Below are 56542 nucleotides of genomic sequence, written 5' to 3'. Positions count from 1 at the left end.
CAGGCGGCGCCGCGCAGGAAATAGCGCGGCGATCGCGCGGTTCACCCGGCGCACGATCTTCGGCATGCGCATCAGGTCCTCGCTGGGTAACTGGCGATACCTCGCCATCTTGGCCACATCGGCCTCGGCGATGATCCCGTCGACGCCGGTGCGTGGGCGCGATTGCCCGCAGCCGATCAAGCCGCAGGCGCGAAAAAAGATCGAAACGGGAAAGCGGGCTTAGCGCAGGACGCGGCAGCGGCCGTTGTAGACCATCCAGCGGTCGAAGCCCGAGACGCAGAATTCGACGTTATCGCCGATCGAGGCGAAGCCCTGGCCTTCCTCGATCAAGTACCAGATTGTGCGATCACGGCCATCGGAGAGACTGACGGTGGCGCCGCAGTAGCGGCGGCCGATAGGCCAGGTGTCGCTGGCCGGCAGATAGCGGTGCTGGTGGATGCGCTGAAAATCAGTGATCTGAACGACCGGCAGATGCGGCACGTGATGCACCTGGTAGGAGAAGCGGCTGGTGATCTTGTTCAGCACCCAGGCTTCGCCACAGACGCCGCTGTCCTCATCGGAATAGACCGTGAGATCGGCGGCCTGCACGGCCTGGGTGACGCCCAGAGGCGCGGCAAGCGGGGTGCAGAGCGAAATCAGGGCGGCGAGTGCAGATTTGGCGAAGCGAGTCATGACAGCCTCTCAAGGTCGATTGCGCGCACTGTGCGGATTCGCTTGGCAGCGGTCAAGCGGTTGTGCAAACAATGGTTTCCCAGGTTGAAACAGCACTGGCCAGAGCCGGACTTGCGTGGATCGGAATCACCGCGGCCCGTTGATAGCCGGCCCGAGAGAGCGCGAGCCCTGGGTCGTAAAAGAGTTCCGCCCTCCTGGCGCCGAACGGCGATATCCGAAGCCCTTCGCCGTCAACCCTGCTCGCCTGCCAGCCATTCCAGCGACCAGTGCGCCGGCCTCCCTACCGCAAGCAGCCGGTGCAAGGCCGGCAGCAGCATCCGCAGTTCGCCCTCCAGCGTGAAAGGCGGGTTGACCACCAGCAGGCCGCTGCCGTCTAGGCTGGGCTCCGAAGAGGCCGGCCTGATCTCGAATTCTATGTCGAGCAGCTTCGGGATGCCGGATTGCTTCAGCGCCTTCCTGAAGGCAATTATCGCCTTGCGGTCCTTGATCGGATACCACAGCGCATAGATGCCGCCGGGCCACCGCTTGTGCGCCCTTAAGAGCCCGTCGACGAGGCGCTCGAACTCACCCGTTTCCTCGAAGGGCGGATCGATGAGAACCAGGCCGCGCTTTTCCTTCGGCGGCAGATGCGCGCCGAGCGCCAGCCAGCCATCGAGCTCGATTATCCGGGCCTGGAAATCGCCGGCAAAAAGCGTCCTCAGCTTCGCCACATCCTTGGGGTGCAGCTCGATCGCCGTCAGCCGGTCCTGCTTGCGCATGAGATGACGCGCGATCAGCGGCGAGCCCGGATATTTCTGGATGCCACCCTCCGGGTTGAGCGACCGCACCGTCTCCAGATAAGGCGCAAGCAGTGCTGCTACCGGCGCGGCAAGCTGGGCATCGATCAACCTGCCGATGCCGCCTTGCCACTCACCGGTCTTCTGCGCTTCGACCGAGGACAGGTCGTAGCGGCCGATGCCGGCATGGGTGTCGATGACCCGAAACGCCTTGTCCTTCTGCTTCAGATACTCGAGCAACCGCGTCAGCACGACATGCTTGACGACGTCGGCGAAATTTCCGGCGTGATAGGCGTGGCGGTAGTTCATGGTTCGGTGCCGTTATGCATGTCGGCGTCCCAAAACCGCTGCACACTTGTGGGCGACATGCATCAGCCCCTGCCCCAGCGAGGCGGTGGCTGCGAGTTCGGATTTTCCGGCCGGCCGCCATGAGTACGCAAAGTCAGCAAAAACCCGATCAAGCCGACCGCCATCAGCGAGAAGCCGACCGGCCGCGCACGGCTGTCGATCTCGCCGACACCCGAGCGCAGGATCAGATCGACCGCTCGCATCGGTATGTCGTCGGCATCACCCTGTCCGACGGTGAAGACATAAGGACCTGGGTTGACGCTCTCGATCACTCCGGCCTCGTCGCGAAAGATCTTGTCTGGCAGCTGGGGACTGGCCTGGCGCGGACTGTCGGAATGGTTGAACTGGAGGGTCGAGGCGAGCACCGTGCGGCCACTGCTGGCTGCTGTCAGCGTCAGCACGGTGCGCTGCTGCGCGACGATGCGCTCGGCTCTTGCGGTCAGGTCGACCAGCACCCGCACTGGCGCGTCGCGACTGCCGAGCGGCACCGTCAGGGGCTTGAAGCGGCCCTGCTCATAGACCCGCCAGGTGCCGATCTCATGGCCGGAGAAATTGCTCATTGCCCAGGGATAGATGACACCGATGCCGGTGCCGGCGAGCAGGATCAGGACAAACACAAAGCGCATTCACTTCACCCACAGGCTATCGTGACCTTGCCAATAGCGCCCCGACGGCCAAAAGGCGATGGCCAGGTGTTGCAGCTTTCGGGCCGTGGGAGCGGGATCACTCGGGACAGCAACCAGACGGCGGCCGCATAGCAAGGCAGGCAAGGTTCTACCTATGCGCTCAAACACAATGGCGATAATGACCGGTATTCCCTCAACGAAATGAATGCCCGTGTACGCTTTCTGGCAAGATGGGGACCACTGGTCCAGGCGCCCGCCTCAAATTGCTTCACCTGTTCTTTGTTGGAATTCCTCGCCGCCAAGGCTCTCATTCTGCCTTGAACGAGATGCCGCGTCCGACCGCATTTTTTCCACGAACGAGCCAATACACTGATTCACAATGAGGATCGGCGGTGGACGCCTATGGCTCGGCCTCGAGAAGCCGGCGCCGGCCGTATGATTGACCATTCGCAAGATATGATTAAGGAATTGCTAATTTAGTTGACTATGATTTCCACAGGTATATTTTTGATATGTTGGGATGTGCAATTTGGGCGAGCAATCGACGATGATGGCACCAGACGTGTGATCGCGATTTCGGGGCACAGAGAACGCTGAGCGGCAACACATAGATCGTGTAGCGAAACCAGCTTCGCGAACCCCAAAGAACAGTTAACGCACATCAGCGATGGCGACTCCGCAGATGCGGAGGGTTTGCCACGTTCTCATGGACGTGGCCGGGCAATGCTTTGTCCGGCCAGGCAATAGCGTGTGCTGTGGGTAAGAGGAAACCATGAGTAAGCTTATCAAGGTCCTTAAACTGGAATCCGACTGCCAAAGGGGCGCCAACCAAAACCGAAGCCGCGCCCTGGTCGCCGGAGGTGCTGGATTTTTAGGATCGCATCTGTGCGAACGCCTTCTGCGGGACGGATACGACGTTGTCGCCCTGGACAATTTCCATACCGGCAAAAAAAACAATCTCAATGCCCTTCTGCGTAATCCGAGATTCATGTGCATCGAGCACGATATCGTCAATGCACTGCCTTCGGGTCTTCGGTTCGATGAGATCTACAATCTCGCTTGCCCAGCCTCTCCGCCGCACTACCAGGCCGACCCGATCCATACCTTCAAGACAAGCGTGCTCGGTTCGCTGAACCTCCTGGAGCTCGCGCTCCAGAACAATGCCAAGATATTCCAGGCCTCGACCTCCGAAATCTATGGCGACCCTTTTGTGCATCCACAGCCCGAGAGTTACTTCGGCAACGTCAATACGCACGGACCGCGGTCCTGTTACGACGAAGGCAAGCGCTCGGCCGAAACCTTGTTCTTCGACTATTCGAGAACGTATGGCCTCAATATCCGCGTCGCCCGCATTTTCAACACCTATGGCCGCCGCATGCAGCCCGATGACGGGCGCGTGGTTTCGAACTTCATCGTCCAGGCGCTGCAGGGCAAAGACCTGACCGTCTATGGCCATGGCCTGCAGACGCGTTCGTTCTGCTATGCCGACGATCTGATCGAGGGCTTTGTCCGGCTGATGAATGCGCCGAATGCACCCGCGCATCCAGTCAACCTCGGCAACCCCAGCGAATTCACGATCATGGAACTGGCGACACTGGTTATCGATTACACCAACTCCCGATCGAAGATCGTGCATCGGCCACTACCGATCGACGATCCCAGGCAGCGCAAGCCGGACATTTCCTTTGCCAGGGCCAATCTCGGCTGGGAACCGAAAGTCGGGCTGCGCCAGGGGCTCGCGCGTACCGTCGAGTATTTTGACACCCTGCTTTACGGAGGCCAGCTGGCCAAAGGAGCCACGGCTTCATGACCCGGCCGGCAATTCTGGTGACTGGCGGAGCCGGGTTCATTGGCAGCCACACCTGCAAGCTGTTGGCCTCCGCCGGCTATTTGCCGGTGGTTTTCGACAATCTAAGCCGCGGCAACGAGAAATCCGTTGCCTGGGGTCCGCTTGTCGTCGGCGACATCCGCAGCCAGACCGCGCTGCAGGCGGCGATGAATACGTATCGGCCGACGGCGGTCATCCACTTTGCGGCGCTGGCCTATGTCGGAGAATCCGTTCACCAGCCGGCCGAATACTATTCGACCAATGTGACAGGCACCGTCGCGGTACTCGATGCGGCGCGTGCGAACTCAATCGAGAACATCATCTTCTCCAGCAGCTGCGCGACCTACGGCGTGCCGGAAGCGTTGCCCGTTCGCGAGACGTCCGCGCAAAATCCGATCAACCCATACGGGCGCACCAAGCTGATGGGAGAACAGATCATCGGCGACTATGCGTCCGCATACGGAATGAAATTCGCGATCCTGCGCTATTTCAACGCTTGTGGCGCCGATCCCGATGGCGAACTCGGTGAGTGGCATTCGCCGGAAACGCATCTGGTTCCCAGGGTGCTAATGGCTGCATCAGGACTCATCGACGAGATCGAGGTTTTTGGCACTGACTACGACACGTCGGACGGCACCTGCGTACGCGACTATATCCACGTCAGCGATCTGGCCCGTGCCCATCTGAAAGCCCTCATGCATCTCGAGGGTGGCGGACAAAGCCTGGCCGTCAACCTCGGCACAGGGCGGGGCATATCCATCAAGGAGATTGTCCAGGCGGTCGGCCGGATGACGTCAAGATCTGTTCCGGCCGTCTTCAGGAATCGGCGGCCGGGAGATCCGGCGGAGCTTTACGCCGACCCCGGAAGCGCACGCGAACGTCTCGGCTTTGTGCCGGAGCTCTCCGACATCGACACGATCATCAGGACGGCTGCCCCATTTTTTGGGCTGGACACAAAACCGATGAAGGAGGCGGCAGCGTCAGCCGCTGCTCGACAGATCAGAGATAGCGGGGGCGGCAGCTCGCGCGTTGGCCAAATCCGCTAGGGCTGCAGATATAAGGCGAACCGCCCAGGAACGTGCCACCACCGCCCGGAGTGAAGGAGACCTTCACCGGCGCCGGTGTGCGGACTTCGAGCCGCTGCGGCGATGCAAAAGCGTAGGTTCTTTCAGTCGTCCGAATCGTGCTTGTCGTCAGGATCGGAGGCTCAACTCTGAGCGAACGCACAAAGAATCCAGCTTGGACCGGCTGTACAGCCTGGCTGCGGGCCGCGTGGACCACAGGCTGGATAAGGATCGAATCGGTCTCAGTCGCGTCCATACCCTGACAACCTGCAACCAGAAGACTCATTCCCACCGCCGCGGCAATAGATACGAAAGTATTACTTGGGCGAAATGCACCCTTTGCGTCGCTGTCCATCATTTATCCCTTGCTGCCAAGTATAATCCAAGGGCGCGTTGCGACATACTATGCCTTCGCCGCTTTCACGCCGGATGAGTGACCATTCGCACATCACACGTGAACATTAGACATCACTAATTATTAAATTTCATCAAACCCGTGTGGTAGGCCCACCATCTTGTCGTTCTGTCACATAGGATTGAATGCTATCATGCAGCGGTAGGCGCGCTGATTGCACGTGCCGAACGGCTTGATGCTTGACCATAAGCGATTCGCCGCTTCCTGGACAGGCGCCCGGCAAAGTGCAGGCTGCTCTCAGAACAGGGATGGGTTTGGAGATTTCAACCCGGTGTCATGGCTCATGCCGGCCATGCTGAACGGTACCACCAGAAACCAGGATCGGGCGCCCTCTGGGGCGAGTCCGCTTGTGCCTCAACGTGGCTGAACACGGCCTAATTCTTGGAATCGACCAGCTTTCGGGCCTCTTCGAACTGCGCGCCCTTTGTGTCGCCTGTTTCGAACTTCCTGTGTTCGTCGGAAATACCCTCGGGAGATCGCTTGAAACTATACCATTCCCCATCCGGGTCCTTGCGTTTCTCGACGTTCCCGCCCTGGATTCGGTGGCTGTAGCAGGTGCGATGCTGCTTGCCGGCGTAGCTCTTCGACCGCCAGGCGAGTTCCATGCACATCTTGCCGCCGCTGGTCACCAGCCATCTGCCCTCCGCGACTGATGCCGTGTCCTGCCCGGACGTCCAGGCCTTGAGGTGTCGGTCGCCCCGAGCGAAATAGGCCGCTCCGTTCTTCCATACCCATGTGCGGCCGGCATACATAAGCTGCAGTTCGTAAGGAGTTGGAACAGTTGCGCTGTTCGCTTGCGCAGCTGCACTGTCCTTGGCGGCGTAAGCCGCTCCAGAAAGGGCCGCCTGGCCGAAGACGGCCAGGAAAAACAGAAGTTGCGTGCAACTTGCGAACCGACAACGGTCCTTGTATCGCCAACGGTCGACACCTGGCGGCGATCTGGTCGGAGCTATCTGCACCATTGACATTCGCATGACTGCTTGACCAAGGGCAGCGCTATCGGCGCGACAGCCATGCAAACTATTTAACAGCCGCGAGAACCGCGATGTCAACGTTCGCGAGGCCAAAGGACAGCACTTATTCGAGACACGCATAGACCGCCGTCGTCAAATTAAGGATTGCGTCGTATACTTCCGCACATCTTTGACAATCGCACGCAAGAGCAAATCCGCGGACGTCAGAGGGGACGCGGTTTCAAATGACAGACGACCCGGAATTGAATCAGGCTGAAGTTCGGCAATACCTGCCGCAGTCGATCGGCCGGGACACGGCTGCCCGTAGCTATCTGGTCCCCAACACGGCGATCTTGCTGGGGATCCTGTTCATTGCGGTCGTATTCAGGTTCCACAACATAACCTTGCCGCTGGTCGATGCCTTCAGCTGGCGCGAGACGAGCACGGCAATGATGGCAGACAATTTCCAGCAGCGTAGCTGGAATATCTTCTTCCCGGAGGTCAGCTGGACAGGGCCCGGGCCAAGTTACCAAGGCCGCGAATTCCAGATCGTCAGCTATGTCACCGCCCTGCTCTATCAACTCTTCGGCTGGCACGACTGGTTCGGCCGGATGGTTGCGGCCTTCTTCGGCCTGGTGACGGTGTTTTCGCTGCACAGATTAACGGCGCTATGCTGGGGCGAGACGCACGCCCATGCCGCAGCCCTTGCCTATGCGCTGATGCCGGCGGCGATCATGATCGACAGTTCGTTTCTTCCCGATCCCTCGATGCTGGCCCTGGTGACGCTCGGCGTCTGGCTTTTCGCGAAATACTGGGCCGGCGGCAGCGGCCGGCTGTTGCCGCTCGCCACGGTCAGCTTCTCGCTCGGAGTGCTGTCAAAGCCGCCGGGCCTCGCCGCCGGCGCCGTCATCTTCTACCTGATGGTCTGCTGGTTGCTGGAGAAGAAGTGGAAGCCGGCGACCAGCGTCTTGCTGTCGGGGCTTTTGAGCCTGGCCATTATCGGCGCCTATTTCAGCTGGGCCATCTATCTCGGCCACAGCTATCCGCCGTTTCATGTCGCGGGTAGCGGCTACATCTGGGATTCCGGCTTCTGGACTTTCTTCAGGAACAGCTTCTACTTCAAATCCGTGTGGAACACCTCAGTCTGGTGGTTCTACGGCTATCCGTTCATGGTGCTGATCGCGGCCGGCTTCTGGATGCCGCCCAGACCCACCAAAGACCCGAAGCAACGCGCTCTTTCGGCCATTCCCTATGTTTGGCTGGCCGCGGCCATGGTCGTCTATCTGGCGGCGGCGCGCGAGATCACCAGCAATCCCTGGAATTACCACATCTTCCATGTGCCGTTCGCGATGTTCTGCGGCCGCGGCGCGCTTCTCCTGGCAACGCTTGCATCGGGAACCGCCCTGTCGCCGGCGGTCGTGCTGCGCTCGATCTGCATCGCGGTCGTTACACTCGTGTGGTCGACCTTTCCCCTCGTCAGAACGATGAAGGCGCCGATCGCCATGAACGGCAAACTGCTCGGCGAGGAATTGGCGCGGTTGGCGCGCCCGGGCGACCTCGTCGTCGCTATCGCGCCCGAGGCCGGCGATCCCGTCGCAGTCTATTACAGCAGGGCGCGCGGCTGGGTATTCCCGCCTGGCGGAGGCGATGTCGAATGGTCGAAATTCGTCGCGGACGATGCCACTGCGATCGCGCAGCTCGAGGAGTTGCGCGCGCAGGGCGCGGACCTGTTCGGCACGGCCAAGAACGCCGCCGACAAGCAGGATCGGTTGTTCGTCGAGCATCATGACGGGGTCATCGACTATCTGGACAAGACCGGAACCAAGCTTGTGGATTCCGATGATTTGCTGGTCTATAGGATCACCCGTCCATGAGAGCTGCGACGGTCCGGGGCTGTAGGCCATCGACAAGAAATGGTCCGGCGGTTCAGCGGCCCCGCATTCGCCTGCGGAAGGCAACGCGGCGGACCAGGCGAAGCGATCCCTGATGACGCCAGGGATATTCGGGCGCACCGACGCTGCCGCTGGAACTCGGCGGAGAAAACCGGCGGAGAATTGGTTGAAAAGAGCAATCTCGATAGTCGTGACGCTGGCCCTGCTGGCCTGGCTGGCCAGCGACTCGCGCTGGCGCATGGTCGGCGACGCCTTCGAGCGCATTACGCCCGGCATGTTCGCTGTGGCGACGATCGCATTTTTCGTCACCTATGTCTTGCGTGCGCTGCGCGTCTGCGACGAGTTCCGCGACGAGGTTGATGGCCGTTTCGGCGCCTGCCTGCGCATTATCCTGATCCACAATGCGATGATCAACGTCGTCCCCTTCCGTGGCGGCGAGACGGCCTTCCCGCTGCTGCTGCGCCAAGTCTTCGGCGTACCGATCATGCGCGCCAGCGCCTCGCTGCTGTGGTTCAGGCTGCAGGACGCCTTCGTCGTCGGCGTGCTGGCCCTGGCGGTTTGGCCGGGTCTGCATCCGGCGATAAGGATCGCCGGCGTGGCCGCCTTGATCGCCGCCGCCTGGTACCTGCCGCGCTGGGCACGTGCTCCGCATGACTGGGCTGGGCGCAGCAGGATCGTGGCCAAGCTCGGCCTGCTTCGCGACACCTTCACCGAGGCGACCGGTCGCTCCCGCTACGGCTGGTGGTGGACAATCGCCAACTGGTCGCTGAAGCTCACCGTGCAGGGATGGCTGCTGGCGCTGATATTGGGGACATCGTTCACCACCGCATTTCCCGGCGTCGTCGGAGCCGAAGGCGCCGCCATACTGCCAGTGCAAGGCGTCGCCGGCTTCGGTACCTATGAGGCGGGTGCGGCCGCGGCGCTGCTCACCTCCGGAATCGCGATGAAGAGCGGCCTGCAGGCGGCGCTGGCGCTGCACCTGTTCATCTTCTGCTCGGCAATCGTCACGGGCGCGATCGCCTGGCTGTTTCCCTCGAAATCGACGCTGCCGGGGAACCCGGCTGTCGGACCTGCAAGGAAGCCATCACAATGAACATATTGCCCATCCCTGCTTCGGGACTGCCTGACGGCGCAGTGATGCCGGACCATACGCTGTCCATCGTCGTACCCATGTACAACGAGGCCGAGAACGTCGAGCCGCTGCTGGCACGGATTCACCAGGCGATGGAAGGCTACGACCGGCCGTGGGAGGTCGTGCTGGTCGATGACGGCAGCACCGACGCGACGGTGAGCGAGATCAGGCGCCTGGCAGCGCATTACGGCCCGCATGTTCACGCGGTCGAGCTGGTCCGCAACTACAAGCAGACCGCCGCGATGCAGGCCGGCATCGACGCAGCACGCGGCGACGTCATCGCCACGATCGACGGCGACCTGCAAAATGATCCCTTCGACATTCCGCGCATGGTCTACCGCCTGCTGAGCGAGGATCTCGACATGGTGGTCGGCTGGCGCAAGGACCGCCAGGAAGGCTTTTTCATGCGCAGACTCCCCTCGCGTATCGCCAACGCACTGATCGCGCGTGTCACCGGCGTTCGTCTCAAGGACTATGGCTGCAGCCTCAAGGTCTATCGCGGCAATGTCATCCGCAGCGTCAAGCTCTATGGCGAGATGCACCGCTTCATCCCGGCTTGGCTGGCCACGGTGACGACCCCCAGACGCATCGCACAGGAGGTGGTGACGCATCATGCCCGCATCCACGGCGAGTCCAAATATGGCATTTCGCGCACCTTCAGGGTCGTTCTCGATCTGGTGTTCATGTATTTCTTCATGCGCTATCGCACACGTCCCGGACATTTCTTCGGCGGCATCGGCATCGTGCTTGGCGCGCTGGGATCGTTGATCCTTGCGTACCTGCTTTGCCTGAAGTTGTTTTTCGCACAAGACATCGGAACACGCCCGATGCTGTTCACCGGCTTCTTCCTGCTTATTGCGGGAGTGCAGATGGTGACGTCGGGCGTGCTGGCCGAGATGCTGGCACGCGTCTATCACGAGGCGAACGGAGCATCGGCCTATGTCGCGCGGCCGCAGCCGGTTTCCGACAACAATGACGGTTGGCACCGCCCTGGTCGGGCATCGTGACCTGATTGGAACGCCCTATAGGTTCCATGCCGATCGTGGTGACCGGAGCGGCGGGCATGTCTGCCGGCGGCTTGAGGATCGACGAAGTCGTCGGCAACATGAACGCCTGATGCAATCCGGCACTGAAGGTGGCAAGGCGCAGCCGGCTTGCCGCCAGGAAAGTGCGGAACGAGGAAGGACTGACAAGGTTTGCCGAACCGTGTCGCCAGAATGATGGTCGAAGGGCAAGAGGTAAGGCGCAACGCCTGCGCCAACCTCTTGCCCTTGACTCTCGCCCCCCGGGCGAAGACCAGAGCGGCCGCCTCTTCACTCAAACCGCGCCGCCGCTTTCGCGTCTGATGTTCTAAACTAAAATCAGTAACGCGAACGGCAGCTGGCGCGTTGGCCGAAGCCGCTCGGGCTGCAAATCCAGGGCGAATGACCCAGGAACGGGCCGCCATTGCCCGTACTATAGGAAACCTTCACCGGCGCCGGCCTGCCGACCGGCTGCGGCCGCACGAGGGCCGCATAGATCTCCTGCCTCGTACGCGTCACGGTCGTCATCCGTGTCAGCGGTTTGCGATTGATCAGATGCAGCGGCTTGTTCTCGACGGAGTGCTGCTTCTTGCCGAGCGTATAAACCGCGGGCTTGGTGCCGATCGAGCTGGTCTTGTTCGCATCCATACTCTGGCAACCGGACGCCATCGAGATCAATGCAACAGTGGCAAATGCACAGACATATTTCTTGCCGATCCTTGCCCCGTTTACCATAGACTTTTTCATCGCATCCCCTGCCGCAAATACAAATCGTTGGAGCGCGGAGATCTATTCCCTCTTATTGTTATCTCTCCGCGCCACGTGAGCAGCCTATCGCCACTCACATCGTGGCCACATATTAGAGGAAGCTTATTAAGATTCGGGCAAACGACATGATGAGCGCGGTCTTTCGGCGCTCAATAAGATTTTATTAAAATTTGATCTTTTGAGCGCGCCGCCACTGCTGCGGTCGCTGGCCTGCTATCAAGCCAAATGCAGTTCAGGGAACTGTTTGCGCGCGTACGCCTCACGGCGTCAGCGCGGTGATACCCAGCCGGGATCGAAGTAAAAATTGCGGGCACCGATGTTGCCCTGGCCGGCGCCGGAAACCACATAGGCGATGCGTACGATGCGGAGGCCGCCGGCGCCCTGCTGCAGGCCATAGACGCCTTCCAGACCGCGATCGTAGAAGCCCACGGCCGGAACGGCGAGCGCCAGCGTGGCAAGCGACGCCTGCAAGGCGAATTTCGCGGCATTGGCACGCAACGGGATCCTGTTCTCGATGACGTGTCTTGCGACGATGACCACCACCAGAAGCCCATAGAGGAAGGCGTTGAAGGCGGCGAACCAGTAGAAGCCGGTGGCGTCGAAGGGGTGATCCACGAGCAGCACGGGCAGCGCCGCGCCGATCGCCAGCGCCACATAGGGAGCGAGGGCGCGGGCCGGCAGAAGGCTTTTTGGGCCGCTGCCCTTTGGCGTGACCCGAAAATCGACGAACGATTTGGTCAGATAGTCGCGGATCGACGACAGCGTGCCGGCGAGCACCCAGGGCCAGCGCGCGAAGAAGAGGAACAGCGTGCCTTCCCAACTGATCGTCTTGGCCGTCATCGGGCGCGAGAGGCCGAACGCCTTCAGCATCATAACCAAGCCAACCAGAGCGACGGCGTTCGGCAGATAATAGAAGAGGAAGTCGACATACATGACATTGGCAAAGTTGCGTCCGGTCGACAGCGCATAGATCGGCATGACGTACATCAGCAACGCAAAGACGGCGAACAGCGGATACCAGAGTTGGCAAAAGAGGAACTGGAACCGCATCCGCGGTGACAGCTTAGGGAGATAGCTCGGCGAATATTCGAGCAGGATCGTCATCAGGCTGCGCGACCACTGGAACTCCTGGGTAACGAGGTCGGCGAAGGTCTGTGGGCCGTCGCCATGGGCGATGGCGTCGAGCGCGTGCACCCCGCGCCATCCGGCCGCATTGATCAGCATCGAAGTGGAGTGATCCTCCGCCAGTTCCGGACCGAGACCGCCAGCCTGCTTCAGCGCCTTGGTCCGCACGGCATAGTGCGAGCCAATGCAGAGCGGAGCTCCCCCGCCCGTATGCCCGGACTGCAGAGGTCCGTGAAACATCCCTTCCGGAAACAGCCTGCCGCGCGCCGCCCAACTTTCGGCGGCATTGTTGTCGCAGATGCTCGGCGCCGACACATAACCGACCGCGGGATCGGCGAAGGGATAGAGGACTTCCCTGAGATAGGTCGGCGTCGGCACATGGTCGGCGTCCATCTGAGCGACGAAATCGTAATACTCATAGCCATAATGGTCGTAGAAGAACGCCAGGTTGCCTTCCTTGCAGCGGGTGCGGCGCGGCCATGTCGTACGGTGATAGTCTTCCCTGCCGCGCCGCGTCGAAATCAGCACGCCGCGAGCCTTGCACCAGCGCTCCGTCTCCTCGGAAGGATCCTCATCCGCCAGCCAAGTGTCATGTGGATAGTCCTGCGCAAGCATTGCCTCCAACGTGCGGGCAACCACGGCAAAGGGTTCGGATGGCGCCTTGGTCACGACCATGGCGACCCGCGAGCGCTTCGGGATCGTGTGAAGCTTGGACGGCTTTTTCGACGCATGCACGTTCAGGAGAAAGTACAAAGGCATGAGCGTGAGCCACACCAGAACGAGTGTCGCGAATGCGTATGGCCCAGCATGCTCGACATGCTCGGGCTTTAGCCACCAGATCCAGAAAAATCCGAGCGTGACGAACCAGAAAGCCAGCGCCAGTCTCAGGGTCCATTGCTGAGTGACCGACAGCACGGGCACCAAAAAAGGCCCTTTGCGCGGAGTGGCGGCCAGAGCCGTCTTAGAGCGATGCGCTGCCCGTCTGCTCGCACGGCCGATGATGCCAGCTTGTACGGAAGCACCCATACAGTTACCCGCCGCCACTTTGGGCTTCCGCCGACAAGTGGCTGAAGCTCGCAAAACCCGGGCAACAGAATCGGCCCACACTTTCTTAGTGTCAACTAAATTAGATATTCGTTAAGTATCTTTCCTGAGATCTGGTGAGCTACGCTTGGAAGGCCTTGGGAGAGGAATAGCCGCCATCGAGCGGCTTGTAGCGGGTGAGCCGGCAAACTCTTCGGCGTTGGAAATCCACCGACAGGATCGAGGCCATTCGGAGGGGATCCGGCCAGAGGGCGGCGTCACCCGCAGTGCCAATGACATGGTTAAGCAACCATTAATTGTGCTTGACTCTTGGCCCCGACCGGCTCTTAAATTAGCTAGGGATGATATATCGGGATATTGACGCGAATTTGTGAGTATCGCGGCGAACTTCTCTCTGTAGCTCCTCGGTGTTGGTGCAGCGAGAGATAGTTTTTGGGTGGCTCGGTGCGAAGGCTCGCACGCCCGCCAATGGTCGCTCCGAAATCCCGCAGATTCAGCCAATTGGACCGATTGGTTTTGGACAGTCGTGTCGATCAATCATCGATACGCATGGGCGAAGCTTTAACTTCCGCGGGAAGTTAAAGCTATGGAGGTCAGTCATGAAACGTTCTGCAGCAAATGCACTTGCAATCGCGCTTGCATTGGGCGGGAGCGCCGCATTCACCACAGCAGGAAGCGCCGGCTCCGTCGCCGGGACAGACCCCGTTCAGACGAGCAGCGCCGCTTCGGCATTCGGATCCTACGATCCCTATGGCGACTTCAGCGCCGACAAGAGCGCCAGCATCGAAGAGTTGTTCCTACCCTGGGAGGACGTCGATCTGGCGACGCTGCCACTGGCCGATACGTATGCACTGCAACGCGGCCGTTCGCTGCTTATCACGATTGAGCCGTGGACCTGGTCGAAGGACTGGCGCATCACCCCACCCGAATTGCGCGACGGCATTTTGGGCGGCAAATATGACGCCAACATGCAGGCTATCTGCGACCTGGTGGGACAAATGAAGAGCCCGGTGACCATTCGCTGGGCGCAGGAAATGGAGGACACGAACGGCCGCTTCACCTGGGCCAACTGGGCTCCCAAGGATTGGATCTCCGCTTACAAGCGCGAAGTCGATCTTTGCCGCAAGGCTGCCCCCGCCGCCAAGTATATGTGGTCGCCCAAAGGCGAAGAGGGCTTGGAAAAATATTACCCTGGCGATGACTATGTCGATGTCATCGGCCTGTCGGTATTCGGTCTGCAGAAGAAGGACATTAACGAGGCCGGTCATGACCGTACGTTCGCCGAGATGCTGAAGCCCGGCTATGACCGCGTGGCAAGGTTCAACAAACCGGTCGTGGTTGCGGAACTCGGCTATGTCGGAAAGCAGGACTATGTCTCGAAGTGGCAGGAAGATACCCGTAAATCCCATGCGGAGTTCCCGGCGCTGACTTCGGTCGTCTACTTCAACCAGAAGGAAGTGTGGCCGTGGTTGGATGGCTACGGGCTGCCGGACTGGAGAGTGACGCAGCACGTCCTGCCGTAAGCGCATCATGCCGATCCATCTCCTTCCAGAACCAGCGGTTCGGGAAGATGGTTGAGGCATGGCATAAATCAGTCCGTGGGGGAGTTTGATGAAACGAATACTGGGAAATTGTCGCGGAGCGGCATTCGCCTGCTCCGTTGTGGTTCTTGCCTTCCATATCCCTTCGACAGCCGACGCGGCGACGACAATCGCCGAGCAGGCGCAAAAGGCCACCGTTATTCCTGACGATGGCGTCTACCGGATCTACCAGAACCATTCGTGGCTGTGGGCCAAGAAGGGCGCCGGGTTCTTTGCCGTCAAGCAACGGCAATTCGACGCCTGGACCTACGACAAAGGCAATCCGGGCTATGGCGACGGCATGTGGTTCATCCCCGGCGGCGGCAAGTTGTGCTACCGTGCGCAATGGCATGGCTCCTGGGGTGTGAAGGGCTCGATGACCTGCTTCGAGCATCGCCAGGCAGGCAAGGTAATCTACAAGCGTAAATCACCTGATGGCGAGTGGTATGTTTTCAGGAGTTCGCATCGCAACCGGTCGGACGAATCCATGAAATTGAAATACGGCGACTACGTCACCAAGAAAATGAACCTGATCAAGGCAAAGCAGTAGATACTGTCTTCTGCGTCGAGCCACAGGTCTAAAGCAGATCGGCTGAACGGTTCAGGCGACCTGCTTAGGTTAGGTCGCTGTTTTTATGCCTGCCGCTCTCCCAAAACCTTTGGGCGACATGCATCAAGCCTTGCGCTCCCAGCGACGGTCTGGCGTCTGTTGCCAGTAAGTGACGGCATGGCCGGCGTCCTTCATCACCTTCCAATGTGCCCGCGCCGCTTCGACCTGGGCGGCATCGTGGCCGTCGAACAAGAACACCGCGCGCTCGTAGCCACCAAGGTCAGGCGGCACCGCGCCGTCAACGAGGAACCTTATCTTGGCCTGGTTGGGATTGCCGTCTCCGGTGGTCAGCAGGATCGGCTGTTCGCCGGGATATGCCTCACGATCGGTCGCGTGGGCGAGGAACGAATCGTCGCGGAAGGTCCAAAGATGCTGGTCGAGCGCATCACGGCGTTCCTCGGTGCCGGTCTGCACCACGGCGCGCCAGCCACGATCGACGCTGCGCTCCAGGAGGCCCGGCAGCGCATCCTCCAGCGTCGATTCGGTCAGGTGGTAGAACAGGACGTCGGCCATCGCTTCGTTCTATAGTGATTGAATCGGATCACTGCTCATAATTGTCGCGCACCAACCGATCCAGCAACCGGACGCCGAAACCCGACCCCCAGGACTGGTTGATCTCGTTCGACGGCGAGCCCATTGCCGTGCCGGCAATGTCGAGATGCGCCCAGGGGGTGTCCTTGACGAAGCGCTGCAGGAACTGCGCAGCGATGATCGCGCCGCCATAGCGGCCGCCGATGTTCTTCATGTCGGCGTTCTTGGAATCGATCAGCTTGTCGTATTCGGCGCCGAGCGGCATGCGCCACAGCCGCTCCTGTGTAGCGTGCCCCGCGGCCGTCAGCCTTTCGGACAGTTGGTCATTGTTGGAAAACAGCCCGGCATAGTGCTGGCCGAGCGCGACCATGACGGCGCCCGTCAGCGTCGCCAGGTTGACCATGAATTTCGGCTGAAAGCGGTCATTGCAGTACCACATCGCATCGGCCAACACGAGGCGGCCCTCGGCGTCGGTGTTGAGCACCTCGATGGTCTGGCCCGACATCGAGGTGACGATGTCGCCGGGACGCTGAGCATGGCCGTCGACGGAGTTTTCGACCAGGCCTATGACGCAGACCACGTTGGCCTTCGCCTTGCGCGCGGCCAGCGCATGCATCAGGCCGGTAACAGCGGCGGCACCGCCCATATCGCCCTTCATGTCCTCCATGCCGGACGCCGGCTTTATCGAATTGCCGCCGGTGTCGAAGGTGACGCCTTTGCCGATGAAGGCAATCGGATTGTCCTTTGGCTTGCCGCCGTTCCACTGCATGACCGCCATGCGAGCGCCGCGCGGCGAGCCCTGCGCGACGCCGAGCAGCGCGCCCATGCCGAGCTTCTTCATCTCTTTCTCGGCCAGGATCTCAACCTTGACGCCGAGCGCCTCGAGTTCCGTGGCGCGAGCGGCGAACTCGACCGGCCCGAGCACGTTTGCGGGTTCGTTGACGAGGTCGCGCGCCAGCAGGACGCCGTCGATCACCGCCTCGGCATCGGTGAAGGCTTTTTTTGCCGCAGCCGGATCGGCGGTGTGGATGATCACCTTGACCGGCTTTTTCGGCTCGGCCTTGCCGTCGTCCTTGTCCTTCCTGGTCTTGTATTTGTCGAAGGAATAGCTGCGCAGGAGAATGCCCGCCGCAAGGCTTGCCGCATCCTTGCCACTTGGCGACGCGCCGGCGAGATCGAGCACCACTGCCACCTCGGCCGCCTTGCGCAGCGACGCGGCAATGGTGCCGCCAAGCTTCAGCCACGCATAATCGTCCAGTCCCGACACCTTGCCGGCGCCTATCGCCACCAGCCTGTCGAGCGAGGCCCCCTGCGGCGCCAGAACTTCCACCACGCCGGCGAACTTGCCTGTGAACTCGGCCACCGGAAAAGCCCGCTCCAGCGTCTTGCCGGGATCGCAAGCCTTCGCTGCATCGCTCAGGCCGCCCTCATCCGCCGAGAGCACGAAGGCTGTGCCTTTTTTGCTCGACGCGGTCTGAGGTGAGGAGAATTTGGCGAAGGCGATCGACGGTCTTTGGCTCATAATGTCCTGCTTTCAGGGAATGCGCAGCTTTTGGGGAAGGGTTCGAGACGATGCGCGACATTTGGTCGTTTTCTGGCATTTGGCAAGACTTTGCCGAATTCGCATCCCATATGACCTACGGAATCGATGGTGATTCTTCGCGGCACGGCACCGCTTTTCGCCGCAACCTGTTGTTAACCATCGATGTTCTCCCTTTCTTATCCATTCCCGCCGACACTCCGGCCCGCCGGGGCGGGTGACTTGGGACGGGAGCCGGATCGACCCTCTGATGGAGCCAGTTGTGCAGGCGCTGCCGGACGGCTACCCTTGTGTGGTGGCATGATGCCGTTCGAAAAAATCGAGAAAAGCCTTCATGAAGGTCGTTGAACGCTACATCATGCGCCGCACTTTCGTGGTCTTCATGGCCGCGCTTGTCTGGACGCTGGCCATCGTGTGGACGACGCAAGTGCTGGCAAAGATCGACCTGGTCACCGACAGCGGCCAGTCGGCACTGACCTTCTTCGAGGTCGCCGCCCTCATTCTTCCGTCCATCATCCCGGTCGTGGTGCCTTTCGCACTGGTGGTGGCGGTCGCGCAGACGCTCAGCGTCATGAATTCGGATTCCGAGCTCGCCGTCGTCAACGCCGCGGGCGCCTCGCGCTGGACGATCGTGCGGCCAATCATGCTTTTGGCGCTCGCGGCAGCCGTCTTTTCCTTTGCAGTCGACAACGGCATCGACCCCTATGCACGGCAGAAAAACCGCGCCCTGGTGGCATCGTCGCGCGCGGATCTGTTGTCGCTGATCATCCAGGAAGGCACCTTCCGCAAGATCGAAGACGGGCTGTTCCTGCAGGTCGGCGAGCGACTTCCCGACAATCGGCTGGGCGGCATCTTCGTCGCCGACTCACGCGAAGAAGGCGTGAACCTCGTCTACTACGCCAAGACCGGCAGCATCGTCGAACGCGGCGGCGAAAAGGTGCTGATGATGAATGACGGTGTCATCCATCGCAAAACGCTGACCGGCGATCTCTCAGTCATCCGGTTCACCTCCTATGCCTTCGACATGTCGGCCTTCATGGCGTCAGCTTCGACGGTGACGCTCTTGCCAAAGGACCAGACGACCCAGTACCTGCTCAACCCAAGCGCCAACGACAAAAGTTATCAGCAGAACCCCTATGAATACTTGGCTGAGGTCAACCAGCGATTTTCGGAATGGATGTATTCCATGGTCTTCGCGCTCATCGCGCTCGCGGTCGCCGGAGATGCGCGTTCGCACCGCGAGGCGCGCGTCAATCCGCTGATTACAGCCATCGGGATATCGCTGTTCGTGCGCTGGCTGGGCTTTTTTGCCGCCAGCAAGGCCGACGATATCCCGCAATATGCCTATATGGTTTATGGCATACCGGTCGTGGCTTCCGCGGTGGCGATCTGGTTCATCGTCTCCAACCGGACCATGGAGCTGCCGGTGGCCTGGGCGGACTGGATGACAAACTTCGCCACCCGCATCGGTGACAGCTGGAACGCCCTCAAACTGCGGCTGTCCGGGCGCGGCACTTCAGGGCAAGGGGTCGGCTGATGGGCTGGACGCTGGGCCGCTATTTCTTCTTCCGCTATGTGACGATCACTATCTGGTTCTTCATCGGGCTTCTGGCGCTGGTGTTCCTGATCGATTTCACCGAGCTCTCCGGCCGCACCACCGGCCTGCCCGGCTTCACCTACGGGACGGCAGTGGCCATCTCAGGCCTCCGGATGCCGATGATCATGCTGCAGACCGTGCCGTTCGTCGGTCTCTTCTCGGCGATGGCGACGCTGGTGTCGCTCAACCGGCGCTACGAATTGGTCATCGCGCGTTCCGCAGGCGTTTCCGCCTGGCAATTCCTCTTGCCATGCTGCATCGGAGCCTTGCTGTTCGGCGTCCTGTCAGTTGGCGTCATCAATCCGCTCGCCGCGCATGCATTCTCCTGGTCCGAGCAGATCGAAACCCAGCTGCGTTCCGGAAAATCGAACAAGGTTTCGGCCGATGCCGCACCCTGGATTCGGCAGAAAACCGGTTCGGGGGACACCATCATCGGCGCGCGGGCCATCTTGAACCAGGGCCTGGAGATGGCCGATGTCGTCTTTTTCGTTCTCGACCCGCAAGGCAACATCGTCGAGCGCAAGGACGCCGCCCGTGCCTTCCTGCGCGACGGCTATTGGGAATTGCAGGACGTCAAGACATTGCAGAACGGCACGATCCAGGCATCGGCAAACGATCGCGTGCCAACCAATCTGAAGCCCGAATTCGTGCAGGAACGGCTGGCGCGGCCCGAAACCATCCCGTTCTACGATCTGCCGGGAAAGATCGAAATTGCCCGTTCCTTCGGCCTCAAGGCAAATGCCTTTGCCATGCAGTTTGATTCGCTGGTGGCGTTGCCGTTCCTTCTCGTCGCCATGACGCTGATTGCGGCAACGGTTTCAATGCGATTTGCTAGGATGGGGCAGTCGGCGACGATGATTCTGGGTGGCATCATCGCTGGCTTTCTGCTTTATGTCGTTTCGGTGCTGGTAAAGGCATTCGGCGTGGCGGGATTCGTGCCGACTGTCGTAGCCGCCTGGGTGCCCGTCGTGGTGGCTATGTTCTTCGGGGTGACTTTCCTGTTATACAAGGAAGACGGCTAGTGAGAGAGGCGTTTTTGCCCAGCAACAGGCAGGCCCGGTTGGCGCGCCTCTATGCGGCGACCGCCTTGGCGTGCCTGCTTACCTGCGCCGTCCCGATGCCGGCCTTCGCGCAGGATGTTGGCGACATGGCGACAACGGTTCCGTCCGGCTCGCAGATGTTGCTGGCGGCCGATACGCTGGTCTACAACAACGACAATCAGACGGTGACCGCCGTCGGTGGCGTGCAGATCGACTACGGTGGCAATCGCCTTGTCGCCCAGCGGGTCGAATACAACCGCAACACCAAGCGGATGGTCGCGAGCGGCAATGTCGAGGTCGTCAACAGCGACGGCACCAAGATCAATTCGGAACATATCGACATCACCGATGACTTCGCCGACGGCTTCGTCAACGCGTTGCGCGTCGAAACCATCGACAAGGCGTATTTCGCCGCCGAAAGTGCCGAGCGCATGGGCGGCGTCCTGACCACGTTCCACAATGGCGTCTACACCGCCTGCGAACCGTGCGAGGACAAGCCCGACAAAGCGCCGACCTGGCGGGTCAAGGCGCGGAAGATCATCTGGAACGGCGAGAAGAAGACGGTTCGCTTCGAGAACGCGAATTTCGAGTTCTTCGGCTTTCCGCTCGCCTATCTGCCTGCATTCGAGATTGCCGACCCGACGGTGAAGCGCAAGAGCGGCTTCCTGATACCCGGCATCGTCTACAAAAACGATCTCGGCGTCGGCGTAAAGATTCCCTATTACTTTGCATTGTCGCCGACCTATGACCTGACCGTCACAGGCACCGGCTACACCAAGCAAGGCTTCCTCGGTGAGGCTGAGTGGCGCCAGCGCTTCAACAATGGCCAGTACAGCTTGAAGATCGCCGGAATCCATCAGCAGGATCCCAACGCCTTCCTCGACACGGCTGCCTTCCCCAGCACCGCCGGGCACAACGTCGATACGGGTGCGGCGGGCGATCCCAACAAATTCCGTGGCATGATGGGCACGCAGGGCCAGTTCGCTATCAATCAGCGCTGGAATTTCGGCTGGGACGTGCTGCTGCAGACCGACAAGAACTTCTCGCATACCTATAACATCGACAAGTACAATGCCTCCGTCCACCAGTCGTCGGTCTACTTGACGGGTCTCAACGGCCGCAACCATTTCGACGTGCGCGCCATGCATTTCGATGTGCAGGAGGATACGCTTAGCAGCAATGCCGCGGCGCGAAGCGGCCAGCAGCCCTGGGTGCTGCCGTCGCTCGACTACGCCTACATTCCCGACGTGTCGATGGCCGGCGGCCAGCTGTCGCTCAATGCCAACACACGGGTCATCAGCCGCGACGATCTCGACAAGACCTTCTTCGTCCCCACGCAGCGTGTCCCCGGTATTGAAGGCGAATCCGGGCGCCTCACCGCCGAAGCCGAGTGGAAGCGGAGCTTCGTCACCGATGACGGACTGGTGCTGACGCCGTTGCTGGCGCTGCAGGGCGACGTGGACTACCTCAAAGCGTCGTCGGCATCGCTCGACGCCATCAACAACATGGCAACAAATTTGGGCCAGCAGGACGACATGCGCTCGTCGTTTGCCCGCTTCATGGCAACCGCAGGCCTCGAGATGCGTTGGCCTGTGTTGTTTTCCCTGGCCAGCGGGTCCAGTCACGTGATCGAGCCGATGGCGCAGGTCTTCATGCGCCCGAACGAGCAGTATGTCGGCGGTCTCGCCGTCCCCAACGAAGACGCTCAAAGCATGGTCTTCGACGCGACAACCTTGTTCGAACGCGACAAGTTCTCCGGTTATGACCGCGTCGAAGGCGGTTCGCGCGCCAATGTCGGCTTCCGCTATTCCGGCTCCTACAATAATGGCTGGGGCACCAATGCCATTTTCGGCCAATCCTACCAGATCGGCGGCGAGAACTCCTTCGCCGCGCCGGATCTGGTCAATGTCGGGGCCAATTCCGGCCTCGACACGACCAAGTCCGACTATGTCGGTCTGTTCGGCATCAGCAGTCCCAATGGATTCGCTGCCTCGATCAGCGGCCGTTTCGACGAACAGACCTTCGAGAACCGCCGCACCGAGGTGAAAGCCGCCTATTCCGGCCTGCCCGTGTCACTGAGCGCCAAATACGCCTTCATCCAGGCCCAGCCCCTGTACGGTTTCACGACCGATCGTCACGAGGTCACGCTTGGCGCATCGACGCATCTTGCCGAGAACTGGCGCGTCTTCGGTACCGGAACTTACGACCTTCAGGAAAACCTGTTGGTCAGGGATGGTGTCGGCTTCGCCTACAACGATTCCTGCTTCACCTATCTGATGACCTACTCGCAGTCGCGCGACCTGAACACCAGGGAAGTCTCGCAGAGCATCGGCTTCAATCTGTCGTTCCGCACCCTCGGCGATTTCGGCTCGTCGACCAACGGCGTCGACACGATCCAGTAACAGTCGGCGACATCGTTTCGCCGCATAGGGCTGGCACGGATTTCGCGCACCTGGAAAAGCTGAAATTGGGCGGAGCCGGGATAGAATTGGGATACCAACGATGAGGAAATACCTCTTTTCAGCAGGTTTCGCGTTGCTGGTGGCAGCGACGTCCCTGTCGCTTACCGTGATGACGCCACCGGCTTTCGCCAGCGAGATCAAATACGTCGTCAACGACATTCCGGTCACCACCGGCGACATCGCCCATCGCGCCGCTTTTCTGAAGCTGCAGCGCAAGAAGGGTGACGCCGGCCAGGAAATGATCGACCAGACGCTGCGCATGGCCGAAGCAAAGCGGCTTGGTATCCGCATCAGCGACGCGCAGGTCGAGGCGGCATATCAACGCTTTGCTTCGAGCAACAAGATGCAGCTCAGCCAGCTCGACGGCGTCATGGAGAAGTCAGGCGTCGGCAAGAGCCACTTCAAGGAATTCATTCGCGCCCAAATGGCCTGGAACCAGGCCTTGAGCGCGCGCTACCGTTCCGGCGATGGTACCGGTGCCGTCAGCGAACAGGATCTTGTCAGGAAGATGCTCGAAAAAGGCGGCGCCAAGCCGAGCGCTACCGAGTACATGCTGCAGCAGGTCATCTTCGTGGTGCCGGCGGCCGAACGCAGCGCAACGCTGGCTAAGCGCAAGCGCGAGGCCGACGCAATGCGTGCCCGCTTCAGCGGCTGCAACACGACCCGCGAATTCGCCAAGGGTCTGATCGACGTTACCGTTCGCGATCTGGGCCGGGTGCTGGCACCGCAGCTGCCGCCGGACTGGGCCGAGCAGATCAAGGCTACCAAGGTCGGTGGCGCCACCGTCACACGCGCGACCGAACGCGGCGTCGAATTCATCGGTATCTGCTCGTCGCGCGAAGTGTCAGACGACAAGGTCGCCCAGATGGTGTTTGAGAACGAAGGCTCCGGCGACAAGAACGCCGACGAACTCAGCAAGAAATATGTCGACGAGCTGAAGGCGAAAGCCCGCATCGTCAAGCGCTGACGTGGGCAGCCCAATGATTGCGCTCGCGTTGAGCGCCGGCGATCCGTCCGGCATCGGGCCGGAGATCGCCATCGCTGCTTTCATGGCGCGCGAGGCCGCCGCCCTGCCTCCCTTCTATCTGCTCGCCGATCCGGCGCTGATCGTGTCGCGGGCGCGCCTCCTCGGCATTTCGCTGCCGATCGTCGAAACGACACCATCACAAGCGGCGCAAGTCTTTGCCGGCGCCCTGCCGATCGTGCCGCTGACTGCCCACAGTATCGACAGCCCTGGCCGGCCCGACCCGGCCAATGCCGCAGCAACCATCGAGGCCATCGACCGTGCCGTCGCCGACTGCCTTGCCGGCGAAGCTTTGGCGGTCGTCACCTGCCCCATCGCCAAGAAGCCGCTCTACGATGCCGGCTTCCGCTTCCCCGGCCACACCGAATATCTGGCGCATCTGACGGCCCGGCACAGCGGCGTCGAGGCGATGCCGGTGATGATGCTGGCAGGCCCCGACCTGCGCACCGTCCCCGTTACCATCCACATTGCGCTGGCCGAAGTACCGAAGGCCCTGACCACCGAACTGATCGTCGCCACCGCGCGCATCACCGCCGCCGACCTCGCTCGCCGCTTCGGCATCGCAAAGCCACGGCTGGCCGTTGCCGGGCTCAATCCGCATGCCGGTGAAGGCGGCGCCATGGGCCTCGAGGACGAGCAGATCGTGCGTCCGGCAATCGAAATCCTGCGTGCCGAGGGCATCGATGCTTTCGGTCCCCTGCCCGCCGATACGTTGTTCCATGCCCGGGCGCGGGCCGGCTACGACGTCGCCCTTTGCATGTATCACGACCAGGCGCTGATCCCGGCCAAGGCGCTGGCCTTCGACGAGGCGGTCAATGTCACGCTCGGCCTGCCCTTCATCCGCACTTCGCCCGACCACGGCACCGCCTTCGACATCGCCGGCAAGGGCGTGGCGCGGCCCGACAGCCTGATGGCGGCATTGAAGCTTGCCCGGCAATTGGCCGACACGAACACGGGACCGGTTGCCGCATGAGATCGAAGGCATGAGCGTCGACGGGCTGCCGCCGCTGCGCGAGGTGATCGAGCGTCACGGGCTGCAGGCAAGGAAGGCGCTCGGCCAGAATTTCCTGCTCGACCTGAACCTCACGGGCAAGATCGCACGCACCGCCGGCGACTTGTCCAATGCAACCGTGATCGAGGTCGGTCCCGGTCCTGGCGGGTTGACCCGCGCCTTGCTCTCCAACGGAGCGCGCCACGTCATTGCCATCGAGCGTGACGAACGCTGCCTGGCAGCGCTTGCCGAAGTGTCCGACCATTATCCCGACCGGCTTGAGATTGTGTCCGGCGATGCGCTGAAGACCGATTTCGCAGCACTAGCCAGTAGAGCGGCCGGGGGCGGTGGCCCAGTAAAGATCGTGGCCAACCTGCCCTACAATATCGGCACGGAGCTGCTGGTGCGCTGGTTGACGGTCAGCGATTGGCCGCCCTTCTACACCTCGATGACGTTGATGTTCCAGCGCGAGGTCGCCGAGCGCATCGTCGCGCCAGCCGGCAGCGACAGCTATGGCCGGCTCGGGGTTCTTGCCGGCTGGCGGACGAAGGCGAGGATCGCCTTCGACGTGCCGCCACAGGCATTCACGCCGCCGCCGAAGGTCACCTCCTCGGTGGTGCATCTGGTGCCGCGCCTGGCTCCGCTGGCCGCCGAGGTGAAAAAACTCGGCCGCGTCACCGAAGCCGCCTTCGGCCAACGCCGCAAGATGCTGCGGCAGAGCGTGAAAAGCTTGGGGGGCGAGGCGCTGCTCACCCGTGCAGGCATCGATCCGACACGCCGTGCCGAGACGCTCAGCGTCGAGGAATTCGTGCGGCTGACCAATGCGGTGTAGTGCCGGCGGGTCTGGAAGCGTTTTGCTCGAGGCATAGATAATCTGGCGAACACGCCGGAGGATCAAAATGCCCGCCTATGTCATTTCCGATGTCACGATCCGCGACGAAGAGGCCATCGAGACCTACCGATCCCGCGCGGCGACTTCTATCGCCCAGCATGGCGGGCGCTATCTGGTGCGCGGCGGACGGGTAGAGACACTGGAAGGCATGTGGCATCCCGGACCGCTGATCGTCGTCGAATTTCCTGACATGGAACGGGCCAGACGTTGGTACGCCTCCGCCGAGTACGCGTCGGCACTGGACGTGCGCGATGCGGCGCTCAGCCGAAACCTGATCCTGGTCGATGGCATAGCGCCCTAAAGCCGTTCAGCCCGTCTTCTCGTCCAACAGTCCCGAGACGAAATCGAACAGGCCTGGCCGGCGATCACGTCTTAGCCGCTCGGCGACGACGATGCCGCGCACTTCGGCGAAGGCGCGGTCGAGGTCGTCATTGACGATGACGAAATCATATTCCTTCCAGTGCTCGATCTCGTTGCGGGCGTTTTTCAACCGCGTCTCGATCACTGCCTCCTGGTCTTCGGCGCGGCGCTTCAGCCGCGCCTTCAATTCCTTCATCGATGGCGGCAGGATGAAGATCGAGACAATGTCGGCGCGCATCTTCTCCTTGAGTTGCTGGGCACCTTGCCAGTCGATGTCGAACAGCATGTCGCGTCCTTCAGACAGCGCCAGTTCGGCCGGCTCACGCGGGGTCGCGTAGCAATTGCCATGCACCTCGGCCCATTCCAGCAGCGCGTCGGAATCGCGCAGCCGCTCAAACTCGCGCATCGTCCGGAAATGATAGTGGACGCCCTCGATCTCGCTGCCGCGGCGCGGTCTGGTGGTGACGGAGACCGACAGTTCGAGACTGGAATCGCTTTCCAGAAGATTGCGCGCGATCGTCGACTTGCCGGCGCCAGACGGCGACGACAGGACGAGCATCAGGCCCCGGCGGCGAATACGGGACCCCAAATCCTTGGCAACCATCGGCTACTCCAGATTCTGGATCTGTTCACGAAACTGGTCGACCACCGCCTTCAGCTCCAACCCGATCGCGGTAACGGCAGCGGCATTCGACTTCGAACATAGCGTATTCGATTCGCGGTTAAATTCCTGTGCCAGAAAATCGAGCTTGCGGCCGATTGCACCGCCGCCTTCAAGCAGTGCCCGACCTGATGCGATATGCGTCTTCAGCCGGTCGATCTCTTCGCGAATATCAGCTTTGGTGGCGAGGAACGCCGCCTCCATGTACAGCCGGGTCGCGTCCAGATTGGCGGAAGCGTCCATCAGCAGCCTGACCTGCTCGGCAATGCGTTCGCGGATCACCGCCGTCTCGCGTGACGGATCCGCCTCGGCCCGCAGCGTCAGCACCTCGATTATGTCGATATGGCCCGACAACAGAAAAGCCAGCGCGGCACCCTCGCTTTGTCGTGCCTGTTCGAGCCCTTTCAGGGCCACCTCGAGCGCGGCCATGATTGCTGCATCGAGCGCAGCCCTCGCCTCTTCGGTTTCGACAGTTTCGGGAATGTCGAGGACGCCGCGCAGCGAAAGCAATCCGTCTGATGTCGCGGGAGCAAAGCCGAATTGCTCCTGCAGCCGCTTGGCGAGCCCTGCCAGATCCTTCAGGAAGGCTTCATTGACGACCGGTTGCGCCAGCGCGCCGGCGGCACGCCCGATGGTCAGCGTCGCCTGGAAATTGCCGCGTGCAAAACGCTTCTGAAGTGTCTGCCTGACGGCTGGTTCCAGCCGCTCGAAGCCTGGCGGCAATCGCAGCCGTATCTCGACGCTCTTGCCGTTGACGGACTTGACCTCCCAGGCAATCGAGGTGCCTTCATGCTCGGCGACGGCACGTGCAAAACCGGTCATGCTCTGCAAATTCATATCGTCCACACGTCCCTGGCGCACACCCCGAAACCGGCTTTGCGGCGAGGAGCAAGTGCGGCTTGAAAATGACTGCGCCGCAGACGCCTCAAAATAGGACGCGCGGCGCTTTTGCAAATGTCAGGGCATCGCCTGGTGGGCAAGGCCCTTCCTTATTCTACTGGGCAGCGCCCGCGTCCCCGCCGTTGTCGTCGCCACCGTCAGCCGGCCCAGCGGCCCCAGCGTCAGCGGGCTTGTCGACATTGCCGTCCCCGGCGCCACTGGTGTTGATGGTCTTGGCAGCCTCATCTGCCTGCTTCTTCTGCAAGGCGCGATAGCGGGCGACATTCTCATTGTGCTCTTCCAGCGTCGCGGCAAAGACGTGCCCGCCGTTACCATCGGCGACGAAATAGAGGTCGTCCGTCTTCGACGGATTGGCTACCGCCTCCAGCGCCGCGCGACCGGGATTGGCGATCGGCGTCGGCGGCAAGCCGTTGATCAAGTAGGTGTTGTAGGGCGTCTGCTTCTGGATGTCGGACTGGTAGATCGGCCGGTCCGCCGGCTTGCCCTTGCCGCCGAACAGACCGTAGATGATGGTTGGATCGGATTGCAGGCGCATGCCCTTGGCAAGCCGGTTCAGGAAGACGGCGGCAACCCGTGAACGCTCGTCACCTTTGCCCGTTTCCTTCTCGACGATCGACGCCAGCGTGACAAACTCTTCGACGTTGGCCAGCGGCAGGTCCGGCGCGCGCCGCTGCCAGACATCATCAACCAGCTTCTTTTGATCGGCCAGCAGCTTGTCGATCATCTGCTGGCGTGTCGCGCCGCGCGTGAATCGCAGCGTGTCGGTGGCGAGGCTGCCCTCCGAAGGAATGGTCGCCGGCATATCGCCACTCAAGGCAGTCTCGTCGGCGATGCGCTGCAGCGCCTGCTCGACCGTCAGCCCCTCTGGAACGGTTAGCGAATACATCACCGACTTGCCGCTCTTCAAAAGCTCCATGATGTCGCGCATAGAAGCCCTGGGCTTGATCTCGTACTCGCCGGCCTTCAGCGCGGAATCATTGCCGAAGGCGCGCACGCCAAGGCGGAAGATCCGAGCGTCGCTGACCAGTCCGCGGCGTTCGAGTTGGTCGGCGATGTCCTGGACACCGGTGTTCGGCTTGACCAGGAAGGTGTCGCCATTGGCCGAGGGGCCGGGTTCGGTGAATTCCTGCTTGCCGAAATAGACCGCGACGCCGGCCGCCAGAACCATCAGCATCACCGAGGAAATGACGAAGTTCATGAACACGACGAGTTGGCTGCGTGATGCTCGCGAGCGCTTCGGCGGCGGCGTGCCGGCCTCCGGCCGCAACGCCTCGCTGGCCGTTTTCGGCACGATCGGACTGGATGTCGCGGGCCGCTGCCCCAATTCTCCGTTGCTTGCCGGATTTGTGTTCATTTCGCCCTACCGTTTGATCGCCCAACGAATCCCCAGCGGTAGAGTAGGGGCGAATATGGCAAAATTGATGGCACGCCAAAGCGGCGCCCGTCAGCCGGACGATCAGCCATTGTAGCGCTGGAAGACAAGCGACGCGTTGGTTCCGCCAAAGCCGAAGGAATTGGACAGCGCCACGTCGATCTGGCGGGCCCGCGGCTTGTTCGGCACCAGGTCGATCGCGGTTTCGCGTTCCGGATTGTCGAGGTTGATGGTCGGCGGGGCGACATTGTCTCTGATGGCAAGGATCGAAAAGATCGCTTCGGCGGCACCCGCCGCCCCAAGCAGATGGCCGATCGAAGACTTGGTCGACGACATCGAAATCTTCGACGCAGCATTGCCGACAAGCCGCTCGACAGCGCCGAGCTCAATCGTGTCGGCCATGGTCGAGGTGCCGTGCGCGTTGATGTAATCGACATCGGCGGGGGCCAGCTTGGCCCGGTTCAACGCCGCCGTCATGCAACGGAAGGCACCATCGCCATCCTCGGCGGGCGCGGTGATGTGATGCGCGTCGCCGGTGAGACCATAGCCCGTGACCTCGGCATAGATCTTGGCGCCGCGCGCCTTGGCATGCTCGAGCTCCTCGAGCACGACAACGCCGGCCCCCTCGCCCATGACGAAGCCGTCACGGTCGCGATCATAGGGGCGCGACGCCGTGTCCGGCGAATCATTGCGTTCCGTCGACAGCGCCCGGCATGCGGCGAAGCCGGCGATCGACAGCCGCGTCACCGGCGCTTCGGCGCCGCCTGCCAGCATCACGTCGGCATCGCCCCACATGATCAACCGGGCGGCATCGCCGATGGCGTGGGCGCCGGTGGAGCAGGCCGTGACCACGGCATGGTTAGGGCCTTTCAGCCCGTGCCGGATCGAAACCTGCCCGGAGACAAGATTGATGATCTGGCCCGGGATGAAGAAAGGGCTGATGCGGCGGGGGCCGCGTTCCCTAAGGATCATCGCGTTCTCTGCGATGCCCTCGATGCCGCCAATGCCGGAGCCGATCAGGACGCCGGTGGCGCATTGCTCGGCGTGCGTCTTCGGCTCCCAGCCGGAATCCTTCAGCGCTTCGTCGGCGGCGGCAATCCCGTACAGGATGAAGTCGCCGATCTTGCGCAATTCCTTCGGCTCGAGCACGGCCTCGGGATTGAAGGTGGCATTGCTGCCGTCGCCACGCGGAATGACGTGGGCGATCTTGCAGGCAAGATCTTCCACCTCGAACTCGGTGATGCGCTTGGCAGCGCTGCGGCCGGTCAGCAATTCCTTCCAGCTGTGCTCGAAGCCCATGCCGAACGGCGACAGCAGCCCAAGGCCCGTGACGACGACACGCCTCATCGCAGGTCCTCCCCGGTGATGACTGCGGAAAGTGTCAGGCCGAAGCCTTGTCGATGTATTTCACCGCATCGCCGACGGTCAGGATGGTCTCGGCTGCGTCGTCGGGAATCTCGACGCCGAATTCTTCTTCGAACGCCATGACGAGTTCGACCGTGTCAAGGCTGTCGGCGCCCAGATCATCGATGAAGCTCGCCTGATCCGTCACTTTGTCAGCATCGACGCCAAGGTGCTCGATGACGATCTTCTTGACGCGCTCTGCGGTGTCACTCATTTGGGCATCCTCGTCTTTTGTTTGTCTGTCTTCGTTAGCGGGCAGAATGCCGCTAATCAAGCTGAAAGATGGTCCTGCCGGAAACGCAACGGCTACGGACCGGTTTTTGCCCGAACCGCCGGGTTGCGGGCCGCATTACACGAAAATCGGCTGAGGTCCAAGCCGAAATGGGCCTTCTCTGATGACTTTGAACGGGTTCCGACGCGACCCTGCTCCATCCCATCCGTCGCATATCAAAACGGGCTTCCTGGGCATGCCGACCACCCAGACGAAAATCAACATTGGCGATAGGCCGCTAACTGAAAAGTTACTCGGCCATGGTAGCGTTAATGATTCCGCCAAGAAATGGCGCCTCGGCAACGGTGGCGCCGGCTTGCGATAACAAGAAAAGGAGTGGACGCATGTCATCCTTGCTCAACAAAAGACGCCTGACGATCAAGCGCTGCCTAGTCATACTGGCGGTTTTCGCACTTGGCATTCTGCCTGCGCGGGCATTGGAATCCATAAAGCTCCCAGAACCGCCGGACACAGTTGCTTTCAATATCCAGATGAACGGTGAATCGACTCCGATCACGTTGAGGCAGTTGGAGAAGCTCGGCCTCTATAGGATCACCACCCCAAGCCCTTTCGAAAGCGGCCAGCTTACGTTTGAAGGCGTCCTGTTCAGCGATGTGCTCAAGCTGGTTGGATTGGAAGGCAAGGATTCTGTTGTTCTGCGAGCCGTCGACGACTATGTGCAGATAATTCCGAGAGAGGATTGGACCGACGGTCCTCTCCTGCTCGCCACGCGACAGGACGGAAAGTTACTGACCCGACGCACCCAGGGTCCCACCCGGCTCGTATACCCCCTCAATGACTATCCTAGCTTCGATACACCGATTCGCAAACCACGATGGGTCTGGCTGATCAAGGCGATCGAATCCGGCAACTAGCGCCCGCGTGACCTTGATGGCAAGGTTTGGAAAGACGGGCTGGCGAGTTCCGGTTACATACGGGACAGCTATAGCTGCGGCAGTGGCCTGTTCGGGCATCTTGATCACGGTGTTGTTTCTCAGCATCAGCAAGATAGAGTCCTCGCTGCCCCGGTTCGGGTTTTTCGCCATCCGCGAATTCCACATCGCCATACGCGACGTGACGCACTTGCGGGATATGGTTTCGCTCGCTCAAGCTGCGCCCACGTCCGCAGCAAGCCTCGATCAGCTATTGGCGGCAAATGATCTGGTTTATGTCCGCTTCGAGCGGGTCGACGGCAGTGGAACGAGTCGCGAAATTCCTGCCTATGCGGCGATCGTGCCGCGCGTCAACGACTCAGTAACGCGGATTGATGCGCTGATCGCGGCCGGGCTACCTCTCGATGCAGACAGATTGAAGGAAATGGGGCTTGAACTCGATCAGATCGTAGCCCGAATGAATGATGAGTATTATAAATTCGGCGAACAGGTAAACGCCGATCTCTACGCCTCGGAAATCAGCCTGAATAGATTTAATTATCAGATAGCCGTCGCATTGGCGATCTTGTCACTACTTGCAATCGGAACGGCAGTGTTGCTTATCGGCCGCCGCGAGACCATAAAGAAACTGGAATTTCTGGCTTGGCGTGACGCGACTACTGGTCTGAAGAATCGTGCCTGGATGTCGGCCAACAGAGACGATTTGCTGGATCAGGCGAAGCTAGCTGGCAAGCAACTCCATCTTTACCTGATCGACCTCGATCATTTCAAGAATGTGAACGATACGTTCGGCCATCACGTTGGCGATCTCCTGCTGAAAGCCGTCGCCGAAACCCTGCAGTTGATCGAACGTCCCGGCGATGTATTTGCTGTTCGACTGGGTGGAGACGAGTTCGCCATCATCGAGATTGGAGTGGCGCATGCGGCCGAAAAAGCTCTCGGCAATCGTCTTCGGGAGCAACTGAATGGGTTTGCCGAATTGGAAGGCCATCAAGTTCGAGTTGGCGCAAGCATCGGCATGGCCAGTTTTCCGGAGCATGGTGCGGACATTTCAACCTTGATGCGCAATGCGGACAGCGCTCTCTACGCCGCAAAAGCCCAGGGGCGAGCTGATCTGGTTACATTTTCTCCTGCAATCCTCAGCCAAATCGATGTGCAACTTGGTGAAGAGGCCGCAATCAAGCGAGCGCTTAATTGCGACGAATTTTTCCTGGTCTGGCAACCGCAATTCGAGTTGGCAACCGGCCGCATGACCGGTGCCGAGGCCCTGGTCCGCTGGCGCGACCCGATCTCAGGGGCGATTCGGCCGCCAATATCGTTTATTCCAACAGCCGAACGAAGCGACCTGATTTTGGAACTAGACAAATTGGTCTTGAGCAAGGCTTGCCGGCAGGCAGCGCAGTGGCTGCCCATTTGCCCGGAGGACTTTGTCTGCTCGGCAAATGTTTCAGGCAAGAGTCTTCAGAACGACGTCTACTTCACCCACCTGGTTGAAGTGTTGCGACAAACGGGACTGCCGGCGTCACGTCTGCAGCTGGAAATCACTGAAGGGGTGTTTGTCCAGAACAGCCGAAGCGCCTTGCATATCCTGACCGAAATTCGAAACATCGGAGTCAGTTTGGCCCTCGACGATTTTGGCTCCGGCTATGCGAGTTTCGGCTATCTCGCCGATTTCAACCTGGATCAGTTGAAGATCGACCGGTCGTTCTTGAGCGATTTGGCGTCGTCCCCGAAAAAGCAGAATGTGGTGCGAGGGATCATAGCGCTGGCCAATTCGCTCAGCCTGACAGTCGTGGCCGAGGGGGTGGAAAACGAAGCGCAGCTAGATTTTCTGATCGCTGAACAATGCCACCGCGCTCAAGGGTTCTTCATGTCGAAGCCCATCGAAGAAACCGTGCTGACAAATCATATGATTGCCCGGCGCGGCAGGACGAGAAGCGCAGGAAAATTCAAGCTGAGCCTCTCCGCCTAGTCATTGTTCGAAGCCTCATCCCGAACAAAGCGGATGCGCGGGGAAGTGCCACAGTCCGGTCAGATCATCGCCATGCCACCGTTTACATGGATGGTCTGGCCCGTGACGTAGGCGGCTTCGTTGGAGGCGAGATAGGCGACGGCGGACGCGACTTCAACGCTGGTGCCCATGCGGCGCGTCGGGATCGCCGCCATGATCGCCTCTTTCTGCTTGTCGTTGAGCTTGCCGGTCATCGCCGATTCGATGAAGCCCGGGGCGACGCAGTTGACGGTGATGTTGCGGGTGGCGATCTCCTGCGCCAGTGATTTGGAAAAGCCGATCATGCCGGCCTTGGAGGCGCAGTAGTTGGTCTGGCCGGGATTGCCGGTGACGCCGACGACCGAGGTGATGTTGATGATGCGCCCGTGGCGGCGGCGCATCATCGGATGGGTGAGCTCGCGGGTCAGCCTGAACACTGCGGTCAGATTGACCTCGAGCACGGTATCCCAGTCGGCATCCGACATGCGCACGAATAGCCCGTCCTTGGTGATGCCGGCGTTGTTGACGAGGATGTCGACGCCTTCGAGATCGGCCTCGGCCTTCTGGCCGAGCGCCTTGACCTCGTCACGGTTCGACAAATTGGCTGGGAACAGCTTGACCCGGTCGCCAAGCTCGGCAGCCAGCGCTTCGAGTTTCTCGACGCGGGTGCCATGCAGGCCGACGATCGCGCCTTGCGCATGCAGCACCCTAGCGATGGCCTCGCCGATGCCCCCGGACGCACCGGTAACGAGCGCCTTGCGGCCGGTCAATTCGAACATGTCTCAATCCTCTTCTGAAATCGGACAGCCCGTGAATTGGCTATCTGTAAACGTCGCCGCGATGGCCTATCGTCACCACCAGAATTACGAGCCGGCTGTCCTGCACATCACAGATAATTCGATAATCCCCAACCCGATACCTCCAAAAGGTCGCAAGCGGACCCTTCAGCGGTTTGCCAGCCTCCCGTGGATTGTCGAGAGCGGCGATACGGTTCTCGATGAAGTCGCGAATTCGGGTGCGTGTTTGCGGATCCAGCTTTTCGACGAATTTGCGCGCCGAGCGGGCATATTCAAGCGTCCAGGCCACGCCAGAAGTCCTCTGGCTTCATGACATCCTCGTCACCGCGTCTGATCCGTTCCAGGACCTCCGCCGCGAGATAATAGTCCTCAATGTCCTCAAGACCGCGTTCGATAAGCTCACGTAGATAGTAAGCTTTGCTCCGGCCGGTCTTGGTCGCGAGGAAATCCAAGCGTTCTTCGATTTCGGGAGCAAGTCGGATCGAGGTCGGCATACCACTCTCCATGTGAATACATGTATTCATGTATCGTCATGACGTCAGGATTTCAAGCCTGGTGTGCGTAGGTCAACTCAACGCGGCTAGCACTGCCTCGACCTCGGCCGCGGAGCCGACCGACGCGGCGGCGATGTCGCGGTTGATGCGCCGCGCCAATCCTGAAAGCACCTTTCCGGCGCCGATCTCATAAAGCGTGGTGACTCCGTTTGCCCCAAGCCATTCCACCGTCTCGCGCCAGCGCACGCGGGAGACCACCTGCTCGACCAGACGCCGCGCGATCTCGTCGGGGTCGTTGGTCGGGGTGACGGTGACATTGGAGACGATGGGCACCACCGGCGCGGCCTTCGTCACGCTGGCCAGCGCCTCGCGCATGATCTCGGCCGCGGGCGTCATCAGCGCCGAGTGGAAGGGCGCAGACACCTGCAGCATCAGCGCGCGCTTGGCTCCCTTTTCAGTGCACAGTTTTGCCGCCAGTTCCACTGCGGCTCTTGCACCGGAAATGACCAACTGGCCACCACCATTGTCGTTCGCCACCTGGCAGACAGAGCCCTTCCCGGACGCTTGGGCGGCCTCGGCGCAGGCAGCTTCGACATCGGCCTGCTCCAGTCCGATGATCGCCGCCATAGCGCCCTCGCCGGCCGGCACCGCCGCCTGCATCGCGTTGCCACGGATGCGCAGGAGCCGGGCGGCATCGGCAACCGAAACGAAGCCTGCCGCCGCGAGCGCCGAATATTCGCCCAGCGAATGGCCCGCGACATAGGCGACTTTGCCTTTCAGCGACAAACCACGCGCTTCCAGCGCCCGGATCGCGGCCAGCGACACCGCCATCAGCGCCGGTTGCGCATTGGCGGTCAGCGTCAACGTCTCTTCCGGTCCTTCCCAGATCAGCTTCGACAGGTTTTCGCCGAGCGCGTCATCGACCTCCTGGAAAATCCTGCCCGCCTCCGGAAAGGCGTCGGCGAGATCCTTGCCCATGCCGACAGCTTGGCTGCCTTGTCCAGGAAAGGTGAATGCAACGGCCATGCGAGGGCTCCCAAGGGTTGGTTTTGCTTGCCTGGTAGACGAGTTTTGCTTGCCTGTGACGCAAGGCAGGCTGCCAAGTCAAGCCACTTCAACCCTTCCTGACGGCAGTGTCACCCGCCGAGTGCCTGTTCCGAAAAGCTTTTTGGGCGATCACACCTGATGAAAACCGCTCACGATTCGTTTGCTGGCTCTTCTTATTTTGCTTACAGGCGCTAGCATTGCGTGACAAATCCATGACAATCGAGTGACGTGTTGTCGCTGGGTGGGGAAATCAAAAGTGGCAAAGAGTTCAAAACGCGCCGGTAAGGCCGCGCCACAGTTCCTGGAAGACGACCCCTCCACCGGCTACCTGCCGGGCAGGAGATGGCCGGTCGTGCGCTATGGTCTGGTCAGCCTGGCCATCGCTGCCATCCTGGTGTTTGCCATCGAACTGATCGTGCGCGGCGACTTTGCCGGCACGGTCTCCTTCTTCCTGCAGCCGCTCAAGCCGGGCTGGACCACCATTGTCGTGTTTGCGCTGATCCTGGTTGGCCTCGATGCGGTGCTTGGGCGCAGCCACCAGAGCCTGATGATTGTCGCGCCGCTGACGCTTTCCCTTGCTTTCGTCGGTCACCAGAAATCTCACTATCTCGGCGATCCGCTCTATCCGACCGATTTCCTCTATGCCCGTCAGATCTTCGCGCTGTTGCCGCTGCTGGTGCGCGATCGGCCGATGACCGCGCTCGCCATGGTCGTCGGCATCGTCGCCGGCCTATCGCTGCTCGTCTACGGCTGGCGGCTGTGGCGCCGCAAGGTACCGGCGCTCAGCCGCAAGGGGCGCCTCGCCCGGCTGACGCTGGCAGTGCCGCTGCTCGCCTTCTTCGTTTCGATCATGGATTACGCCACCTTCTCCTGGACCAGGGATCGGCTGCAGATCATACCGATCATGTGGGACCAGAAGGAGAACTATGCCTCCAACGGTTTTGCGCTGGCCTTTGCCCTCAACGTGCCGATGGCGCATGTCTCGGCGCCACCGGGCTATTCCGACAAGGCAATTGCCGCGATCGGCAGGCCCGACGTAAGCGCCTCGGTACCGGCAGAGAAGCCCGACATCATCATCGTCATGAGCGAATCCTTCTGGGATCCGACCAAGCTGCCCGGAGTCAGCATCAAGCCAGATCCGATCCCCAACGTACGGGCACTGCGCTCGGGCTCTATGTTCTCGCCGGAATTCGGCGGCATGACCGCCAACATCGAGTTCGAGGCGTTGACCGGCTTCTCGAATGCGTTCCTGCCTGCCGGAAGCATCCCCTATCAGCAGTACGTGCGCACGCCGACGCCTTCGCTGGCAACTTTCCTCAAGAGCCAGGGTTACCGGGCGCGCGCCATCCACCCCGGCACGAACTGGTTCTGGAACCGTGGCGCGGTCTATGCTGATTTCGGTTTCAACGACTTCAAGTCGGAAGAGACGCTGCCGCCAATGCAAAAGCGCGGGCCGCTGGCATCGGACGCAGCGATGACCGACGAGATCATCAGCGAGGCGGACGCCAGCGACGAGCCGGTGTTCTTCTTTGCCGTCAGCCTGCAAAACCACGGCCCCTATGAGCCGAACCGCTACTACAATCCGACGCATACGGTGCAGGCGCCGATCAGCCAATGGGCGCGCGAATCGCTGCTTAGCTACGCCGAGGGCTCAGCCGACGCCGATCGTGGTCTTGAACGCCTCGTCGAATGGGCGAAGAAGCGCTCCCGCCCGACCGTGATCGCCTTCTTCGGCGACCATCTGCCGCCGCTGGGGCCGGTCTACGTCGAAACCGGGTTCCTCAAGGACAATGTCGCACCGCGCAAGGAAGCGTCGCCCGAGGCCGCCCTCGAACATCACGAGACGCCGCTGGTCATCTGGTCGAATCGCACCGGGTCGGCTCAAGACATAGGTGCCGTCAGCCCAGCCTTCCTGCCCTATCATATCCTGAAGACGGCCGGCATCACTCATCCCTACTACACCGGCTTCCTGGGTCAGATGAGCGAACGCTACCGCGTCGTCGACCGCAACCTGTTGCTGACGCCGGCTGGCGAGGCCACGCCCGATTGGGCGCGGCAGAAAGAGATCGACCCGGCGATCCGCGATTTCCGCCTTTTGCAGTACGATATGATGTTCGGCAAACGCAATGCGGCGCCCGACTTCTTCCCCGAAACGGTCGACAAGGTTGTCGCCCATACGAGTTGAACAGATTTGACCTTCCGGACCGGTTCGGCCGGGCGCTCAGTTCGTCAATTGCAGCTTCGTGAACTTGTTGGCGATCTGCAGGAACACATTCGGCAGCTTGGTCGGATCGTTCACGGCATAATAGTCGCTCGGGTTCGAAGCGCAGGCGCTGTAAAGCGTGCGGTTGGCGGCGGTGTCGGATTGCAGCACCATTGTGTAGATCTGCACGCCCTCGCTCTTCAATTGCGTACAAACGCTTTTGGTCCAGCCGTCGACATTGCGCGCAGCGGTCGTCTGGTTGTCCGATCCGAAACGACCACCCGCCAGATAGCCATAGGGTGTGTAGTCTGATTTTGTCGGCTGTTCGCTGGCGCCATAGACAACGTTCTCGCCATCGGTGAGCAATAGTACGATCTTGCTGATGCCAGGCGTCTTCCATGGCGCGCCACCGGTATAGGGCGCGCCAGGCGACAGCACCCGCATGCCCCATGACAAGCCTTCGGAAACATTGGTACCCGAGCCGTTCCACTCGGTCATCTCGCTTGCCGCCTTGCGAAGCTTGTCAAAATCGTTGGTGAGAGGGACGACCGGTGTGGGGCAAGAGCGGTTGGGACCAACGGTGATGCGCGACCCAGTCTCAGTGATGAGTTCCTTGGCGGGGGCAACATATTTGGCGATCTTTTCCTTGTCGGACTTGCCGGGCGTCGACACATCGCTGACGAGATCACTGAGATCGATGCCGAGAAGGTTGGTCTTCTTCTTGGCGAGCATGACCTTGTCGCTGACGTCGTCGAGATAGGAATTGTTGTAGTATCTAGCCGAATTGCCGTAGGAGCTAGACGGCATCTGGGCGTCTTCCGGATCGTCCGGCGCAAAATACGGAACGAACAGCGTGTCGGGCTTGTTCGGATCGGGCGGCGTGTCGGAAATATTGAAGGTGCCCGGTCGCGCCTCGACGCAACCTTTCCATCCGGTACCGTTCCATCCGGGCTCCGTCCATCCAGTCTCCTTGAGCTGTTTGAAGAGCGCCATGTGATTGGGACGCTTCCCGTCGATGGTCGGAAAGTTGGCGCCGTTGGTAGACGACTTGCCGTCCATATCGATCCAGGACGGGTCGAATTCGTCACCGTCGACGTTGACGGCTGTAACAAATGGAACCAGCGACGCGCGGACCTGGCGCGTCGGCGATTTTGTCGATTCGAGCGTATCGAGCAACGATTTGGTCGCCGTCCTCAGCGCCGTCATGCGCGCGCCGGCCATCGAGCCAGTGTTGTCCAGCACCAGCACGACTTCCAGCTGGTTGTTTGATTCGACGGCGGCAGCATCGACCGCGATGTGCTTGCTGTTGCCGAACAGGAAGGCAAAGTTCAGATTGACGTCCGCCGTGGCAACCGCCTTTGTCTTGATGAAATTGATGCCCTTGTCGACGCTCAACGTCGCCTGCGCATTTCCGAGTTCGCCGTGCCCGACGATATTGGCCTGGAAATAACGGTTGAAGGCGTCATTGCGGGTGACGTCGAGATCGCCAAGATGCGAAGAGGCAAGGTTTGCCCCATCGAGGGCATTCTGAAGATCGCTCTTGGCCCGCATGAGGGTGGAGACATCGGTTGCGAAACCGACGGCTGTCAGGATGACCGGCAGGCCCAGACCCATTACAAGCGAAAAATTGGCGCTCTTCGAGCGCCAGAACTTTTTGAGAATCATTCTTACCCCCGAAATGCCTGCCGCTTTTTGTCGCGGCTTGTCCGGTTTTTGCCCCTTCGATGATGAATCGACCGTTTACGGCGAGATTTCATCTCCCATCACGTGACTTTGTGGTTAAGGCGAAGTTGCGGAAAACCACAAACTCCGGCCACGGTTGCTGCTTGATTTTGGCCTCGCGCGACTCATAGAACGTCGTCTGCCCTTGCTTTGCAGGCGGATTGCTATATAGACGCCCGCAATCTGCCGGTCCTTGCTGGGGGCTGAACGGAGGGCCGGAGGTTTTTCGAAAACCTCCGTGTGATGCCAGAAGTGCTTCCGCCTCCCGTGTCTCCGCTCTCGACCGTCTCGACATGCTCCTTTCTTCCCCGATTTTGCGGGTCAGAGAAGTTGCAGAGGCTTTTGCCGCCGGGAACCGGGAGAGAAACGAAGAAAGGCATAAGACATAATGGCTCTTTACGAACATGTGTTTCTTGCCCGGCAGGACCTCTCGCAGCAGCAGGTCGATGCGCTTGTCGAACAGTACAAGGGTGTCATCTCCGCGAATGGCGGGTCCGTCGGCCGGGTCGAGAACTGGGGACTGAAGTCCCTCACCTACCGGGTCAACAAGAACCGGAAGGCTTACTACACGCTGATGGACCTGAATTGCCCGCCGGCCGCGCTCAACGAGATGGAGCGCCAGATGGGTCTGTCCGAAGACGTGCTGCGTTTCCTGACCATCAAGGTCGAGGCGCATGAGGAAGGCCCGTCGGCCATGATGCAGAAGCGCGAAGAGCGCTCGGAACGCGGCGGCTTCGGCGATCGCGACCGTGGCGATCGTGGTCCGCGCTCGTTCGGCGACCGTGATCGCGGCGATCGTGGCGATCGTCCGCCGCGCTCGTTCGGCGACGCCGGTGCCGATCGTGGTCCGCGCCGTCCGCGCGAAGGCTTTGAAGGGGGTGCAGAATAATGGTCGACATCAACCAGATCCCGACCCGGCGCCCGTTCCATCGCCGCCGCAAGACCTGCCCGTTCTCCGGCGCCAACGCGCCCAAGATCGACTACAAGGACGTGCGTCTCCTGCAGCGCTACATTTCCGAGCGCGGCAAGATCGTGCCGTCGCGCATCACCGCCGTCAGCCAGAAGAAGCAGCGCGAACTCGCCAAGGCGATCAAGCGCGCCCGCTTCCTCGGCCTGCTGCCCTACGTGGTTCGCTAAAACCTGACCATGATCTCTGGACAAACGGTTTCCGTTTGTCCGAGAAAACCGGGATCCAGTTTTCGGGCTTATTATCTAGCATGCGGGCGGCTTGCCGCCCGCTCTTCTCCCACGGCGACGGGCGCCGCAGGGTTGAACAACAAATCCCGGGTTGAGGTCAAAAACCTCTAACTGCCGCGACAGGCAGGACAGCGACACCAGCGCCCCAGGCGTTCAAGCTTCCTGACCTGTTCCAATGACATTCGGCGTCGACCTCACCGATCGAGTGGCGCCCAACCGAAGGAACAAAACCATGGAAGTCATTCTTCTCGAACGCGTTTCCCGCCTCGGCCAAATGGGCGATACCGTCAAGGTAAAGGACGGCTTTGCCCGTAACTTCCTGCTGCCGCAGGGCAAGGCGCTACGCGCCAACGAAGCCAACAAGAAGAAGTTCGAAGGCCAGCGCGCCCAGCTCGAAGCCCGCAACCTCGAGCGCAAGTCGGAAGCCAGCCAGGTTGCCGAAAAGCTGGACGGCAAGAGCTTCATCGCCGTTCGCTCCGCCGGTGAAACCGGACAGCTTTACGGTTCCGTTTCGACCCGCGACATTGCCGACCTGCTCACGGCGGAAGGTTTCTCGGTCAACCGCAACCAGATCCTGCTCAATCAGCCGATCAAGACCATCGGTCTCACCAATGTGGCGATCGCGTTGCATCCGGAAGTCGAAGTCACGATCACGCTCAACATCGCCCGCACGGCCGACGAAGCCGAACGCCAGGCCAAGGGCGAGACACTGACCACCGCCGAAGCCATCTATGGCGACGACATCAACGACAATGCCCGGCCGGAAAACTTCTTCGACCCGAACACCGAATTCGAGGGTGGCGAAGACAACGCCTGACCATACGCCGCAGAGGATTGGAGCTTTGCTCCGATCACGATTGGAGCTTTGCTCCGATCACTTTGTCGGCATCCAGCCATACTGGACCAACGCCCGGGCCTCGCGCCCGGGCTTTTTTGTGCCAATGGAACTTTTCGAACCCCTATATATTGTTGCAGACTATAGCGTCGCGCGTCCTTTGGTCGCGTAAATGACGTTGTGAACTTTGGCTCGGCGCAAGGCTCCGCGGAAAATCGATTCCGATTCTCGCGGTTACGCGCCAAGACAGCCTGTCTGGCCGAGAGGGGACATTTGGTCATGAATATTCTGTTGAAGCGCGTTCTCGACCGCCTGGTGCGCACCGGCAACCTTAAGGTGACCGGCCCCAAGGGCGCGACGGTGGTTTTCGGCGACGGCAGCGGCGAACCGGTGCACATGCACATCAAGACCACGCATGCCGAGCGCGCCATCACCTTCGATCCGATGCTGGCGGTTCCGGAATCCTACATGGACGGCGAACTCGACATTCTCGAAGGTGGCGTGTTGGGCGTGATGCGCATCGCCTTCCAGAATATGGGCACCGGCGGTATCGACGCCACCTGGTCGAAAGCCATAGAAGGCCTGCGCCACGCGTTCCGCCGCCTGCAGCAGATCAACACCGCTTCGCGCTCGCGCCGCAACGTCCAGCGCCACTACGATCTGTCAGGCGATCTCTACCGGCTCTTCCTCGACGACGACATGCAGTATTCCTGCGCCTATTTCGAGCAACCGGACATGACGCTCGATGAAGCGCAGGCTGCCAAGAAACGCCATATCGCCGCCAAGCTCAGGCTGAAATCCGGCCAGACGGTGCTCGACATCGGCTCCGGTTGGGGCGGGCTCGGCCTCTACCTCGCCAAGGCGTTCGACGTCGACGTGCAGGGCGTGACATTGTCGACCGAACAGCATGGCGTCGCCACCGACCGGGCACACGCGCAAGGGCTGGAAAGCCGCGTGCATTTCGAGCTCAAGGACTACCGCGAGCTCAACGAGCGTTTCGACCGCATCGTCTCGGTCGGCATGTTCGAACATGTCGGCGTCAACCATTACCGCACCTTCTTCGACAAGAGCGCGACGCTGCTCAAGCCGGATGGCGTCATGCTGTTGCATACGATCGGCCGCTCCGGCGTGCCGTGGGCGACCAGCGCCTTCATCCGCAAATACATCTTCCCGGGCGGCTACATCCCCGCGCTTTCGGAGGTCATGCCGGCGATCGAGAAGTCGGGCCTGGTCGTCACCGACGTCGAAATCCTGCGGCTGCACTATGCCGACACGCTGAAGCACTGGGGCCAGCGCTTCGCCGCCAATCGCGACAAGGCCAAGGCAATTTATGACGAACGCTTCTGCCGTATGTGGGAATTCTACCTGGCAGCGTCGGAGGCCGCCTTCCGCTGGCAGGATCTGGTCATCTTTCAGATCCAGATCACCAAGAAGAACGACACGCTTCCGATGACACGCGATTACATCGCCAAGTGCGAAAAGACGCTTGAGATGCGCGATATGGGGCATCGCGAAACGGCACCGGTCAAAAAGAGCCCTGCTGCCAAGCCAGTTCGCCGCCGCAAGGTCGCGGATCCGGAATAAGCATTGCCGCTTGCCATTGTCGGCGCCTGCACTGAAAAAGGTCCCGTGATCGTCTCGAGACCTTTTTCATGACCTACGTCCTCTATGCCGCCGCCGCTCTGGCCGAGATCGCCGGCTGCTTTTCGTTCTGGGCCTGGTGGCGATTGGAAAAGTCGCCGCTTTGGCTGCTCCCCGGTTTGGCCTCGCTCGCGCTGTTCGGCTTCCTGCTGGCGCTGGTCGACACGAATGCCGCCGGCCGCGCTTACGCCGCCTATGGCGGCATCTACATTGCGGCGTCGCTTGGCTGGTTGTGGCTGGTGGAAGGCGTGCGACCCGACCGCTGGGATTTTGCCGGAGCGGCGCTCTGCATTGCCGGCGCCTCGGTGATCCTTCTCGCCCCGCGGGGCGCGTGAGATGGAACTGCCGGCGCCGCTTCGCCAAGGTGTAGAGCGCGTGCTCGAAAATGTTCCGCTGGCGACGCTGAAGCAAGCGGCAAAAACGCTGTCGGACCGCTACCGTGCCGAGTTGCGCGACGGCCGCATGCACATGGCCGAGGATCTGGCGGTCAAGGCCTATCTGGCGACGCGGCTGCCGGCGACCTATGCCGCGATCCGCGCCAGCCTCGACGCGCTGAGCGATGCCAAGCCCGACTTTCAACCCAGGAGCCTGCTCGACGTCGGCGCCGGCCCTGGTACGGTGCTTTGGGCCACGACCGACCAGTGGCCAGATCTCGAACAAGCGGTGCTGCTGGAAGCGAGCGCGGCGGTGCGCAAGGTGGGCGAGGTGCTGGCCGGCGACGCGATTGCCGCCCGGACCAGTTGGCTGGCCGGCGACGTCACCATCGATCTTGCCGGCATCGAGCCAGCCGATCTGGTGACGTGCGCCTATGTGCTGGATGAAATCGTTCCGGCATCCCTGCCGAAGCTCATCGACCGGCTCTGGCAGGTCACCGGCGACACGCTGCTGATCGTCGAGCCGGGCACTCCTGGCGGATGGCAACGCATCCTTGCCGTGCGCCGACAGTTGATCGAGGCGGGCGCGCATGTGCTTGCGCCTTGCCCGCATCAGGCGCCCTGCCCGCTTGCCCAGCCCGACTGGTGCCATTTCTCCCGCCGCGTCGCCCGCTCGCGCCTGCACCGGCTGGCCAAGGACGCCGACGTGCCTTGGGAAGACGAGAAGTTCATCTATGTCGCGGCTTCCCGCGACGCGCCCACCTCGTGCCAGGCACGAGTTCTTGCGCCGCCGAAATCCGGCTCCGGCAAGGTTCTGCTCAAGCTTTGCAGGGAAGACGGCACTGCCGCCGAGCGCTTGTTCACCAAGCGTGACGGCGCCGACTTCAAGCTCGCCCGGCGGCTGGGTTGGGGTGACAGGCTGAACAAAACCCCAATATGACCAGCGTAACTGTTCTTGCTTTGTTCTGACGAGTCAGATACGAATCAGTGCCCTGTCGAGTCAAACGGAATCGGGGCACGGGCATACTCTCCTGTGGACGATTGGTCGTTCCTGTGAACAACGGGCATCGAGGCTCTTTGGTCGCGCAGTGATGCAGAAAGGTCAGCATCGACTCATCTCGTTCTGATATCGAAGGTCGGGATTAAAATCGGGGACATCATGGCAGAGGCAGCGCGAAAATTCGGCGTCGCGGAAACACCACTTTATCGGGAAGCGCCAAACAACATCGAGGCCGAGCAGGCGCTGCTCGGCGCCATTCTCGTCAACAACGACGCCTTCTACCGGGTCTCGGACTTCCTCAAGGCCAGCCACTTTTACGAGCCGCTGCACCGCAAGATCTATGAGGTGGCGTCCGAATTCATCCGCATGGGCAAGGTCGCGACGCCGATAACGCTAAAGACGTTCCTGCCGGCCGACGAGAAGGTCGGCGATATGACGATGGCGCAATATGTCGTGCGGCTGGCGGTCGAGGCAGTCACCGTCGTCAACGCTACGGACTATGGCCGGGCCATCTATGACCTTGCCACGCGCCGCGCGCTGATCACCGTCGGCGAGGACATGGTCAATATCGCCTATGACGCGCCGGTCGACATGGCGCCGACCGAGCAGATCGAGGATGCCGAGCGGCGGCTGTTCGAGCTGGCCGAAAACGGCCGCTACGATGGCGGTTTCGAAAGCTTTTCCGATGCCTTGAAGAACGCCGTCGACATGGCCAGCGCGGCTTATATGCGCGATGGCCACCTGTCCGGCATCGCCACCGGCCTGCGCGATCTCGACCATCGCATGGGCGGCCTGCAGCCGTCGGATTTGATCATCATCGCCGGCCGCCCGGGCATGGGCAAGACGTCGCTGGCCACCAACATCGCCTACAACATCGCCGCCGCCTATGAGCCCGCCCAGCAGGCTGACGGCTCGGTCAAGGCGGCCAATGGCGGTGTCGTCGGCTTCTTCTCGCTCGAAATGTCGTCGGAGCAGCTGGCCACCCGCATCATCTCCGAGCAGACCGAGATCCCGTCTTCCAAAATCAGGCGTGGCGACCTGACCGAAGCCGATTTCGGCAAGCTCGTCGCCTACACGCAAGAGAACCACAAGCGCCCGCTCTACATCGACCAGACGGGTGGTATTTCGATCGCCCAGCTCGCGGCGCGCGCCCGCCGCCTCAAGCGCCAGCGCGGGCTGGATCTGATGGTTATCGACTATATCCAGCTGATGCAGGGTTCATCAGCCAAGGCGTCGCAGAACCGCGTCCAGGAAATCACCGAGATCACCACCGGGCTGAAGGCGCTCGGCAAGGAGCTTGGCGTGCCGATCATCGCGCTCTCACAGCTTTCGCGCCAGGTCGAAAGCCGCGACGACAAACATCCGCAGCTGTCGGACCTGCGCGAATCGGGCTCCATCGAGCAGGACGCCGACGTGGTGCTGTTCGTGTACCGCGAGGAATATTACATCAAGAACAAGGAGCCGGAGAAAGGCACGCCCGAGCACCTCGCCTGGGAAACGAAGATGATCGAAGTCCAGGGCAAGGCCGAAGTGATCATCGCCAAGCAGCGCCACGGACCGACCGGCACCGTCAGCCTTGCCTTCCAGGGCGAATTCACCCGCTTCTCCGACCTTGCCGAGGAGCATCACCTGCCGGAAAGGTTCGAGTGACCTATTGAGACAGGTCTCGTTTCCTGGCGCCCCCCTCTGTCCTGCCGGACATCTCCCCCTCCAGGGGGGAGATCGCATGTCATCGACCCTTTCGCCAATTTTTGGCGCTGAAAAGTACGCGCAAGCGCTGAAGCTGCAAATCTCCCCCCTTGAGGGGGGCGCTGCCCCACCAGCCCGTCACCGCGTGGCATCTCTCTGATGGCCAAGTCGCGCGTACAATTCATCTGCCAGAGTTGCGGATCGGTGCATCAGCGCTGGGCCGGCAAATGCGATGCCTGCGGCGAGTGGAACACGCTGGTCGAGGAAGGCACATCCGGCGGCATCGGCTCGGGCCCGGCCAACACGCGCAACGCCCGTAAAGGTCGCGCGGTGGTGCTGACCACGCTGTCGGGCGACATCGAGGACGCGCCGCGCATCAGCTCGGGCATTGGCGAGCTCGACCGCGCCACCGGCGGTGGTTTCGTGCGCGGCTCCGCGTTGCTGGTCGGGGGCGATCCCGGCATCGGCAAATCGACGCTGCTCACGCAGGCAGCCGCCGCGCTGGCGTCAAAGGGTCACCGCATCGTCTATGTCTCGGGCGAAGAGGCGGTCGCGCAGATCAGGCTGCGGGCGCAACGGCTTGGTGTCGCCTCCTCTCCGGTGGAGCTTGCCGCCGAGACCAATGTCGAAGACATCCTCGCCACGATAGCCGACGGCAAGCGGCCCGACCTCGTCATCCTCGATTCGATCCAGACACTGTGGACCGACCTCGCCGATTCGGCGCCAGGCACCGTCACCCAGGTGCGCGCCGCCGCCCAGGCGATGATCCGCTATGCGAAGTCCACGGGGGCGGCGATCGTGCTTGTCGGCCACGTCACCAAGGAAGGCCAGATCGCCGGGCCGCGCGTCGTCGAGCATATGGTCGACGCCGTGCTCTACTTCGAAGGCGAAGGCGGCCATCATTATCGCATCCTGCGTACGGTGAAAAACCGTTTTGGACCGACCGATGAAATCGGCGTCTTCGAAATGTCGGACAAGGGCCTGCGCGAGGTCGCCAACCCATCCGAGCTTTTCCTTGGCGAACGCCATGCCAAATCGCCGGGCGCGGCGGTTTTCGCCGGCATGGAGGGGACAAGGCCAGTGCTGGTCGAGATCCAGGCGCTGGTGGCGTCCTCCTCGCTCGGCACGCCGCGCCGTGCCGTGGTCGGCTGGGACGGCGCGCGGCTGTCGATGATCCTGGCGGTTCTCGAAGCCCATTGCGGCGTGCGCTTCGGCAGCCACGATGTCTATCTCAACGTCGCCGGCGGCTATCGCATTTCGGAGCCCGCGGCCGATCTGGCGGTGGCGGCGGCCCTGGTTTCCTCGCTCACCGGTCTTGCCCTTCCCGCCGATTGCGTCTATTTCGGCGAAATCAGCCTTTCGGGCGCCGTGAGGCCGGTTGCGCATGCGCAACAGCGCCTCAAGGAAGCCGAAAAGCTGGGTTTTGGAAGCGCGGTTCTGCCCTCGGGCAGCGGCGAGCTGGCTTGGGGGATCGGGGCCGGATCCTTCCAGCCGACCGAGCTTGCCGACCTGGTGGCACGCATAGCCGGCTCACGCCGAAGCCGCGTGGACGAGGAAGATTAGGGCATCGGACCCAGAAGCGGGAAACGGCTTTGGGAAACCCAATGCTCCGCGCTATAATGCGGCTCATGGAGTGGGGCGAAAGACATGCCGATTACGCTGCTTGACGGAATTCTCGTCGGCTTCACTCTGGTCTCGGCGATGCTCGCCATGGTTCGCGGCTTCTCGCGCGAGGTCCTGTCCGTCGTCTCCTGGGCGGCAGCGGCAGCGGCGGCGTTCTTCTTCTACAAGCCGGTCCTGCCCTACCTCGCGCCCTACATCGAGAATGAAAAGATCGCGATGGCGGCATCCGCCGGCGTCGTCTTCATCATCGCGCTGATGGTCGTCTCGATCATCACAATGAAGCTTGCCGACTGGATCATCGATTCCAGGATCGGCGCGCTCGACCGCACGCTCGGCTTCCTTTACGGCGCCGCGCGCGGCATCCTGGTCGTTGCCGTCGCACTGCTGTTCTTCAACTGGCTGGCCGGCGCCAAGGCACCGGCCTGGGTCACGGAGGCCAAGTCGCGGCCATTGCTCGAGCAGATCGGCGCCAAGCTCGAGAGCCTGCTGCCTGAGGATCCCGAAAACGCGATCATGAAGAAGCTCAACCCGAATCAGCCGGCCGCAGAGACGCCCGCAGCTCCGGACGCCCCGGCGGCAGATGCTCCAGCGGGCGGCGACGATGCGAACACGCCGGCGCCTGACGACAATGACACAGGAACGCCTCCGGCCGACAACGCCCCGGCCAATCCGGCGCCGGCTGCACCGGCAAACTGACGCCCGAAATGGGCGCCGGGACTTGACCATGGTGTGAACGGCTGCACGGAGCGCGTTGCTTTCGACGCCAACCGGCATTATATGGCGATTTTAGCGGAGCTTAAGATGGCAGACGCAGACGACGTGCTTTCCGCCGAGGCCGACGACCATTTCCACGACGAATGCGGCGTGTTCGGCATTTTCGGCCGGCAGGATGCTGCGGCTATCGTCACATTGGGCCTGCATGCGCTGCAGCATCGCGGCCAGGAAGCGGCCGGCATCGTTTCCTACGACGGCAGCCAGTTCCACGTCGAACACCATGTCGGCCTGATCGGCGACACCTTCACCAAGCAGCGCGTCATCGACAGCCTGCAAGGCAACCGCGCCATCGGCCATACGCGCTACGCCACCACCGGCGGCGCCGGCATGCGCAACATCCAGCCTTTCTTCGCCGAACTCGCCGATGGCGGCTTTGCCGTCGCTCACAACGGCAATTTGACCAATGCCATGACCGTGCAGCGTGCGCTGCAGAAGCAAGGCGCGATCTTTTCCTCCACCTCCGATACCGAAACGCTTTTGCACCTCGTCGCCACCAGCAAGGAGCGCGACTTGAACTCGCGTTTCATCGATGCTGTGCGGCAGGTCGAGGGCGCCTTCTCGCTGGTGGCAATGACGGCCAAGAAGATGATCGGCTGCCGCGATCCGCTCGGCATCCGGCCGCTGGTGCTCGGCGATCTCGACGGCGCCTGGATCCTGGCTTCCGAAACCTGCGCGCTCGATATTATCGGTGCGCGTTTCGTGCGTGACCTGAAGCCCGGCGAGATGGTCGTCGTCACGTCCAAGGGCATTGAAAGCCTGTTCCCCTTCGAGCCGCAGAAGACCCGCTTCTGCATCTTCGAATATGTCTATTTCGCGCGACCGGATTCGTCGGTCGAAGGCCGCAACGTCTATGAGGTGCGCAAGCGCATCGGCGCCGAGCTGGCGGTCGAAAGTCCGGTCGAGGCCGACATCGTCGTGCCGGTGCCGGATTCCGGCACGCCGGCGGCGATCGGCTTTTCGCAGGCGGCCGGCATTCCGTTCGAGCTCGGCATCATCCGCAATCACTATGTCGGCCGCACCTTCATCCAGCCGGGCGATTCGATCCGCCACATGGGCGTCAAGCTGAAGCACAATGCCAACCGCCGCATGATCGAGGGCAAGCGCGTGGTGCTGGTCGACGACAGCATCGTGCGCGGCACCACCAGCCAGAAGATCGTGCAGATGGTGCGCGACGCCGGTGCCAAGGAAGTGCATATGCGCATCGCATCGCCGCCGACGCGCGCCTCCTGCTTCTACGGCGTCGACACGCCGGAGAAGTCGAAGCTTCTGGCATCGCGCATGTCGGTTGAAGAAATGGCCGAGTTCATCCGCGTCGATTCGCTCGGCTTCCTCACCATCGACGGGCTTTACCGTGCCGTGGGCGAGGCCAGCCGCGACAACGACCAGCCGCAATTCTGCGACGCCTGCTTCACCGGCCAGTACCCGACTCGCCTGCTCGACTTCGAAGGCCACGACAATGTGCGCACGCTGTCGCTGCTGGCGACGAGCGGGACGTAGGGCCTTGCTGCAACTGTGAATTTCGCCGGTTTGCAAATTTCGCCGCGATCACTTTGTTGCGGCCTCCTCGAAGCAGCCGATCTCCCCCCTTGCGGGGGAGATGCCCGGCAGGGCAGAGGGGGGTGCTGTCCCTCCATCCTGTCCATCAATTCCAGCCGCGCGCGTGGCCGGGTTCTCTCTCGGGGTCGGATCATTTCGAAAATTGGCGATCCTTCACACCCCCCTCTGTCCTGCCGGACATCTCCCCCGCATGGGGGGAGATTGCGCTCCCACCTCCGCTTTCGCCAAATATGCAGGCTGACGAGGCAGAGCCAAGTCCGAGTTAGAACGCTAGCCCTCGGAGTTGCCCGTTGACCCGTCCCCTCGACCTTACCGGCCGCGTTGCGGTCGTCACCGGCGCCTCGCGTGGCATCGGCTATTTCATCGCCAAGGAATTGGCTGCCGCAGGCGCCCATGTCGTCGCGGTGGCGCGCACTGTCGGCGGCCTGGAAGAGCTTGACGATCAGATCAAGGCTGCCGGTGGCCAGGCGACGCTGGTGCCGCTCGACCTCGCCGACATGGCCGGCATCGACCGGCTGGGCGGCGCCATCCACGAACGCTGGGGCAAACTCGACATTCTCGTCGCCAATGCCGGCGTGCTCGGCGTCATCTCGCCGATCGGTCATGTCGAAGCAAGAACCTTCGAGAAGGTGATGACCATCAACGTCACCTCGACATGGCGGCTGATCCGCTCGGTCGACCCGCTGCTGCGGCTTTCCGACGCCGGGCGAGCGATCATCCTGTCATCCAATGCCGCGCACTCGGCCCGCGCGTTCTGGGCGCCCTACGCAGCGTCCAAGGCGGCGGTCGAGACGATGATGCGTTCCTGGGCGCATGAGACGCAGAGCCTGCCGCTGCGCGTCAATGCAGCCGACCCCGGCGCCACCCGGACCGCCATGCGGGCGCAGGCGGTGCCCGGCGAGGATCCGGCGACGCTGCCGCACCCCTCGGAGATCGCCAAGCTCATCGTACCGCTGGCGAGCCCCGACTTGAAGGAGACCGGGCTGATCTTCCAGGCCAAGCACAACCGCTTCGTCGCCTATCGGCAGCCGGAATAGTCGCACTCGCGCGGGCGGTAGCGTGACAAACCCGCCGCCTCATCACGCGGCTGTGATGTGACGGCTAGAGGCTGCGCCGCGGCCATGCTTTCGTCACTTCCGTGGAGTTGGTAGGATCACAGCGACTCCCACAACAAGCGCCCAACTGGCAGAACGAGGAAATCCCAATGGCAACGACCGCAGCGTTGGTCTGGTATCTGGTAATCGCCGGCCCGCAGGGCGGCATGGTCGTCCTGCCCAGCACCTTCGACAAGCGCGAACAATGCACCGCCGCCATCGCTGAGTATCAGAAGCAGCCGACACCGGCCGGCTGGTCGGTGCAATGCGTGCCGAGCGCCTCGCCCTTCACCGACGAGGGCGATGCGGAAGAACCGTCAGCGCAGTAAGCGTCAGCGCCGAGCTGAAACCGTCAGTTCCGGCTTCTGGTTGATGGTCTGGAACACCACGCAATAGCGCTCGGTCAGCTTCAGCAGTGAGTCTACCCGCTCCTGCGGCTCATCGGTGTCGAGGTTGAAATTGAGCCGAATGGCGCGAAAGCCGACCGGGGCATCTTTTGCCACACCGAGCGTGCCGCGAAAATCGAGGTCGCCTTCTGCTTCCACCGTGGCGGCGCCGATCTTGAACTCAAGCGCCGTCGCCACCGCCTTCAGCGTCACCCCGGCGCAGGCCACCAGCGCTTCCAGCAACATGTCGCCCGAGCAGAGCTCAAGCCCCGAGCCACCTGTTGCCGGATGCAGCCCGGCGATGGCGAGCGCCCTGCCCGTCTCCACCTTGCAGGCGACCGACTGGTCGTCGATCGAGCCCTTGGCGCGAAGCGTGATCAGGGCCTGCGAAGCGTCGTCGCGATAGGCCTGCTTCAGCGGCGCCTGCATGGCCTTCAGTTCGGTCGCATCCATGCTTTCTCCCTTTCGTCGACTGTCTCGTACAGTCGAGATTTGCGCCGATCACCACGGGAAGGCAATGTTGTTCATCGCCACTGCATACAAGCCAGCCGCCAAGACGCGGTCGGAGCCAAGCAGCCCGCTCGTCGCCGCCGAGAAGCGAGCCGACAATTCTTCGGGCGTCGCGGCCATTGCCGCGGCCGCCAAACCCGCCGCTCTCGAATGGCAGCCACGTCACGCCGGCTTTCGCCTACCACCAACGCAGCCAGGCCGTGGCCGGCGAAGCTGCCAGTCCCCTTTTCCCAAGAGAGTCCGGCAGGACGAAGGGAGAAGGAACACGGCAGCGTCAGTTGTTCAACCACACAGCCATTTCCTTTGACTTCGATCATCTAGGCCATACCTATGCGGGAGTTGTTCTCGCGGAGCCATCATGCCGGTCAAGCTGAAACTGATCTTCCTTATCCTCCCGGTGCTTGCCGCCCTGGCGCAGCCCGCCCTGGCTGAAACGGCGGAGCGGCCGGCACCCTCGGGCGGCGTGCTGTCCCTGCTGCCGCCGCCGCAGATCACCAGGCACTCGATCACCCTCGCCGGGCGCAAGCTGGATTATCAGGCAAAGGCCGCCACCTTGTCGCTGCTTTCGGGCAAGGGTGATGTCACGGCGGAGATCTTCTATGTCGCTTACACGCTGGAGCCACCGGCAAAGGCGGCCAAAGACCCGCAGCGGCCGATAACCTTCGTGTTCAATGGCGGCCCCGGAGCAGCGTCCGCCTATCTGCATATCGGAGCACTCGGTCCGCGTATTATCGCAACGGGAGCCGAAGGCGAATTCCTGCCCCCGCCGCAAAGACTCATCGATAATCCGGACAGCTGGCTCGACATGACCGATCTCGTCTTCGTCGATCCGGTCGGGACAGGATACAGCCGCGAGGCACCGGGCCAGGACACGCACGACTTCTGGGGCGTCAACCAGGATGCCAGTTCGGTCGGCGCCTTCATCCGGCTCTACTTGGCGCAGAACGGCCGCACCGGATCGCCGCTGTTCCTCGCCGGCGAAAGCTATGGCGGGTTCCGGGCGGCGCTGCTTGCCAGGACATTGCAGGAAGATATCGGCATTAGTCCGAACGGCATCGTGCTGATCTCCCCGGCGCTGGAGTTCACGTTGGTGCAGCCCGACGAATTCGAGCCGCTGCATTGGGCACTCGAACTGCCTTCGCTGGCGGCGGTGCGCCTGCGCGCCGAAGGCGTCAGCGGCGATGCGTTGCGAGAGAAGCTGGCGGAAGTCGAACAATATGCGCTGGGAGATTACCTCACGGCGCTCACCAGCGGACTGGAGCAAGGCAGGCGGCTGGCGAGCCAACGCGTGGCTGACATTACCGGCCTGCCGCTCGACCTCGTGCAGCGGAACTCCGCCCGCATACCGACCGGCCTGTTCGCAAGGGAGTTCGCCCGTGCCAGCGGCAAAGTGCTCAGCCCATACGACGCCATGATCGGCACGGCGGACATCGCGCCCGAGAGCGCCCGCATCGCCGGCCCGGATCCCGTGCTCGACCGGAGCGTCCCGGCGTTAACGTCGGCTTTCGTCGGCTATATCAGCAACGAGTTGAATTTCCGCACCGATGTCAGCTATCGGCTGCTGAATGGCGAAATCAGCCACAATTGGGATTACGGGACCAGCGCCTCACGGCAAGGCTATGCCGGGGTGATGAATGATCTGCAAAAAGCACGCTCGCTGAACCCTTCGCTCGGCGTCGTGATCGTCAACGGCTACACCGACCTGGTCACGCCTTACCTCGCCTCGCGTTACCTGGTGAACCAGATCTCGTCGCTCGCCAATGCCAAGCCGATCCATCTCGATGTCGTCGAGGGCGGGCACATGATGTATTTCAGATCCGATGGTCGGCGCGCCCTGAAAGAAGCCGCCTCGGAGCTCTATCAGGTAACGCAATAAGCTTTGTGACAGCTCAGCTCGCCATGGAACGCTGCCTCAGCACGGTTGGCGTTGCATCGACTTTCGCCCGTATGGCGCACGCAGCCGATCCTGTGGCGGAGGCCGATCCCGGCGGCCGAATCCGGATTGCTCTGCTCGGCCGAAGTGCGGTTCGCGGTCCGGTTTGCCTTTCTGTTCCTGGGCGGATTGCACCAGTCGCCAGCATGATAGGCGGCGCTATGGTGTTGTGCGCTGTGTTTGCCATGCTGGGCGGGATTGGCTGATGGCCCGCTCGCAACGCATGACGTCAAATATTCTTAAAAAAAGTTACACAGTCGTGGAACCATTATCCGGGTCAGGCATTGTTGGTGCGACGGGCCATCCCCAAGTCCCCCCAAACCCCTCGGCCCGTCCTACTCTCAGCCGACCGCAAGGTCGGCTTTTTCTTTGCCGTTCAGCCGGTCGACGAGGCAAGGTTGCGACTGAGCAGTGTCGCCAGATCGCCCGCCGGACCATCGTTGCCGGCGCGCAGCCTGATCGCGAATTCAGCCGTCGGAACCTGTGGCAGGCCAAGCTCGCGCGGCGTCTCGACAATGCCGGAATGGGCAAAGCGGGCCGTTCGCAGCGTCAACGCGACGCCGGCGTTCACCGCCGTGCGCAAGCCGGCCAGACTGGCACTTCCGGCAGCAATGCGGTAGCGGCGGCCGGCCGCATCGAGCGCGGCAAGTGCCGCTTCGCGAAAGCCGCAATACGGATCGAGCAGCGCCAGCGGCAGTTCCTCCTGCCGCGAGGCCAAGCCTTTTTGCGAGCACAGCCATATCATCGGCTCACGCAGAACGCCGACTTCGTCCGGCACTGCCGCCTGGCGCATGACGATCGCCAGATCGAGTCCGCCGGACTGTAGCGCCTGCGCCAGTTCGGCGGAGCGGCCGACACGCAGTTCGATCCTGACGCGCGGGTGACTGACGGCGAAGGCACGCAGCAGGTCCGGCAGGCCGCTATCGGCGAAATCCTGTGTCGTGCCGATGGCGACGCGCCCGGCAGCGCGTGCCCCCTTCATCGCCAGCCATGCCTCCCGATGGGCGGCAAGGATACGCCTGGCATGGCCGACGAGGTCCTCACCCGCCGGCGTCAGGCCGCGGCCCCGCCCTTGCGGCGCCAGTAGCGGCTCGCCGACGATTTCCTCCAGCCGCTGCATCTGGGCGGTAACCGCCGAGGGCGAACGGCCGACATTTGAAGCCGCCTGGGCCAGTGAGCCGCTGTCGACGAACGCTAGGAAGGTTCTGAGCAGATCGGGATCAAGCGTTTCCATAATTTGATAATATCGAACTTTCAGTCAAAAACAATTCGATTTTCTTGACTGAATAGGGGTGACATAGTCCCGTCCAGCGGCGATCAGACGCCGCTCGAACCAAGGAGAAGAGAAATGCCCATCATCAACATCAGCGTCACCGGCAGGCCTGACGCGGCTCTTTCCACTCGCATCGCAAAAGAAGTCACCGAAATCACCGCCACGCAGCTGCGCAAGGATCCGACGATCACCGCGGTTGCCATATCCTACATCGATCCGCAGCACTGGTTCGCCGGCGGCAAGTCGCTGGCCGAGGACGGCACCCATACGTTCTGGCTTGATATCAAGGTGGTTGACGGCACCAACACCAAGCTCGAGCTGGAGGCCTATCTCAAAGCGATCTTTGCGGCCTTCGGCCGCCTGTTGGGCGGCGTGCATGAGGAAAGTTATGCCTTCGTGCACGAAGTGCCGGCGGCGGCCTATGGCTATGGCGGCAAGACGCAGGAATTCCGTTTCATCAGCGGACGGTTGAAGGCGGCGTGAATACAGACCATTTTCGCGCGGGGCGAGAAGGTAAGCTTGCCCCAGGGCGGAATCATGAATCGTTAACGCTCTGGTAACCAAGCGGGATTCTGTTGGCCGGGAAGGAGACCGGCGATGGACGCAAGCT

The 56542-nt window shown here is 61.6% G+C and carries 55 protein-coding genes and 1 pseudogene (2 of these 56 running past the window's edge); 34 read left to right on the top strand and 22 right to left on the bottom strand.

Features of this window, described 5'->3' with window-relative positions; genetic code table 11:
• Positions 1-24 carry the final stretch of a transcriptional regulator gene (locus tag NKI20_RS09275; protein WP_352830003.1) on the top strand. Its footprint begins 288 nt before the window's first position, so only the last 24 of its 312 coding nucleotides appear in the window; its start codon lies off the left edge, out of view; the stop codon is at positions 22-24.
• On the opposite strand, the gene NKI20_RS09270 is transcribed toward NKI20_RS09275, so the two are convergent.
• The 4 genes from NKI20_RS09270 to NKI20_RS09255 form a co-directional block, all read right to left on the bottom strand.
• On the bottom strand, positions 1-180 hold the 5' portion of the coding sequence (locus NKI20_RS09270) for a hypothetical protein (RefSeq protein WP_352830001.1). Its footprint begins 24 nt before the window's first position; 180 of the gene's 204 nt are visible here — the first part of the coding sequence; the start codon lies at positions 178-180; the stop codon falls past the left edge of the window. The two genes, NKI20_RS09275 and NKI20_RS09270, sit on opposite strands and share 48 nt — an antisense overlap.
• 39 nt (positions 181-219) lie before the next feature.
• Positions 220-672, bottom strand: coding sequence for a hypothetical protein (locus NKI20_RS09265; protein WP_352830000.1), 453 nt, complete (start codon positions 670-672; stop codon positions 220-222).
• 230 nt (positions 673-902) lie between these two features.
• Positions 903-1757, bottom strand: a complete 855-nt coding sequence (locus NKI20_RS09260) for a 23S rRNA (adenine(2030)-N(6))-methyltransferase RlmJ (RefSeq protein ID WP_352829999.1) — start codon at positions 1755-1757, stop codon at positions 903-905.
• Between the two features lie 62 nt (positions 1758-1819).
• Positions 1820-2422, bottom strand: coding sequence for a hypothetical protein (locus NKI20_RS09255; RefSeq protein ID WP_352829998.1), 603 nt, complete (start codon positions 2420-2422; stop codon positions 1820-1822).
• Between the two features lie 772 nt (positions 2423-3194).
• On the opposite strand from NKI20_RS09255, the gene NKI20_RS09250 reads away from it, so the two are divergent.
• Positions 3195-4232, top strand: a complete 1038-nt coding sequence (locus NKI20_RS09250; protein ID WP_023761574.1) for a UDP-glucuronic acid decarboxylase family protein — start codon at positions 3195-3197, stop codon at positions 4230-4232.
• A complete protein-coding gene (gene galE / locus NKI20_RS09245; protein WP_352829996.1) occupies positions 4229-5296 on the top strand; it encodes a UDP-glucose 4-epimerase GalE in 1068 nt (355 codons plus the stop codon). The genes NKI20_RS09250 and galE overlap by 4 nt, the downstream gene beginning before the upstream one ends.
• A gap of 807 nt (positions 5297-6103) precedes the next feature.
• Here galE and NKI20_RS09240 read toward each other — a convergent pair.
• Positions 6104-6691: a DUF995 domain-containing protein gene (locus NKI20_RS09240; RefSeq protein ID WP_502898069.1), complete on the bottom strand. Its 588-nt coding sequence runs from the start codon at positions 6689-6691 to the stop codon at positions 6104-6106.
• Positions 6692-6927: 236 nt separating this feature from the next.
• Between NKI20_RS09240 and NKI20_RS09235 the strand changes: the two genes are divergently transcribed.
• The 3 genes from NKI20_RS09235 (at position 6928) to NKI20_RS09225 (ending at position 10713) form a co-directional block, all read left to right on the top strand.
• A complete protein-coding gene (locus NKI20_RS09235; RefSeq protein WP_352829994.1) occupies positions 6928-8556 on the top strand; it encodes an ArnT family glycosyltransferase in 1629 nt (542 codons plus the stop codon).
• A gap of 184 nt (positions 8557-8740) precedes the next feature.
• Positions 8741-9667 (top strand): lysylphosphatidylglycerol synthase transmembrane domain-containing protein, encoded by a 927-nt coding sequence (locus NKI20_RS09230; protein WP_352829992.1) that lies wholly within the window; start codon positions 8741-8743, stop codon positions 9665-9667.
• Between the two features lie 44 nt (positions 9668-9711).
• Entirely contained in the window at positions 9712-10713 is a 1002-nt protein-coding gene (locus NKI20_RS09225) for a glycosyltransferase family 2 protein (protein WP_352830102.1), read from the top strand.
• 354 nt (positions 10714-11067) lie between these two features.
• Here NKI20_RS09225 and NKI20_RS09220 read toward each other — a convergent pair whose 3' ends face one another.
• Positions 11068-11475, bottom strand: coding sequence for a hypothetical protein (locus NKI20_RS09220; protein ID WP_352829990.1), 408 nt, complete (start codon positions 11473-11475; stop codon positions 11068-11070).
• Between the two features lie 288 nt (positions 11476-11763).
• Positions 11764-13647 (bottom strand): glycosyltransferase family 2 protein, encoded by a 1884-nt coding sequence (locus NKI20_RS09215; protein ID WP_352829988.1) that lies wholly within the window; start codon positions 13645-13647, stop codon positions 11764-11766.
• Positions 13648-14264: 617 nt separating this feature from the next.
• Between NKI20_RS09215 and NKI20_RS09210 the strand changes: the two genes are divergently transcribed.
• Together NKI20_RS09210 and NKI20_RS09205 are read left to right on the top strand one after the other, a co-directional pair.
• Positions 14265-15188, top strand: a complete 924-nt coding sequence (locus tag NKI20_RS09210) for a glycoside hydrolase family 26 protein (protein ID WP_352829986.1) — start codon at positions 14265-14267, stop codon at positions 15186-15188.
• Between the two features lie 88 nt (positions 15189-15276).
• Entirely contained in the window at positions 15277-15795 is a 519-nt protein-coding gene (locus NKI20_RS09205) for a DUF995 domain-containing protein (protein ID WP_031260835.1), read from the top strand.
• A gap of 123 nt (positions 15796-15918) precedes the next feature.
• Here the strand turns inward: NKI20_RS09205 and NKI20_RS09200 are convergent, their stop codons facing one another.
• Positions 15919-16368: a DNA polymerase III subunit chi gene (locus NKI20_RS09200; RefSeq protein ID WP_023761585.1), complete on the bottom strand. Its 450-nt coding sequence runs from the start codon at positions 16366-16368 to the stop codon at positions 15919-15921.
• Between the two features lie 28 nt (positions 16369-16396).
• Complete coding sequence (locus NKI20_RS09195; protein WP_352829984.1) at positions 16397-17908, bottom strand: leucyl aminopeptidase; 1512 nt, start codon at positions 17906-17908, stop codon at positions 16397-16399.
• Between the two features lie 50 nt (positions 17909-17958).
• Here NKI20_RS09195 and NKI20_RS09190 point away from each other — a divergent pair, with 50 nt between their 5' ends.
• The 8 genes from NKI20_RS09190 to NKI20_RS09155 all read left to right on the top strand — a co-directional run bounded on the left by NKI20_RS09190 (position 17959) and on the right by NKI20_RS09155 (position 26233).
• Positions 17959-18147, top strand: coding sequence for a hypothetical protein (locus tag NKI20_RS09190; RefSeq protein WP_156938602.1), 189 nt, complete (start codon positions 17959-17961; stop codon positions 18145-18147).
• Positions 18148-18260: 113 nt separating this feature from the next.
• The gene (gene lptF, locus NKI20_RS09185; protein WP_352599118.1) at positions 18261-19463 is read left to right on the top strand and encodes an LPS export ABC transporter permease LptF; all 1203 of its coding nucleotides are present in this window, start codon (positions 18261-18263) and stop codon (positions 19461-19463) included.
• A complete protein-coding gene (gene lptG, locus NKI20_RS09180; RefSeq protein WP_352599342.1) occupies positions 19460-20545 on the top strand; it encodes an LPS export ABC transporter permease LptG in 1086 nt (361 codons plus the stop codon). The genes lptF and lptG overlap by 4 nt, the downstream gene beginning before the upstream one ends.
• On the top strand, positions 20545-22965 hold the full coding sequence (locus NKI20_RS09175; protein WP_352829981.1) for an LPS-assembly protein LptD: 2421 nt from the start codon (positions 20545-20547) through the stop codon (positions 22963-22965). Before lptG ends, NKI20_RS09175 begins: the two co-directional genes overlap by 1 nt.
• Positions 22966-23065: 100 nt before the next feature.
• Positions 23066-23992 carry a peptidylprolyl isomerase gene (locus tag NKI20_RS09170; protein ID WP_352599122.1) on the top strand — a complete coding sequence of 309 codons (927 nt, stop codon included), beginning with the start codon at positions 23066-23068 and terminating at the stop codon, positions 23990-23992.
• 13 nt (positions 23993-24005) lie between these two features.
• Entirely contained in the window at positions 24006-25022 is a 1017-nt protein-coding gene (gene pdxA, locus NKI20_RS09165; RefSeq protein WP_352599124.1) for a 4-hydroxythreonine-4-phosphate dehydrogenase PdxA, read from the top strand.
• Between the two features lie 10 nt (positions 25023-25032).
• Positions 25033-25872 (top strand): 16S rRNA (adenine(1518)-N(6)/adenine(1519)-N(6))-dimethyltransferase RsmA, encoded by an 840-nt coding sequence (rsmA, locus tag NKI20_RS09160; RefSeq protein ID WP_352829978.1) that lies wholly within the window; start codon positions 25033-25035, stop codon positions 25870-25872.
• A gap of 67 nt (positions 25873-25939) precedes the next feature.
• Positions 25940-26233: a DUF1330 domain-containing protein gene (locus tag NKI20_RS09155; protein WP_023761594.1), complete on the top strand. Its 294-nt coding sequence runs from the start codon at positions 25940-25942 to the stop codon at positions 26231-26233.
• 6 nt (positions 26234-26239) lie between these two features.
• Here the strand turns inward: NKI20_RS09155 and gmk are convergent, their stop codons facing one another.
• From gmk to NKI20_RS09130, 5 genes are all read right to left on the bottom strand, one after another.
• Positions 26240-26896, bottom strand: a complete 657-nt coding sequence (gene gmk, locus NKI20_RS09150; RefSeq protein WP_013532512.1) for a guanylate kinase — start codon at positions 26894-26896, stop codon at positions 26240-26242.
• A 3-nt stretch (positions 26897-26899) separates the two neighbouring features.
• The gene (locus NKI20_RS09145) at positions 26900-27790 is read right to left on the bottom strand and encodes a YicC/YloC family endoribonuclease (protein WP_352599128.1); all 891 of its coding nucleotides are present in this window, start codon (positions 27788-27790) and stop codon (positions 26900-26902) included.
• Between the two features lie 157 nt (positions 27791-27947).
• Positions 27948-29207, bottom strand: coding sequence for an endolytic transglycosylase MltG (gene mltG, locus NKI20_RS09140; protein WP_352829976.1), 1260 nt, complete (start codon positions 29205-29207; stop codon positions 27948-27950).
• A 102-nt stretch (positions 29208-29309) separates the two neighbouring features.
• A complete protein-coding gene (gene fabF / locus NKI20_RS09135; RefSeq protein ID WP_352829975.1) occupies positions 29310-30572 on the bottom strand; it encodes a beta-ketoacyl-ACP synthase II in 1263 nt (420 codons plus the stop codon).
• A gap of 34 nt (positions 30573-30606) precedes the next feature.
• A complete protein-coding gene (locus tag NKI20_RS09130; RefSeq protein WP_023761599.1) occupies positions 30607-30843 on the bottom strand; it encodes an acyl carrier protein in 237 nt (78 codons plus the stop codon).
• 401 nt (positions 30844-31244) lie between these two features.
• Here NKI20_RS09130 and NKI20_RS09125 point away from each other — a divergent pair, with 401 nt between their 5' ends.
• Together NKI20_RS09125 and NKI20_RS09120 are read left to right on the top strand one after the other, a co-directional pair.
• Positions 31245-31775, top strand: coding sequence for a putative pterin-binding protein (locus NKI20_RS09125; RefSeq protein ID WP_352829973.1), 531 nt, complete (start codon positions 31245-31247; stop codon positions 31773-31775).
• A gap of 16 nt (positions 31776-31791) precedes the next feature.
• Complete coding sequence (locus NKI20_RS09120) at positions 31792-33765, top strand: putative bifunctional diguanylate cyclase/phosphodiesterase (RefSeq protein ID WP_352830100.1); 1974 nt, start codon at positions 31792-31794, stop codon at positions 33763-33765.
• A 59-nt stretch (positions 33766-33824) separates the two neighbouring features.
• Here the strand turns inward: NKI20_RS09120 and fabG are convergent, their stop codons facing one another.
• From fabG to fabD, 4 genes are all read right to left on the bottom strand, one after another.
• A complete protein-coding gene (gene fabG, locus NKI20_RS09115; RefSeq protein WP_352829971.1) occupies positions 33825-34562 on the bottom strand; it encodes a 3-oxoacyl-[acyl-carrier-protein] reductase in 738 nt (245 codons plus the stop codon).
• A gap of 40 nt (positions 34563-34602) precedes the next feature.
• Positions 34603-34869 carry a type II toxin-antitoxin system RelE family toxin gene (locus tag NKI20_RS09110; protein ID WP_352829970.1) on the bottom strand — a complete coding sequence of 89 codons (267 nt, stop codon included), beginning with the start codon at positions 34867-34869 and terminating at the stop codon, positions 34603-34605.
• On the bottom strand, positions 34853-35074 hold the full coding sequence (gene relB, locus NKI20_RS09105) for a type II toxin-antitoxin system RelB family antitoxin (RefSeq protein ID WP_031260840.1): 222 nt from the start codon (positions 35072-35074) through the stop codon (positions 34853-34855). Before relB ends, NKI20_RS09110 begins: the two co-directional genes overlap by 17 nt.
• A gap of 72 nt (positions 35075-35146) precedes the next feature.
• Positions 35147-36100, bottom strand: a complete 954-nt coding sequence (gene fabD / locus NKI20_RS09100; protein WP_352829969.1) for an ACP S-malonyltransferase — start codon at positions 36098-36100, stop codon at positions 35147-35149.
• A gap of 277 nt (positions 36101-36377) precedes the next feature.
• Here fabD and NKI20_RS09095 point away from each other — a divergent pair, with 277 nt between their 5' ends.
• Complete coding sequence (locus NKI20_RS09095; RefSeq protein WP_352829967.1) at positions 36378-38306, top strand: LTA synthase family protein; 1929 nt, start codon at positions 36378-36380, stop codon at positions 38304-38306.
• A gap of 36 nt (positions 38307-38342) precedes the next feature.
• On the opposite strand, the gene NKI20_RS09090 is transcribed toward NKI20_RS09095, so the two are convergent.
• Positions 38343-39989, bottom strand: coding sequence for a pilus assembly protein TadG-related protein (locus tag NKI20_RS09090; protein ID WP_352829965.1), 1647 nt, complete (start codon positions 39987-39989; stop codon positions 38343-38345).
• A gap of 445 nt (positions 39990-40434) precedes the next feature.
• Between NKI20_RS09090 and rpsF the strand changes: the two genes are divergently transcribed.
• The 12 genes from rpsF (at position 40435) to NKI20_RS09030 (ending at position 52159) form a co-directional block, all read left to right on the top strand.
• Complete coding sequence (gene rpsF, locus NKI20_RS09085; protein WP_023761609.1) at positions 40435-40935, top strand: 30S ribosomal protein S6; 501 nt, start codon at positions 40435-40437, stop codon at positions 40933-40935.
• Positions 40935-41183, top strand: a complete 249-nt coding sequence (rpsR, locus tag NKI20_RS09080) for a 30S ribosomal protein S18 (RefSeq protein WP_006203718.1) — start codon at positions 40935-40937, stop codon at positions 41181-41183. Before rpsF ends, rpsR begins: the two co-directional genes overlap by 1 nt.
• Positions 41184-41475: 292 nt before the next feature.
• Positions 41476-42060, top strand: a complete 585-nt coding sequence (rplI, locus tag NKI20_RS09075) for a 50S ribosomal protein L9 (protein WP_031260841.1) — start codon at positions 41476-41478, stop codon at positions 42058-42060.
• A 297-nt stretch (positions 42061-42357) separates the two neighbouring features.
• The gene (locus NKI20_RS09070; RefSeq protein WP_352729808.1) at positions 42358-43662 is read left to right on the top strand and encodes a cyclopropane fatty acid synthase; all 1305 of its coding nucleotides are present in this window, start codon (positions 42358-42360) and stop codon (positions 43660-43662) included.
• Between the two features lie 68 nt (positions 43663-43730).
• Positions 43731-44054 (top strand): YnfA family protein, encoded by a 324-nt coding sequence (locus NKI20_RS09065; protein WP_352599144.1) that lies wholly within the window; start codon positions 43731-43733, stop codon positions 44052-44054.
• 1 nt (position 44055) lies between these two features.
• Positions 44056-45033, top strand: coding sequence for a small ribosomal subunit Rsm22 family protein (locus tag NKI20_RS09060; RefSeq protein ID WP_352829962.1), 978 nt, complete (start codon positions 44056-44058; stop codon positions 45031-45033).
• Positions 45034-45252: 219 nt separating this feature from the next.
• Entirely contained in the window at positions 45253-46743 is a 1491-nt protein-coding gene (locus NKI20_RS09055) for a replicative DNA helicase (protein WP_023761614.1), read from the top strand.
• A 198-nt stretch (positions 46744-46941) separates the two neighbouring features.
• Complete coding sequence (radA, locus tag NKI20_RS09050) at positions 46942-48345, top strand: DNA repair protein RadA (RefSeq protein ID WP_352599148.1); 1404 nt, start codon at positions 46942-46944, stop codon at positions 48343-48345.
• 84 nt (positions 48346-48429) lie between these two features.
• Positions 48430-49101, top strand: a complete 672-nt coding sequence (locus NKI20_RS09045; protein ID WP_023761616.1) for a CvpA family protein — start codon at positions 48430-48432, stop codon at positions 49099-49101.
• A gap of 105 nt (positions 49102-49206) precedes the next feature.
• On the top strand, positions 49207-50676 hold the full coding sequence (purF, locus tag NKI20_RS09040) for an amidophosphoribosyltransferase (RefSeq protein WP_023761617.1): 1470 nt from the start codon (positions 49207-49209) through the stop codon (positions 50674-50676).
• 350 nt (positions 50677-51026) lie between these two features.
• A complete protein-coding gene (locus NKI20_RS09035; protein WP_352829959.1) occupies positions 51027-51773 on the top strand; it encodes an SDR family NAD(P)-dependent oxidoreductase in 747 nt (248 codons plus the stop codon).
• A gap of 167 nt (positions 51774-51940) precedes the next feature.
• On the top strand, positions 51941-52159 hold the full coding sequence (locus NKI20_RS09030) for a hypothetical protein (RefSeq protein WP_023761619.1): 219 nt from the start codon (positions 51941-51943) through the stop codon (positions 52157-52159).
• Between the two features lie 3 nt (positions 52160-52162).
• Here NKI20_RS09030 and NKI20_RS09025 read toward each other — a convergent pair whose 3' ends face one another.
• Entirely contained in the window at positions 52163-52669 is a 507-nt protein-coding gene (locus NKI20_RS09025) for an OsmC family protein (protein WP_023761620.1), read from the bottom strand.
• 48 nt (positions 52670-52717) lie between these two features.
• Positions 52718-52846, bottom strand: a complete 129-nt coding sequence (locus NKI20_RS09020; RefSeq protein ID WP_023761621.1) for a hypothetical protein — start codon at positions 52844-52846, stop codon at positions 52718-52720.
• 238 nt (positions 52847-53084) lie between these two features.
• On the opposite strand from NKI20_RS09020, the gene NKI20_RS09015 reads away from it, so the two are divergent.
• Together NKI20_RS09015 and NKI20_RS09010 are read left to right on the top strand one after the other, a co-directional pair.
• Positions 53085-54602, top strand: coding sequence for a S10 family peptidase (locus NKI20_RS09015; RefSeq protein ID WP_352829957.1), 1518 nt, complete (start codon positions 53085-53087; stop codon positions 54600-54602).
• A 99-nt stretch (positions 54603-54701) separates the two neighbouring features.
• Positions 54702-54897, top strand: a pseudogene (locus tag NKI20_RS09010) (DMT family transporter); the annotation flags it as partial.
• 138 nt (positions 54898-55035) lie between these two features.
• Here the strand turns inward: NKI20_RS09010 and NKI20_RS09005 are convergent.
• On the bottom strand, positions 55036-55893 hold the full coding sequence (locus tag NKI20_RS09005) for a LysR substrate-binding domain-containing protein (RefSeq protein ID WP_023761623.1): 858 nt from the start codon (positions 55891-55893) through the stop codon (positions 55036-55038).
• 114 nt (positions 55894-56007) lie between these two features.
• On the opposite strand from NKI20_RS09005, the gene NKI20_RS09000 reads away from it, so the two are divergent.
• Positions 56008-56415, top strand: coding sequence for a tautomerase family protein (locus NKI20_RS09000; protein WP_023761624.1), 408 nt, complete (start codon positions 56008-56010; stop codon positions 56413-56415).
• The last annotated feature ends 127 nt before the right edge of the window (positions 56416-56542 follow it).

Origin of the sequence: Mesorhizobium sp. M0830, from assembly GCF_040319965.1 — a bacterium.
Classification (GTDB): domain Bacteria; phylum Pseudomonadota; class Alphaproteobacteria; order Rhizobiales; family Rhizobiaceae; genus Mesorhizobium.
This window is presented reverse-complemented; position numbering and strand designations above follow the sequence as displayed.

Bases quoted from the DNA above. Each gene is read 5' to 3' on its own strand.
- purF (WP_023761617.1), top strand. From the start codon at position 49,207: ATGGCAGACGCAGACGACGTGCTTTCCGCCGAGGCCGACGACCATTTC.
- relB (WP_031260840.1), bottom strand. From the start codon at position 35,074: ATGCCGACCTCGATCCGACTTGCTCCCGAAATCGAAGAACGCTTGGAT.
- NKI20_RS09125 (WP_352829973.1), top strand. From the start codon at position 31,245: ATGTCATCCTTGCTCAACAAAAGACGCCTGACGATCAAGCGCTGCCTA.
- rsmA (WP_352829978.1), top strand. From the start codon at position 25,033: ATGAGCGTCGACGGGCTGCCGCCGCTGCGCGAGGTGATCGAGCGTCAC.
- fabF (WP_352829975.1), bottom strand. From the start codon at position 30,572: ATGAGGCGTGTCGTCGTCACGGGCCTTGGGCTGCTGTCGCCGTTCGGC.
- NKI20_RS09000 (WP_023761624.1), top strand. From the start codon at position 56,008: ATGCCCATCATCAACATCAGCGTCACCGGCAGGCCTGACGCGGCTCTT.
- NKI20_RS09090 (WP_352829965.1), bottom strand. From the start codon at position 39,989: ATGATTCTCAAAAAGTTCTGGCGCTCGAAGAGCGCCAATTTTTCGCTT.
- mltG (WP_352829976.1), bottom strand. From the start codon at position 29,207: ATGAACACAAATCCGGCAAGCAACGGAGAATTGGGGCAGCGGCCCGCG.
- NKI20_RS09220 (WP_352829990.1), bottom strand. From the start codon at position 11,475: ATGAAAAAGTCTATGGTAAACGGGGCAAGGATCGGCAAGAAATATGTC.
- NKI20_RS09210 (WP_352829986.1), top strand. From the start codon at position 14,265: ATGAAACGTTCTGCAGCAAATGCACTTGCAATCGCGCTTGCATTGGGC.
- NKI20_RS09205 (WP_031260835.1), top strand. From the start codon at position 15,277: ATGAAACGAATACTGGGAAATTGTCGCGGAGCGGCATTCGCCTGCTCC.
- pdxA (WP_352599124.1), top strand. From the start codon at position 24,006: ATGATTGCGCTCGCGTTGAGCGCCGGCGATCCGTCCGGCATCGGGCCG.
- NKI20_RS09255 (WP_352829998.1), bottom strand. From the start codon at position 2,422: ATGCGCTTTGTGTTTGTCCTGATCCTGCTCGCCGGCACCGGCATCGGT.
- NKI20_RS09070 (WP_352729808.1), top strand. From the start codon at position 42,358: ATGAATATTCTGTTGAAGCGCGTTCTCGACCGCCTGGTGCGCACCGGC.
- NKI20_RS09225 (WP_352830102.1), top strand. From the start codon at position 9,712: ATGCCGGACCATACGCTGTCCATCGTCGTACCCATGTACAACGAGGCC.
- fabG (WP_352829971.1), bottom strand. From the start codon at position 34,562: ATGTTCGAATTGACCGGCCGCAAGGCGCTCGTTACCGGTGCGTCCGGG.
- NKI20_RS09260 (WP_352829999.1), bottom strand. From the start codon at position 1,757: ATGAACTACCGCCACGCCTATCACGCCGGAAATTTCGCCGACGTCGTC.
- NKI20_RS09235 (WP_352829994.1), top strand. From the start codon at position 6,928: ATGACAGACGACCCGGAATTGAATCAGGCTGAAGTTCGGCAATACCTG.
- rpsR (WP_006203718.1), top strand. From the start codon at position 40,935: ATGGTCGACATCAACCAGATCCCGACCCGGCGCCCGTTCCATCGCCGC.
- NKI20_RS09170 (WP_352599122.1), top strand. From the start codon at position 23,066: ATGAGGAAATACCTCTTTTCAGCAGGTTTCGCGTTGCTGGTGGCAGCG.
- rplI (WP_031260841.1), top strand. From the start codon at position 41,476: ATGGAAGTCATTCTTCTCGAACGCGTTTCCCGCCTCGGCCAAATGGGC.
- NKI20_RS09155 (WP_023761594.1), top strand. From the start codon at position 25,940: ATGCCCGCCTATGTCATTTCCGATGTCACGATCCGCGACGAAGAGGCC.
- NKI20_RS09065 (WP_352599144.1), top strand. From the start codon at position 43,731: ATGACCTACGTCCTCTATGCCGCCGCCGCTCTGGCCGAGATCGCCGGC.
- galE (WP_352829996.1), top strand. From the start codon at position 4,229: ATGACCCGGCCGGCAATTCTGGTGACTGGCGGAGCCGGGTTCATTGGC.
- NKI20_RS09025 (WP_023761620.1), bottom strand. From the start codon at position 52,669: ATGGATGCGACCGAACTGAAGGCCATGCAGGCGCCGCTGAAGCAGGCC.
- fabD (WP_352829969.1), bottom strand. From the start codon at position 36,100: ATGGCCGTTGCATTCACCTTTCCTGGACAAGGCAGCCAAGCTGTCGGC.
- NKI20_RS09030 (WP_023761619.1), top strand. From the start codon at position 51,941: ATGGCAACGACCGCAGCGTTGGTCTGGTATCTGGTAATCGCCGGCCCG.
- NKI20_RS09195 (WP_352829984.1), bottom strand. From the start codon at position 17,908: ATGAGCCAAAGACCGTCGATCGCCTTCGCCAAATTCTCCTCACCTCAG.
- lptF (WP_352599118.1), top strand. From the start codon at position 18,261: ATGAAGGTCGTTGAACGCTACATCATGCGCCGCACTTTCGTGGTCTTC.
- rpsF (WP_023761609.1), top strand. From the start codon at position 40,435: ATGGCTCTTTACGAACATGTGTTTCTTGCCCGGCAGGACCTCTCGCAG.
- NKI20_RS09120 (WP_352830100.1), top strand. From the start codon at position 31,792: ATGGCAAGGTTTGGAAAGACGGGCTGGCGAGTTCCGGTTACATACGGG.
- NKI20_RS09130 (WP_023761599.1), bottom strand. From the start codon at position 30,843: ATGAGTGACACCGCAGAGCGCGTCAAGAAGATCGTCATCGAGCACCTT.
- NKI20_RS09250 (WP_023761574.1), top strand. From the start codon at position 3,195: ATGAGTAAGCTTATCAAGGTCCTTAAACTGGAATCCGACTGCCAAAGG.
- NKI20_RS09020 (WP_023761621.1), bottom strand. From the start codon at position 52,846: ATGGCCGCGACGCCCGAAGAATTGTCGGCTCGCTTCTCGGCGGCGACG.
- NKI20_RS09015 (WP_352829957.1), top strand. From the start codon at position 53,085: ATGCCGGTCAAGCTGAAACTGATCTTCCTTATCCTCCCGGTGCTTGCC.
- NKI20_RS09045 (WP_023761616.1), top strand. From the start codon at position 48,430: ATGCCGATTACGCTGCTTGACGGAATTCTCGTCGGCTTCACTCTGGTC.
- NKI20_RS09265 (WP_352830000.1), bottom strand. From the start codon at position 672: ATGACTCGCTTCGCCAAATCTGCACTCGCCGCCCTGATTTCGCTCTGC.
- NKI20_RS09055 (WP_023761614.1), top strand. From the start codon at position 45,253: ATGGCAGAGGCAGCGCGAAAATTCGGCGTCGCGGAAACACCACTTTAT.
- NKI20_RS09200 (WP_023761585.1), bottom strand. From the start codon at position 16,368: ATGGCCGACGTCCTGTTCTACCACCTGACCGAATCGACGCTGGAGGAT.
- gmk (WP_013532512.1), bottom strand. From the start codon at position 26,896: ATGGTTGCCAAGGATTTGGGGTCCCGTATTCGCCGCCGGGGCCTGATG.
- NKI20_RS09060 (WP_352829962.1), top strand. From the start codon at position 44,056: ATGGAACTGCCGGCGCCGCTTCGCCAAGGTGTAGAGCGCGTGCTCGAA.
- NKI20_RS09005 (WP_023761623.1), bottom strand. From the start codon at position 55,893: ATGGAAACGCTTGATCCCGATCTGCTCAGAACCTTCCTAGCGTTCGTC.
- NKI20_RS09190 (WP_156938602.1), top strand. From the start codon at position 17,959: ATGCGCGACATTTGGTCGTTTTCTGGCATTTGGCAAGACTTTGCCGAA.
- radA (WP_352599148.1), top strand. From the start codon at position 46,942: ATGGCCAAGTCGCGCGTACAATTCATCTGCCAGAGTTGCGGATCGGTG.
- NKI20_RS09215 (WP_352829988.1), bottom strand. From the start codon at position 13,647: ATGGGTGCTTCCGTACAAGCTGGCATCATCGGCCGTGCGAGCAGACGG.
- NKI20_RS09240 (WP_502898069.1), bottom strand. From the start codon at position 6,691: ATGGTGCAGATAGCTCCGACCAGATCGCCGCCAGGTGTCGACCGTTGG.
- NKI20_RS09145 (WP_352599128.1), bottom strand. From the start codon at position 27,790: ATGAATTTGCAGAGCATGACCGGTTTTGCACGTGCCGTCGCCGAGCAT.